Source organism: Spirosoma migulaei, from assembly GCF_054776855.1.
On the sequence record NZ_BAAHBG010000031.1, the window covers coordinates 1 to 57671 of the forward strand.

Below are 57671 nucleotides of genomic sequence, written 5' to 3' on the forward strand. Positions count from 1 at the left end.
CCACCCAGGGCGGTGGATTTGCTAGCTTAAGCGAGCAGGATGATCAGGAATTATTGCGGTTATCTCACTTGATGCGGGCTTACGAGCAGGCCAACTTTCCAATGCCCAGTCAGCCGCAGACCTTGGCGGGCATGATTGAATTAAAGATGTTTGAGCGCAAACTGAAACAAAAGGATTTAGCGGAGTTACTCGAAGTGGAGGCCCCTCGGGTATCCGAATTGCTACGGGGAAAACGTAGGCTGAGCCTGGAGATGGCTCGACAACTCTATAAAAAATTAGGTATATCCGCTGAATTCATTTTAGAGCACGCCTAGTTTGCTCAACTGCCTGCTTCATGTTGTATGCACCAGTATCCTTTCCGTAAAGTGGGTGTTGTAGCTCGTTGGTGATTCGTCTCATTTGGGAGCCTTTTAGTGAGACAGTTGAATAGGCAAGCTGTTTGTTCATTGCACCCAACTACTTAGGGGCTAAAACCCATAGCAGACCCTACAAATGAGTATTGGCTTAGTTTGATTTTCTAGCTACGAACCATCTGTAAAGAAAGACGAACATCACCGCAATCTAGAGGGCTGCCCAAAACCAATTCCGATCCAGACTGTACCCAATAAATGTCAGTAAAAACAAGGTAGCACCCAGTAACACTGACCAGTCCTTACGTCCTTTCCGCAGCGCGTAGTACATGCCTACAACAACGAGAAAACGAGCAACCAATAATAACGCGATCATACTACTAGTTTTTCTGCTTAGTCGAATGGATAACTGCAAACGCTTGCTGGCGACTCAATTTGTCCCTTTAACACACGGTTGAATACGGACAAGTTGGATAGATTGTAAAATCAGCGTTTTTATAAGATTACCCCTGCTTCTTTAGGCGGGTAAGTACACACAGAAGGTGGCTCCCTGACCCGGTTCACTACTCGCCGTTATGCCGCCCCCATGATTCTCCACCACCCGCTGACAGATGGCCAAACCGACACCAGTACCCGGATACTCATTCTTGCCATGTAGCCGCTGAAACACTTGAAAGATTCGGTTCACAAACTTGGTGTCAAAGCCCACCCCCTGATCACGCACACTGATCTGGTGATAAAAGGGAACCTGACTCGATGGACGCACCTCGCTGGGTAGCTCACCGAGTGAGCGGTGGAAATACTGAACGTGAATCATGGGCGCTTGCCCAGGGGAGACGAACTTCATCGCGTTGGTCAACAGGTTCTGAAACAACTGGCCTAATTGCGATTCGTCACCCTTGACAACGGGCAACTCATCAACCGTGATACGAGCGCCTGTCCGGTGAATCTCCCAATCCAGGGTTGACAGTACCTCGGCCATAATGGCATCCAGCGAGACCGGACCAAACGCCTGCTGGCGAGTAGCGATGCGGGAGTAGGTCAGCAGGTCTTTAATCAGCGTGGACATCCGCGCACCAGCCCCGGCAATGCGTTCCAAATGTTGCTGCACGGAAGGGTCTGGATGACCCGCCAATTGTTGGCTGATCAGGGTACTGAAGGACTGGATTTTACGCAGCGGCTCCTGCAAATCGTGGCTGGCTACATACGCGAACTGTTGCAAGTTGTCATTGGAGCGCTTCAGATCCTGATTGGCCAGTTGCAATTCCTGGGTACGCTGTTGAACCTGCTCTTCGAGTTGCCATTGTAACTCCCGCTGCCGGGTAAGATCAATCGCTAAGCCATCAACCCGGATGGGTCGACCGTCGGCGTCATAGCGGACTTGCCCCGTGGTGCGTAAAAGACGCCGTTGACCCGTCGTAGCGCTAATAACGCCATATTCGACATCATAAACGCCCGAGGCCCCTTCCCCCAGGGCATCGGCAAACAACTGATAAACACGCTGCTGATCAACCTCCTGAACCCGATCCAACGAAGCCGATACGGTGGTCTGCTCGGGCAGACCGTACCACTGGGCCAATCGGGGCGATTTCACCATTCGGTTGGTGACTAGGTCGATGGTATAGCGACCCAGTTCGGCCAGATCAATCATGGCCCGCAGTGAGGATTCACTTTCCAGCAATGATTGCTGGGCTTTGACCTGCTGGGTAACGTCGGTGGCCATGTCCATAATAGCGTACACCTCCCCCACTGCGTTGCGTAAGGGCTTATAGGTAAAGTCGAAATAATAGGTGCCCAATAGGCCATCGACTTCTAGATCAGCCCGCATACTGTGAGCGGTGTAGGTTTGCCCACTGGTAAACACCTGATCAAGAATGGTCAGGAATGGCTGGCCCACCAATTCGGGAACAGCTTGCTCCAGGGGTTTCCCCAGCACGGAGGGACCTTTGCCCCAGAAGGCCAGCATCGCTTCGTTGGCCACCTCAATGCGTAACGCCCGACCCACGAACAAACAAGTCGCCACCGGCGCTTCTTCAATCAGGGAACGGAAGCGGGCTTCGCTCTGCTGGAGGGCTTGCTCAGCCAGCTTGCGATCGTGAATATCCACGCCCGCGCCCACCCATTTGGTAATCTGACCCGTCTGCGGGTCGTGGTAGGGCTCTCCCTTGTTAAGAAACCAGCGGTACTCTCCCAAGGCTGACCGGTTCCGTTGTTCGACTTCAAACGACGTTTCCGTCCGCATCGCTTGCTGAAAAGCAGCGACCAAGCGCGGGCCATCCTCGGGATGCAAAATGTCAGCCGCTATCTGCCAGGCCGTGGAAGGTTCAAACGGAATACCACTGTAGTCCACCCACCATTGGTTGAGAAATTCCGTGTTGCCCTGCGCATCGGTCACCCAGATGGCCTGAGGGACGGAGTTGGCCAGGAGCCGAAACCGGCTTTCACTTTGCCGCAGGGCTTCATGGGTCTGGGCCCGGTCTATGGCGATTACTAATCGCTCGGCGACTTTCTCCACTAAGTCTAGTTCGTCCGCCGACCAATGATGGGCATGCTGGTAGTGGATGAACAGCACGGCCAGCAGCCGACCATCCTTTAGCAGGGGTTTGTTGAGGGTGGCACCCAGCTGAAGCAGCCGATGGGCTTCTTTTTGGTCCGGCGTCAGGGTGAGGTCCTGCGCAATGTCGGGGCGAACGACCGTGCGACCCGCCAGAAACTCGGCCAGTAAAGGCCCATAGTCAGCATAGTGGTAGGTGCCCTGTAGATCGGCGACCCCGTGAACGTAATTTTGTAGTACCACAATCGTATCCCCATCGCCCTGATCCGCAGCATAGCCCACGCGATTGGCTCCCAGGTACTGGCCTACCAGGCAAGCCGTTTGATAGTACACGACCAGGGGATCGGTCAACGAGCGTAGCGCATCAGAAAGCTGTAGGAGAAAGCGTTCCTGGGCTTGCTGCTGGCCTAGGGCTTGTTGGGCCAGCACTTGCCCGGTGACTTCCTGGGCGATGCCCGAGAAACGATTCAATTCCCCCGAGGGCGTGAACTGGGCTTGTCCCCAAAATCGTACCCATCGTTGTTTCCCTTCATCGGCGCCTAGGGTTCGATAGGTCTCATCGAAGCGTCCATCGGAAGGTGGGGTTGTGGCCCGCTGAATAGCTGCCCGTACGTGATCAAGATCATCCGGGTGAATGTATTGAATCGCTTGCTGGAAAGGGATTGTATTGGTATGCTGAAGGCCCACCAGAGCCTGGCAGCGCTCATCCCAGCTGACTTGATTGGTAGCCGGATTAATTTCCCAGATACCTAGTCCGGCGGCTTGGAGCGCAAACTCAATATCGAGTTGCTCAATGAGTTTCTTCTTAGAATCAAAGGGCCGTTGATCGCCGGTCATAACCGTTCAAGGGGGTTTAGACGTCAAATAAACTAAATACTTTACAATGACTGTATTCAGCTACTAAACTGGCTAAACTAACCGCCTGTTTGACGGGGTTGTTTCTGACAAGGAGTCCACCTATGGTAGTGACCTCTTTTGCAACAGCCACAATTCTATATCAATCAAATTTTCTAAGAATCAACTTCATTTGCTGAATTTATTAGGGCGCTTTACCTGTCAAAAGAAGGAAGTAATATCGTGTGGCGCAAACTTCATTTTATTTTCTTCGCCTGACTAGTTGGCCCACCGTAAATCCGGGTTTGCATCACTGTGGTACCCGATCTGTCCTCCCTAAATTCAATCTCAGCGTTGCTATCCTTGAACAAGAACTTGGTCTCTGTTGCAGGAACAATCGTCTGCTTCTGACTCGTGGAGGGGAGTCTAGCGAAAAACTGCTCTCCTTCATGCGTGATTGTATACGTATTTTTTGCACTATCTTCATACTTGCCTACGTATTTGTCTAGCCGGTGAAGATTATGTTGTTGGTCTATCAACAGTGGTTTTCCACTGGCTAAAGCGGCCATTCGTTTAGAAACATAGGTTGCACTCTTATCAATTGAGTTAGCTAATACCGTGACGAACACGTCTTCACTTGGTAAATAAAGACAGTACGAACGAAAGCCATTGATGGCTCCGCTGTGCCAAATAAGTGGGCTATTCTGAAGCGAATCGATGAACCAACCATACCCATAATCCGTGAGTTTGCCAGTGCTCAGTCGGTAAGGAGTTAACGCTTTAGCGAGCGTCTCTTTTTTGACTAATTTATGACTATGCACCGCCTGATGCCAAATCCATAAATCACCTACTGTTGAGAGAATTCCCCCAGTAGAATAGCCTGATTCTAGGTTGATATAATCCGCATTTTGATTTTCTCCATCCTTACTGAGTTGGTAACCACGTACTCGATTGCTTATTATTTTGGCCTCCTCATAATAAGATGAGTGAGTCATTCGCAGTGGTTCGAAAAACATCTCTTTCAGGTACTGAGGGTAGGGTTTACCGGATGCCTTTTCAATAATTTGCCCCAGCAGGATATACCCCGAATTCGAATAACTCCATTGAGTGCCTGACTCAAATTCCAAGGGTTGATCTTTAAATAGATCGATCATGGCTAAAGGGGTCAGTTTATTGCGACTTTGCTCCCAAAATTGACTGATCTCAATGAGATTTTTGATTCCCGAGGTGTGGGTCAACAGGTGTTCAACGGTGATAGTTTTGCCTGAAGTGGGATAGTTGGGCAGGAAGCGAGTAACAGGGTCCTGTAAGGATAATTTGCCCTGCTCCAGGAGTTGAAGGACAGCAATGGCCGTAAACTGCTTGGTAATTGAGGCAATCGTAAAGACCATATCAGGCCGCATCGGCACATTCAATTCTAAGTCAGCTTTGCCAAACGCTTTCTGGTAGATAATTTTCCCTTTATGGGCGACAAGAGCCGCACAACCGGGACCGTTAGCTTTAAATGGTTCAGCTAATATTTGGTCAAATTGGGCTGAAAACGGACTATCATTCTGTAATTGGGCTGAAGAGTTTATGGGATTGAAATACCACCCAAACAGGAGGAAAATAAAGAGTCTTTTCATGAATAACTAGTAAAATAAAACTGATTCTAATTCAGTCGTACAGCTACGCGGTTGTTGCAAAAGTCTGAAATAGCCCTACAGCGCTGGCTTGTGTGCCAAGATCGATCTACTAGCTGCCTATTTAAAGTGTACACCAAAGGCAGTGGCAACTTCTACTACAGTTACCTCTTATCGATTAGCCAAAGTAAGAAATATTATGTTAAACACCGTTTCAGAAAACGCCCGAATTATAGATACTCAAATTGCTCTTCGTCTCAGTAGGGAGGGTATTTTGATAATAAATACCAATTGTCATCAGTTGGTTTTAAACTTGATCAACGATGAAACCAACTGAACTGCAGTTTCCACTGGGACAGGCCGGTGAGTGGGCATACCAAGCCTATCAATCATTAGTTGGTAATACAAAGGGGCAGTCGTTTAGATTGACTAATTACGCTCAACACGTCCTGACAATACCGGACAATCGTACTCCAAACTGTCCGAAATCGTACAGCCACTGGGCGCCATGTAGCCCCTTATATCATCCAGGAAGGGATTTTGACTTGTGGTATAGTAGTTGAGCCGTCTGTAGCTGGACCACGTATTGGCGTCCTAATAAACAAAGCAACTAGTCAATGCTACGCAACCAGTTCATTACCGCCCTGCGCGCCCTTAGGCGCAATTGGAGTTACGCCAGTATTAATGTGCTGGGCCTCACTTTAGGCCTTGCCTGCTGTTTATTGTTGTTCGTCACCGTTCGCTATGAGCTCAGCTTTGACCGACACAACACCAATGCCGACCGCATTTACCGGATGCTCGGGTTGAACAAAACGGCCCCTGACGGCAAGCCAAATACGGGAATCCCGTTTCCGGCGCTGGCTGCGCTGCGCAATGATTTTCCAGAATTAAAACACCAGCTCACCCTGGTTACCCGGATTAAATCGGCCGTGGTAGCCATTCCGGGCCGGGCGGCTACCCAGACCAAACGATTTCAGGAAACGGATGGCGTAATCGCATTTGCCGAACCGGAGTACTTTAATCTCTTTGACTATAAGTGGGAGAAAGGCAACCCACAATCAGCGCTGGCTGACCCGAACACCGTCGTGCTGTCGAGAAGAATTGCCCATAAATACTTTGGTGATACTAATCCAATGGGCAAAATCATCCGACTGGATAACCGGATGGACTTTGTGGTCACGGGCCTTATTGGGGATCCGCTCGCTACGAGCAGCCTGCCATTCGAGGTGTTTCTGACGCATGCCTCAGTGCTGGCCTATGGCAGTACTTCACCCCCCGATGACTGGAAGTCGACGTATGGGGGAGCTCAGATTTATATGATGCTTCCCCCAGCTTCCAGCGGCTCCCAGACACCAGCCGCCCGGATGGAACGTCAGTTAGTCGACTTTGTCAAAAAATACCACGCCCCGGAAGAGGCCAAAACGTTGGCCTACATCTTACAGCCGCTGACCGACATTCATTTTGCCACCAACGTCACCAACTACGCCCAACGAAGTATTAGCATCGAAATGATTTGGGCGATGGTGTTGATTGGGCTCTTTATCTTAGGGACGGCCTGTATCAACTTTGTCAATCTGGCCACCGCCCAGGCCATACGCCGGTCCCGAGAAGTGGGCGTTCGCAAAGTGTTGGGCAGCACGCGCGGGCAACTGGTTCGTCAGTTTCTGGGTGAAACCAGTCTATTAACCGGGATGGCGGTAGTCCTTTCCTTGGTTGTTGCCCAGCTCTCCTTGCCCTACGTTGGTGAACTGCTCAATATCAAGCCGGGAGTCGTAAGCTTACTGAGTCCGATGGTGCTTGGGTTCTTACTGACCCTAGGTGTACTGACTACCCTACTGGCGGGCTTTTATCCGGCGTTAATTCTGTCAGGCTATCAACCTATTTTGGCCCTCAAAGGGAAAATTCAGTCGGCCGGAGCGGGTCGTCAGTTGGCCCTTCGCCGGGGACTGATTGTGGGGCAGTTTGCGATTTCTCAGGTACTGCTCATCAGCACCATCATCGCCTACAATCAGATGAGCTATTTTCGCTCCGCCGATCTAGGCTATGATAAAGACGCCGTCGTAACGATTCCATTACCCGAAAATGAACCGGGACAGCTAGCCAATTTGCGAGCCAAACTGACCAGCCTCCCTGCCATTGAGTCAATCAGCTTCGGCATGACTTCCCCCTCATCAAGCGCCAACTGGACAACGGGTTTTCGGTTCGAACAGGACGCCAAAGACCCCGGCTACGGCGTAGTGATGCGCCCCGCCGATACGGCATTTGTGCGCACGTACGGCCTGAAATTACTGGCCGGACGCCTATATCAACCGGCTGATTCCATCCGTGAGCTGGTCATCAATGAGACGTTTATGAAACGATTGGGCTTTCAAAAACCTGAGCAGGTAATTGGCAAGCGGATGAGGGTGGCTGGCGAGTCGGTAGAAAAACCCGTTGTGGGTGTGGTAAAAGATTTCAACCTGTTTTCCTTGCGGGATGGCGTCGAGCCCAGTGTCTTGACAACCCAGCGGGGTAATTATCGAACGCTCGCCCTTAAACTGTCGACCCGGTCGGGCAGCCCGGCGGCCATCAGTCAGCTTCTAAAACAGGTTGAAACCGCCTGGACTGCGACTTTCCCCGCCTTCGTCTTTAGCTATGAATTTTTGGATGAGACGCTGGCAAACTTTTATACGAGTGAAGAACAGCTCTACTCGTTGTTCCAGTTATTGGCGAGCATCGCCCTGTTTATTGGTTGCTTGGGTCTATATGGCGTGGTGGCGTTCATGGCCGAAACTCGTACCAAAGAAGTGGGTGTGCGTAAAGTATTGGGGGCTTCAATCGCACAGATTTTAGGTTTGTTTTCGCTCGACTTTATTCGACTGGTTTTGATCGCCTTGCTGCTGAGTACGCCGGTAGCCTGGTATATGATGGATAAATGGCTTCAGAAGTTCACCTATAAGATCGCTATCGAGTGGTGGATGTTTGGGCTGGCCGGCTTAGTGGCGATTGGGGTTGCGTTGCTGACGGTCAGTTTCCAGAGTGTGAAAGCCGCTCTGATGAATCCGGTGAAGAGCCTGCGTAGTGAATAGCGCTTTGGTAAACGGCAAATGCATGGATCACTTGTGGATGTGTTTGCCGTTTTTTATCCATCTCGCTAAACGCCTGAATTATTGATATACAAATCGCTCATCGTCTCCATGGGGAGCCTTTTCTAAGATGGATTTTCCAAATGGCTAGTTTGAATTATACCCTATCCAATCTAGCAGCTTACGATCCCAAAATAATCAAAATTGGTCATAGGACCGCCCACGTAGTTTTCATCGCCTTGCCAATCATAAAAACCGTTTGTCAATCAACTTGTCAGCCTGTTTCAGTATTCGGCAGTTCGGTATCCAGCCAACGATTCTTTAATCTGACCCATCAGTGGGGGATTTAAGCCGCATAATTGGGAATATTTGCCTCATTTTTGCGGACTACATTAGTATCCTTCTTCTGAAAACCTTTGTTTATCAATTAATTACATACCATAGAGCCCTGTGGCACGTTGTTAGCCAATTGATGAGTAGGCAATAGCCATTAGGGGACAGGGATCTTCTACTAGAGTAGCCCTACCCATAAATCATTTACGCATCATTTATCGCTAGTTAGACACTATGGAACTCTTAATCACACTTTTGGTCGGTGCCGTGGCCGGTTGGCTGGCCGACCTGGTCTTTAAGCGCTTTTCGCTCTCGTTGTTGGTCGAGATTATCCTGGGTATCGTAGGGGCCTTCGTGGGAGGCTGGCTCTTTGGTACTGCCCTGGGGGCAGATACCGGTATTTTAGGTCGTATTCTAACGGCCTTTGTGGGGGCCTGTATTGTGTTGGGTATTGCCGCCTTGATCAAGGGATCGAGACGGACGGTTTAAGACGAGTGAGTAAAATCATAATGAGGGTCGGCCAGGAGATAGCCGACCCTCATTGTTATAGAACCGATGAGCGAATCCTGCCTATTTATGAACTGTTCTCCGTCTTAAGGAGGAGGGTTAACTAAAACTTTTAACAACTATCAACTCCAGTTAGTAGCCTACGCGGATCGTTTCCCTAAGGCTGTGGGATGCTCATGATGAAAAATAATTCTTCATCGTCCCTGAAGGCGAAAAATCAGCCCTTTTCTCATACAATTTCTCCTAGCCCTAGTTTACTAAGTGTATTTCGCTCGAGTAGCCTATACTCACTTGAAATATGGGGGTAGAACTATACACAGAGTGAAACTAAAAGCCAGGTGACGCTTATGTCATCTGGCTTTCTTTTTGCCCTCCTGAAAAAAGTCTAATATCTCCATTTAATACTATAAAACCCAAAATTTTACGCCCCTACTTATTAGAATAAGTCAATTCTGACTTTCCTCCACTTATCGTTCGTTTCAGGTGGTTTATACCCTCATTTCGACGTTTGACCAGTTTTTTGTTGTGGGCTTGATCACTTACCCCTCATCTTTGTAGCACATTCACGAACAACAAAGAACATGAACACTAAATTAATGCACATCAACCGCCCGGCTCGGCCCCGCATCATTGAAGTCGGTGGTCCTCTAGTGGGTCTGCGTGGTCGGACGATCTACCGGATGCGGGCTCGCTAATTGAGCTCTTCACGAGGCGGTAAGCTCCCCGAAGTGGGAGCTTTTTTTATGCATAAAGGAGCATATTTTGAGACGATTGATTTTTACTCCAGTTAGTCGCATACAGCTTGTAGCAGAAGTTGACTTATGTTTAGTCGGGATGGTTTGAAAACCCTAATCATTTGACTCTATCTCCTACATTTTTGCTGCGTGATTTGATGCCGTAGCCAAACTCTTGTCCGTTATCGTGCGTTATAACTGAACTAATGTTGTATATTAGAGAAAATGTTCAGTTTAATCAATTACCCATGGTACATACCAGAATCCAGCCAGCCAGCTCCCGCCAGGGATATGCTATCATTCCTCAGGCTCAGCGCAAAGCCTCCCGGGCATTAGTTGACGAGGTAGCAGACCTGAGCGGACTGAGCAAAAAAGAAATGGCGACCCTGATCGGGTTAACCGAACGGGCGTTGTACAAAACAACAACTGGCGATTTTTCAGTGCTGATTTCAGAACATTTATTCCGGCTCAAAGCCTTGTTTGAACACGGACTAGTAGTGTTTGACCAGCATAAAAAAACCTTAACCCAGTGGCTGAAGACCCCACTGGCGGAACTTGCCACCCCAGAAACGGGCTTCGATACCCTCATTCAATCAGTAGCGGCCAGGCCACTCGACGAAATTAGTCAGACTACCGGTCCCTACGACCTGCTAGCGGCCGCCAACCAACTGGAAGCGGAGTTTACCGCCGAGCTGACCAGATCCGAGTCCGTAGCGTATCCTACGCCCCTGTCGTTGCTCAATACGGCGACGGGTATTGGGCTGGTGGATGATGTTTTTACCCGCATCGAATACGGCGTATTTAGCTAATGGATGTCTATAGAATTCTGAAAGAACCGCATTGGCATGACCCCCTGACGGTGGTGGGAGCGGAGAAAGCCCCCGGCCGCTGGAACCCCAGAGAGCAGGGAATCCTCTATACGGGTTCCTCACCGGCTTTGACCCTACTGGAAATTATGGTCCATCTACCTGAGGTAGCCTATGAGGCTCTACCCGCCCTGCGGTTGTTTACGTTGCGCCTACCCGAGAACGCCTTGCGATGGATCAACCCCCAAGCCTTGCCACCGGGCTGGGACCAACCCCAGGCGTTAGCTGTCACACAAACGTTTTTTGCTGAATGGCTGGAAAAGCCCACCGCATTAGGGTTGGCCGTTCCCTCGGCCGTATTGCCGATCTCCTACAATTACCTGCTCCATCCAAATCACGCTCAGTTTGGGGATATACAGATCATTGGCCAGGTGAACCTACGGCTCGAACGCCGACTTTGGAAACGGTAGGAGTAAGACTTACTGCTTATTCATTCCTGAAGTGAGCGACAAGGCATTTAGAAGGGCATAACCAAGTAAACAGGCGTACGGCCCGCTCCCGTGAACCGGCTGCCGATAAATCTTTCATTGATGAAGCGGGCTGCTTTTGCTTAAACGACAAAGTTTTCGTCTCACTTGGGAGCATATTTTGAGACAGATTCGCTTTTCTACTAAAAAGGAGCAACTACCTTCTTGGTAATGGCTCCTGTCAACTCCTCTAGTTAGTAGGCTGATATTGGTGATCTGTCACCTTTTCCAGCCACTCCACTTGTTTCCCATTTAGATTTTCCTGGATGGCGATATGCGTCATCCCCGTGGTTGCCGTAGCGCCATGCCAGTGCTTCTCGTCCGGTTCAAACCAAACCACATCGCCCGGATGGATTTCTTCGACAGGGCCACCTTCCCGCTGTACCCAACCACAACCAGCCGTCACGATGAGCGTCTGACCGAGCGGATGGGTATGCCAGGCGGTTCGAGCCCCGGGTTCAAAGGTAACGCTGGCGGCTGCCCCACGTCTTGCCTGGTTGGCGGCAAACAACGGATCGATACGTACCGATCCCGTAAACCAGTCTTCTGGCCCTTTATCCGAGGGTTGCGATCCTATTCTTGTGATGTTCATAACGATTTAACTAGTTCGTCTACTAAAGGCTAATGGTGCCTAACACGCTGGTGATTGACCACAACAGGGCGATAGGCATGATTAGTTTTCATGCTTATTTTCCGCCGAATACAGGAAAGTGGCTGGCCTCGCCATAATGCTCAATTTGTTCCATTGTCGTTAAGGTCGCCATATCCGCTTCTGAGATAACGAACTCCATGGCTGCATTCGTTTTCATATGCTCCGGCTTGGCCGTCTTCGGTAATGGCAATAGACCAAGCTGTAGGCAATACCGGATACTTAATTGGGCTACCGAAACGTCATAGTTTTGGGCAATAGCCGTTATGGACTTGTTTTTCAACAACTCACCGTGACCAATGGGGGAATAAGCTTCCACCAGCATGCCGTTTTCCTGCGAATAATGAATCAATTCGGTAGGGGTATTGCTGATATGCGCCAGAATCTGATTGACCATTGGTTTCACTGAGCAGGAGCCCAGGATGTTAGCAATGTCTGCCTGCTGAAAGTTTGACAGGCCAATGGCACGAAGTTTTCCCGACCTATAGGCTTCTTCAAGCGCTCGCCAAGCCTGTTGATTTCCGTCAAAATAAGGATCATTCCCACTGAATTTCGCCCAGGGTTTGGGACTGTGTATGATCATTAGATCAATATACTCAAGCCCTAACCGGTGAAGGGAGCCATCGATGGACGCCACGGCTTCCTGATACGATTTTACTTCAGCAGCCAGCTTGGTGGTCACAAACAGTTCTTCCCGGTTTACACCACAGGCCCGAATGCCTTCGCCAACTCCGCTTTCATTCTGGTAGGCCTGAGCCGTATCAATATGGCGGTAACCGATTTGTACCGCATCCTTGACCGCCTGTACAACATCGCTGTTACTGATAAACCAGGTTCCCAGACCTAGTTTGGGAATCTCTACGCCATTCGATAGCGTATAGGTTTCGTCTAAAATCATTCTCTTTTCTTATTTTACAGTAAACGTGAGTTCGTGTACCGGTCACGGCTTTGAATAGCTACCTCGCCCCATGGTATTCAGCATCCGTGACGGCCTGAAGCCAGTTAACAATCCCTTTTTCGGTATTGGGTACAATATGAATGTGGGTCATGGGGCTGTCCGCGGAAGCGCCGTGCCAATGAGGAATTTTCGGCGGACACTCCACTACGTCCCCCTTCCGAATGGTCTGCCGGGGCTCGCCTTTTAACTGGTGGTAGCCAACCCCATCCGTTACCAGTAGAATCTGCCCACTCGGATGTGAATGCCAAAAGCTGCGAGCCCCCGGCTCGAACGTAACGCTGCCACTAGCCAATTGATAAATGGAATCGGTTGCTACCAGATTCTGAACCCATACCGTACCGGTAAAGGTTTGGGCGGGGCCCTTTTCCCCGTTGGGAAAAATAGCGCTCGCCGTTGTCGATTTTGTCCCGCTTCCCTGCGTTTGCGCCTGGCAGGGAGCCAGGCAAAGACTTACCAGGCCCAGCGTAATGAGAAAGGCTGTCCGTGCCCCTAGGTTTTTCATGTGTTTAGTCGTTTGAGTTGTACGTTATCCTCGATTGGTTGAACAGCCCCTGGTCAGTAACGGATTTACTCTACCCGCGTTAGACAATAACTCTCGTTAGAATTGCCCATGCCTACTGGATCGATTTGGTTTTGGAACCGGTGTGAACGTTTCCAAACGTGCTAATTCAATCCACTTCGATAGGCAATGGGTGTGGTGCCAACCTGTTGTTTGAAGAAACGAGTAAAATGCTGAGGGTACTTGAACCCTAGTTCATACGCAATTTCACTGATGGATTTGCCGGTATCAAAAATTCGTTCCTTGGCCAGATCGATCAGCTTAAGCTGGATGAATTCCAGTGCCGTCTTGCCGGTTTCCTTCTTGATTAAGTCGCCAAAGTAATTGGGCGACAGGTGTAACACCTGGGCAAAGTAGGAAACCGTTGGAATCCCCTCGGTACGGAGCGTTTCGCCCACCAAATACTCCGTCAGTTTCTGTTCAAACTGCTCAAGGATGCCATGATTGATATGCTCACGGGTAATGAATTGGCGGTCATAAAAGCGGGAACAATACTTTAGGAGCAATTCCAGGTTAGCCACAATCAGCTCTTTACTGTGGCGGTCAATCGTATGGCCCACTTCAGTCGCAATGTTGCCAAAACAGGTCGTTACAACCGCTCGCTCTTTCTCCGATAAATGCAGGGCCTCGTGAGATTGGTAACTGAAAAACGAATACTCGTGAATCTGTCTACCCAGGCTGGTGCCTTTGATCAAATCGGGATGAACGATGAGGGCCTTGCCATAGGGCTGATGCAGCTCGCCCTCAGGTTCATTGGTAATCACCTGGCCTGGCCCAAAAAAGACCATCGTTCCGTCGGCATAATCATAATACTGGTTCCCATACCGCAAATCACCACAGCGGGTTTCTTTGAGAATAATGGCATAAAAACTGATCGTAAACTTCGCTCGTGGGAGTGGGGTTGATTGATTAAAATCAACCAGGCTAATGAGCGGGTGCTGTGTTTTGTTGTTGAACGCATCCGCATATTTTTTGATCGTGTCGTAGACTATCATCGCGTACGGTTCGGGGCGGAGTACGACGGTCAGCCGTTGCCGGTACTCCTGCCAGCCGATTTTTAGTCAAATCTACAGCCCGAAACCATGCCTCACGATGGTATCAGTAAAAGTGGTAAGTAAAACCGTAAAATGTATAAAAGCCGGGCTAAGGCTACCGGGTAATTTTGCGGTGTGATTAGCGAAGTTAGCACTAATCGCCTGTCCATGAAGTAAATCAAACTCAACACGTATGAAACGGACCCAGCTATTCCTGCTGCCTTTCCTGGTATTTATCATGGGCAGTATGGCTTGCAAAACAGACAGCCCAATCCCCACCGATCAACCCAGTATGCCCAACCCCGCCAACCCCGATCTGAATCCAGTGACCGACACTTCCTCGAACCGGCTACGCATCCGGGTGGGCACCAGCACCTTTACCGCGACGCTTTTAAGCAACCCGACCGTAACCGCTTTTAAAGCGCGGTTGCCACTCACGTTGTCCATGAAAGAGCTGAACGGAAACGAAAAATTTGCCAATCTATCCAGTAGCTTACCCACGAATGCGACCAATCCCGGTACGATACAGGCAGGGGATCTAACGCTGTACGGGGCTAACACGCTGGTGCTCTTCTATGAGTCCTTTCGGACCTCGTACAGCTACACTAAGCTTGGCCGGATCGATAACCCGTCAGGACTGGCGGCTGCCCTGGGATCAGGAAACGTAACGGTCAGCTTTGCTCTGGAATAAACTTAACCATGAATCAAATCAGAAACCATATGAACCAGTTAACTATAGCCCTAGCCGCCTTTCTGCTGATGATAGGACAGGCTTATAGTCAGGGGTTACTAGGCCAAAACGAACCGAAATCTCAGCTGAAAGAGTATTTGACCTTTACGCTAAGTGACAAGGTTACCAAGCAAAATGTTCAGTACAAAAATCGGTATGGTATCCCCCTTGCCGCCCATCTATACACGCCCAAAAATATGGATGCGTCTAAAAAGTATCCGGCCCTGGTCGTCGGTACGCCTTATGGTGGGGTAAAAGAGCAAGGAGCGGGTATATACGCGCAAAACATGGCCGAACGCGGATTTGTCGCACTGGCCTTTGATGAATCCTATAACGGGGAAAGTGGCGGAGCACCCCGGCACGTTTCATCACCGGATGTGTTCGCTGAGGATTTCAGTGCTGGCGTGGATTTCTTAGGCACCTGTCCCTTTGTGGATCGAAACCAGATTGGGGCTATTGGCCTCTGCGGTAGTGGTGGTTTTGCCCTTAAAGCCGCCCAGGTTGATCACCGCATTAAAGCGGTGGCTACCACCAGCATGTACGATATCAGCGGGGTAAAGCGCAATGGGTGGATGAATGCTATGACGGCCGAAGAGCGTACTAAGTCGCTTAACGAGCTGGCCCGGCAGCGTTGGAAAGACGTGGACACGGGACAGCCTGAATTAACGGCTTCCTTCCCAAGTAAACCGGTGACCACCATCCCCGCCGGAATGGACCCAATCGCCAGTGAATTCTTTGAATACTATGCTATGAAACGGGGCTTTCATCCGAATTCGATTGGGGCTTTTACCAAAACCAGCGATATGGCCTTTATGAACTTTCCCTTGCTGAACTATATTGAAACCATTTCGCCCCGACCGATTTTATTGATCATAGGGGAAAAAGCCCATTCCCGCTATTTTAGTGAAGAGGCTTACCAGCAGGCAGCTGAGCCTAAAGAGCTTTATATCGTTCCCAACGCCCGGCACATCGATCTGTACGACCGAACCGATATGATTCCCTTCGATAAGCTCACCGCTTTCTTTTCGCAATATTTAGCTCCGAAGCCGAACGAAAAAGCCAACTTGGTCACGGAATCCAACAAGTGAACGCCTTCCCCTGTTCAATAGAAGTAGAATCAGCCGGATAAATCTGACGCCTGATTCGGTACCAATCCGATCTATCTGTACAGGAACGCAAAAACCGCTAGTCAATCATGGAATCAACCCTTGCCTTATGGAACCTAACAAACATTTTGAGGATGAGCCAGGCAGTTCTGACTCATCCCGACGGTATTTCTTAAAGCAGTCTTCCGCTCTGGCGGCCTGGGCGCTGACCCCTCCCGCTGCGGTAAAAGCAGTGGACAGTGGTCTCCATGAGAAAATGGCGCTGGCCATTGAGCAGATGCCGCTTCGGCTGACCGTTAACGGGAAGGCCCAGCAACTTAGCATCGAACCCCGGGTCACGCTGCTGGATTTGCTACGGGAACAGCTACACCTGACGGGCACCAAGAAAGGTTGTGACCATGGCCAATGCGGAGCCTGCACCGTCCATATCGATGGGCAGCGGGTCAATTCGTGTTTAACCCTGGCCATGACAACCGACGGGTGTCAGGTAACCACCATTGAAGGCTTAGCCCAAGATGGACCGACGGGCAACCGTGCGACGGGCCGGCTTCACCCGATGCAGGAAGCCTTTATCAAGCACGACGGCTTCCAGTGCGGCTACTGTACCCCCGGACAGATCATGTCGGCGGTGGCCTGCATCCGGGAAGGTCACGCGGGCTCGCCCGACGAGATCCGCGAGTACATGAGTGGCAACATCTGCCGGTGCGGGGCGTACGCCAACATTGTCGAGGCCATCATGGCCGTAAAAAAAGGAGGAGCTAAGGTATGAATCCGTTTCAGTTTACCCGGGTTACCGACCCCAAAGCGGCCATTTCGGCGATCACCAAAGAAGCGGGCACATACTTTCTGGCGGGCGGCACCAACCTCATCGATCTGATGAAGCGCGAAGTCATTATTCCCCAGCGGCTGGTTGATATTAACAAACTGCCCCTGGCAACGATTGAGCAAACGAGTACGGGTCTGCGCATTGGTGCCCTGTCTAAAAATTCAGCCGTTGCCGATAATGAGCTAGTCAAAAAGCAGTTTCCCCTCCTCTCGATGGCGCTTAACGCGGGGGCTTCGGCCCAACTGCGCAACATGGCCACGGTGGGTGGGAACATGATGCAGCGCACGCGTTGCTCGTATTTCTATGACAACTCGATGCCCTGTAACAAGCGAAGCCCGGTGCAGGCCGGACCCGACAAAGGGCAGGTCAACGGGCCAACGGGTTGCGGAGCGCTGGGTGGTCATAATCGGATGCACGCCATTTTTGGCGGTTCGGCCAAGTGTATTGCCGTACATCCCAGTGATATGTGCATTGCACTGGTAGCCCTGGATGCAACCGTGAACATTTCGGGACCGAAAGGCGACCGCACGATTCCGTTTATCGACTTCCACCGCCTGCCCGGCGACATGCCCCAGAAAGACAATACGCTGCAACCCGGCGAACTGATTATGTCGGTGGATTTGGCAATGAACGGGTTTGCCGAGAATTCACACTACCTCAAAGTTCGCGACCGGGCTTCCTACGCCTTCGCGCTGGTATCGGTCGGTGCGGGTGTGAAAATGCAGGGAAACACGATACAGGACGTCCGGCTGGCGATGGGTGGCGTAGCCCACAAACCCTGGCGGCTGACGGCGGCTGAGCAGTTTCTGAAGGGCAAACCGGCGACGGAGGCCAACTTCAAACAGGCGGCTGCGCTGGCGATGAAAGGGGCCAAAGGCTACGGCGAGAACGATTTTAAACTAACGCTGGCTCCCAACTCAATTGTTGACGCGTTGAAGACCGCCACGAAAACTGCCTGATCATGAGCAAAGACACGAAGAACCCGCCCATTGATCGGATTGATGGACGACTGAAAGTGACCGGCGGGGCCAACTACTTCGCTGATTTCGACTTGCCGGGTATGGCCTATTGCGTCCTGGTGGGCAGCGAGATCGGCCGGGGCACCATCACCAGCCTGGATACCAAAAAAGCCCAGGCTTCGCCCGGCGTGCTGGGCGTGTTTACCCACCAGAACATGCCGCCCATTCCGGGTTGGGATGCACCCGTGGGCGGTGAAGCCGACGGCCCTGCTCCTAAGCCAAAAACGGAGGAAACCTACCGTATCCTGAGCAGCCCCAAGATTCTCTTCGACGGACAGCCTATTGCCATCGTCGTAGCCGACACGTTTGAACGGGCTACCTACGCGGCTTCGCTGATTAAAGCGACGTATAACAAACAAACCGCCCGGACCGATTTACAAAAACACGTCGCCGAAGGCGTCGCCCCCAAAGGGGCTGAGGGAGGTAATTACTCGCGGGGAAAAGCCGATGCCTATCAGACCGCTCCGGTAACACTGGAGGCCAATTATACCATCCCCATCGAGGTGCATAACCCGATGGAACTTCACGGTATTCTGGCGCATTGGACGGGTGCAGATACGCTACTGATCTACGCCAAAACGCAGGGGGTGAACGCTACCCAGCAGGCGATGGCGCAAGCATTTAAAATCGATCCCAAGAATGTCCATGTGCATACCGAATTCATGGGGGGCGGTTTCGGCATGGGGCTAAGGACCTGGCCCCAGGAAACAGCGGTCGTCGCCATCGCCAAAAAGATTGGCCGACCGCTGAAACTGGTCGTGAACCGTAGCCAGATGTTTACGCTGGTGGGCCACCGACCCTACACCGTCCAGACGATTCAGATGGGGGCAGACAAAGACGGTAAGCTGGTGAGTATTGCCCACGCGGCTACGGCGGAAACCGCCAGCTATGAGGACTTTACCGAAGCAACCGTCAACATGACCAAATTCATGTACGCCTGTCCGAACGTCAGTACACGATACCGCCTGGTTCGGCTCGACCGGAGCGTACCCATCTGGATGCGGGGGCCGGGTGAAGCCACCGGTGCTTTTGCGCTGGAATCTGCCATGGATGAGATGGCCCACAAGCTCAACCTGGACCCCATTGAATTTCGCTTACGGAATTACTCCGAAACCGACCCCGAGCATAACCGCCCTTATTCGAGCAAACATCTGAAAGAAGCGTATCAGCGGGGAGCGGAAGCGATTGGCTGGAATGGCCGTAAAAATGAGCCGGGTAGCCTTCACGAGGGGGAATGGCTGATCGGCTATGGCATGAGTACGGGCGTGTTTAGTGCGTTCCGGTGGGAAGCTAGTGCCCGCGCCCTACTAAAAGCCGACGGCTCGCTGACGGTACAAAGTGCGGTGACCGACATCGGGCCGGGGACGGGAACGGCCCTGACGATGGTCGCCCATAACGTACTGGGCGTGCCGTTTGAGAAGATTACCGTAGAATACGGCGATACATCGCTGCCCAAAGCGCCTACCCAGGGTGGCTCGGCGATTGTCTCGGCGGTAGGCTCGGCGGTGTTCGATGCCTGCACCGCGATTAAACAGGCCCTGGTCGAACTGGCGACGAAAGAAGGCGGTCCCCTATCGGGTCGGCAGGCGGAGGAACTGACGCTGGCGGATGGCGTACTTTCGGTAGCGAATGACCCCGGTAAAAAAGTAGCCGTAAGCCAGTTGATGCAGGCCAACAACCTGACAGTTATTGATAAAACGAAAGATTCGAAAGGCGGACCCGAGCAACAGAAGTACTCGATGTATTCCTTCTCGGTGCATTTCGTGCAGGTACGGGTCAACCCCCTAACGGGTGTGGTGCGGGTAGCCAAAGCCGTTAGCGTGGCCGATTCGGGCCGGATCGTGAGTCCCAAGACAGCGGCCAGCCAGATGATCGGCGGGGTGGCGGGTGGCATCGGCATGGCCCTGACGGAAGAAGCCGTCATCGATCACCGGTACGGGCGGTTTGTCAATAACAATCTGGCGGATTATCACGTAGCGGTTCATGCCGATGTACCGGCTATTGAGACCATCACGATTGATAAGCCCGATCCGATCATCAACCCGATGGGGGCGAAAGGTATGGGTGAAATTGCCCTGATCGGGTTTGCCGGGGCTGTCGCTAATGCGGTCTTCAATGCCACCGGTCAGCGCATACGAGACCTGCCCATCACCCCCGATAAAGTCATGCAGAAGCTCGCATAGGGCACTCAGAAATAGCCAAAGGCCAGGGTACTGGAGGACGGCCTCCGCTTCATCGAACCGCTAACTGGCATGCGGTTCGATGAAGACCGGTCCTACTGAAAACCAGTAGCCCCCTACTAAAAAAAAACATGAACGAACAAGTCGTATTTGTAACCGGTGGTGCCATGGGTATGGGCGAAGCCGTTGCCCTGCTGGCCGCCGAAAGAGGAGCCAAAGTCGTCGTGACCGACATGAATGAAAAAGCGGCTCAGGTGGTAGTGGACAAAATTACGGCCAACGGCGGAGAAGCCATGGCGCTAAAGTGCAACGTCACGTCTGCCGACGAGGTGAAAGCGGCCATTGACCGCACGGTGACTGTATACGGCAAACTGGATGCTGCCTTTAACAACGCCGGTATCATGCTCCCCAATACCAACACGGCGGAGATGCCGGAGGAAGATTTTGACAAAGTTGTGTCTATAAACCTGAAGGGGGTGTGGCTGTGCATGAAGTACCAGCTCCAGCACATGCAAAAACAGGGCAGCGGGGCGATTGTCAACAACTCCTCGATTGGGGGACTGGTTGGGGGAGCTGGCCGTTCGGCTTACATTGCTGCCAAGCACGGTGTACTGGGCCTTACCAAAAGTGCGGCTATCGAATACGCCCCCCAAGGCATCCGGATCAATGCCGTTTGCCCGGGTACTATCGAGACCCCGATGGTTGATAAAATGTTTGCCGATGGCGATCTGTCCAGGGAGGCTACCACGGAAGGGGCACCCGCCAAACGGTTGGGGAAAGCCTCCGAAGTGGCTGACGCCGTACTCTGGCTGTTTAGCCCAGCCTCCAGCTATGTCATCGGCCAGCCCATCTCGGTGGATGGCGGCTTGAGCATTATTTAAGGTAAAGAAGCATGACTCACGTATTAATTCTTGGTGCCGGTGGACACGTGGCCCGGCACGTGATTGACCGACTCGTCAATACCGATTCGATTCGTCTCACGCTGTATCTGCGCGATACCACCCGCCTAAACGACCTCGATACAAGCCGGATGACCCTCATTGACGGCGATATTCTGGATTCGCAGAAGCTCCGTATAGCCATGCAGGGACAGGACCTGGTCTACGTCAATATCAACGGGCAGGAAGATCTTATCGCTGAGCAGACGGTGATGGCCATGCAGGCTGCGGGTGTTAAGCGCCTGGTCTTCATCGCAGCCCTTGGTATCTACAATGAAGTGCCCGGCGCTTTTGGCCGGTGGAACCAGCAGATGATCGGCCCGATTTTGGAGCGCTACAAAAAAGCGGCTCGTCTCATTGAAGCATCAGACCTGGCGTATACAATCCTTCGACCGACCTGGTACACCGATACCGATGAGATTGATTATACCCTAACTCAAAAAGGCGAACCGGTTAGCGGGACAGAAATAGCCAGAAAGAGCGTTGCTGACCTGGTGGTAAATATTATTAATAACCCAACGCTGCATGTTAACGAAAGCCTCGGCATGGAAAAACCCGGAACCAAGGGCGATAAGCCAGCTTTCAAAAATTAGCTAGACACGAATAGGATTATTGGAAAGATGAGTGAAACGAATGAGGAACAACGACCAGCCAGCTCAAACCTGTTCGAGCGGCTAGAAGCGGGGGAACTGCTGCGAAAGGACGATCCAGCGTACGGCGAATTTGGGAAAGTCGTTTCCCGCACCATCCGGTTATGCGTCCAGATGAATGCCACCGCCACCGACGTTGATCAGGTAAGAAAGCAGTTGAGTGCCATCATTGGGAATGAGATCGACGAGTCAACGACGATTTTCCCGCCGTTTTATACCAACTTCGGCCAGTTTCTCAAGCTGGGCAAAAACATCTTTATCAACCACGCCTGTTCCTTTCTGGATATTGGCGGCATCACCCTGGAAGATGACGTACAAATTGGTCCCCGCGTCAATCTGACGTCGGAAAACCACCCGCTTGATCCCAGTGACCGTCAAACGCTGATACCACGTCCCATCGTGGTCAAGCGCAACGCCTGGATTGGGGCGGGAGCTACGGTGTTGCCCGGCGTAACCATCGGAGAGAACGCCGTCGTAGCCGCCGGAGCGGTCGTCAGCCGGGATGTACCGGCAAATACGGTGGTGGCCGGGGTTCCGGCAAAGGTTGTCAAACACCTGTAGCCCTCGGAACGATTTCCTGGTTCGCACACGGCCTGTCTGGTCCATACTCCTGACGGGTGCTGATGGTCATTACCCAGGGATAAACGAATGCCAGGAGCCGGGTAAACGACTTTAGGGTGTTCAGCCGGGAGGAGGATTTCATTTGTTTTCCACCGGTAACCCGTTACCGTATTCATTTCTGTATAACTCTATTACGCATTCAGGAGCAACATAAAGCATCTCAGTTACAAGCCGTGTTCGATGAAATCTACAGTAAATCTGTTTCGAGTAAGACCATGAAAACGTCTGTTTTTTCCCTATTTGCCTGCCTGTTGACGATTCAGGGCTTGGCGCAAATAAGCCCGACGATTCCGCCCAAACCCTATACCTATGCCGATTTCCCGGAATCGAAGGCTTCGTCTACAACCATGAAAGTCGTCTCGATGGGTAAGGATACTCCACTGGTAACCTATCGACCGAACATAAACTATTGTACCCGCGATGGGCTGGATCTGACCTTGCAGATTATTGAACCCACAGGGGCCAACGGTAAAATGCCTTGTATCGTTTACGTCCAGGGCTCTGCCTGGATGAAGCAAAATGTCTATGCGAATTTGCCGCAACTAGCCGAATTTGCCCGGCGGGGGTATGTCATCGCCATGGTGGAGTATCGCCCCTCATCGGTCGCCAAGTTTCCCGCCCAACTTCAGGACGCTAAAACAGCGATCCGTTTTATGAGACAGCAGGCAGCCGCATATCATGTCGATGTGGACAATATATTTATCTGGGGAGACTCATCCGGTGGTCATACGGCACTACTGGCTGGCTTAACGCAAAACAACCCGGAACTGGATACCAAGGATCTGGACAAGTATCCCATAACGGTGAATGCCGTCGTCGATTTCTACGGTCCAACGGATATTACCCAGATGAATCTAGAGCCGTCTATTTTTGATCATATAAGTCCCAAGAGTCCCGAAGGCCAGTTGTTGGGCGGGAAGAATGTGCTGGAAAATAAAGAATTAGCCGCTGCAACGAATCCAATCAAGTACATCAAGGACGCCAAAAATGGGCCGCCTATCCTCATTATTCATGGCTCTAAAGATCGGTTAGTGCCCTTCCAGCAAAGTGTGCTGCTGGCTGATGCCCTCGAAAAGAATAACTACCGGTATCAGTTCTATCAGTTAAAAGGGGCCGATCATGGAAGCGCCGAATTCTGGACGAAAGAAACGTTCGATCTGGTAGAAGCCTTTCTTAAACAGTACATCGTCAAAAAATGAACGAATTGTCTATAGAGGATGACAACTACCGGATACGCTTCTTACTAGCCACTCTTACCCGACCAATCTATTTATCGAATGAAGAAACAACTCCTCGTTTTACTGTTGAGTTGGCTTCCCGGCCTTGCTGTTGCCCAGCAGACCGATAGCCTACAACAGCAGCAGCGGCTGCCGCAGCAAAAGACCTTTACCGGAGCGGTAACTGTAACCAACAATGGTATATCCCTGATCCCAACGTTCAACCTGGGCCGACCAGCCGTCATCTTTGATATGACCGCCCGCCGGGGCCGCTTCAGCTTCGAGCCGCAGCTAACATTCGCGCTGGAAAATGCCAATCCCTGGTTTTTTATTTTTTGGGTACGCTACAAAGCGGTAGAAACGCCAAAATTTAGCATGAACGTGGGGGTTCATCCCTCGGTAGTATTTACCAATACGGTACTACCCCCAGGTGGTTCGACGGGTGAAGCCCTGACGGCCGTTCGCTACTTTGTCGGTGAACTAACGCCAACGTATCACCTCTCGAAGAAAGCCAGCCTGGGCATTTACTACCTCCACTCAAGAGGATTTTCCGGCGCACCCAAAGCCACCAATTTCATTTCACTTACCGGCAATTTCTCTCAAATTCCGCTACTAAAAATTGTGGAATTACGCATAGCTCCCCAACTGTATCTGGTGACCATTGATGCGCTAAAAGGCTACTACGTTGCATCGGCTTTTACGGTGACCCGTAACCGCTTCCCGCTGGCTATCTCATCGCTTATTAATCAAAAAATTCAGTCGACTATCCCAAGTGACGACTTTGTCTGGAACGTAAGTCTGTCGTATGCCTAGCGCTGAAGAGTCCATTACACGTAGTTACCTATGCTTGTAACGAGTAGGGATATGGAAATGGTAGAAGACTCGAAACAAGGATTCGTACATAACGAATCTGGTTCAGTGTTAACACTGCCTACGACAATCTGCGGGGGTTGTTTTTTTATCCTAATACTTTTCCCGCCTGTCTAAAACAGGCGGGACACCCTGGAATACCGCCAAACAAATAAAAAGGATTAGAACTGATCATGAACGTTATTCTCACAGGCGCAACGGGAATGGTGGGCGAAGGCGTTTTACTCGAGAGCCTGGCTAATCCAGCCGTTGAACGAATTTTATCCGTTAGTAGAAAACCGTCTGGAAAAAAGCACCCCAAGCTCAAGGAATTGATCGTTGACGATTTTCTGCATATATCCACCAACAAAACGGCCTTGAAAGGATACGACGCCTGTTTTTACTGCGCGGGCATCAGTTCCAATGGGATGAGTGAGCAGGCGTATACGCATATTACGTACGACACTACAGTACATTTTGCCCAGGTTGTGCTGCAAGTAAACCCCCAGATCACATTTACTTTTGTTTCAGGGGCGGGCACTAATTCTTCCGAAAAAGATGGATTGATGTGGGCCAGAGTGAAAGGCAGAACCGAGAATGCCCTGCAACGAATGCCTTTCAAGAACGTTTTCTGCTTTCGGCCAGGCCTGTTAAAGCCTGGCAACGAACAGCAGTATGTGACAGGGACCAATAAGTTTTTAGCCACCATTTATCCCATTCTTAGTCTACTGGTACCCCACTGCACCACACGGGAATTGGGGTTGGCCCTGATCCATGTGGCTGAATCAGGGTATTCTAAAAAGGTTCTCGACTCGAAGGAAATCAGGAAAGTAGCTGGGCAGAGCAACTAAGTGTTTTAGTATAGCTTTTTGTACAACTATTGACTTGGTAATAAACTTTGTCTGTTTCTTATAACGCCCTATTATTGAGATGAATCCAGTTATCAACCAGATAAATTCTTACTATATTAGTAAAGTCTCAAAATCTCGTCTCACTAATCAAACTCGAAATCTCACATTTAAGCTGAGTTAGTGAGACTTTTACAGGGCCTGTAAATTTACATTTTTGCTTCTTTTAGGCACAAATTTAAGATTTATGCTTTTAGTTTGGTCATCCCTAATCTCTCTATAGAGTTTAAAATTTGAGTCTTTTTCTAATTACGCTTTTCTAATTAGAAAAAGACAAATCGTTGCGATCGTTCTTAAAATGTTTTTTACAATTGCAATCCTACCTCCCCCTACTCCTGCTGGACAAATCCTTTAAAATTTCCCGATCGTCATCTTTATAGTCATTGGCACCTTTGAGTACTGATTCAACAGCGAAGCTTACTGATTTTGCTCGTATTGGTTGATTGACCTGATTTCTGACAAATGTCCGATTTTCCTGTCTTTCTGCTTTATGAAGAGTTTCAAATTCTGGTAGTTCATCCTTCTTCCCCTCTCCCCTATCAAGCCTTTTGGTGTATTCTTTCATCTTTTGGTAAAACTCTTTCGAATAGCCTGTTTCAACGGCTTTATCTCGCAGCCTCTGAACAGTCTTTTCACCTAGATCATATTTTTCCGCTAGCTGGTTGATGCGCTTTTCAAAATAGCGTGTTTGGTCTATGTGGGTTCGTACATTCTGTGGTTTTTCTTTGTGATAATGGGTTCGTTTTTCATACTTAAATTGTTTCTGAAACAGTTCCGCGCTGCTCTTTTGAAACTCAATGATATTAAATCGAGCCCTGCTTGTCTTTGGATTTAGAGTGATCTTTTGTTCTTTATCTCGCGTCGAAACTACGATATGAATATGGGTTTGTATCCCCGATTTTTGCTCTCCTCGCCTAACTTCCCCTCCCCTAACTTCCTTATCATTCCATTGGTATTTGCGGGTTTTGTGTACGATCCCATACCAAACCAGATCTTTGCCTTCCAGCTCTTTCCCATCCTTAAGTTTAAAGTGTTTTGCGTAATTGTCCATAACCTGGCGCGTGTATACTTTCAGCTTTTCTGAATCATCCCTTATATGAGCCAACTCTTCACTGGATGGAGCAATCACTAGCGATACAAACTTGGTGTCCTCCCGCTTTAAACCCTTTACATTTCCGTCAATCTGTTGCACCACTTCCTCCTTACTCAGCCCGTCTTGCTGCTGAGAAAAATAGAAAGCATCCTGATCCAACTCTTTGCCCTCGTGCTCAAAATAATTTACTAACCGCTCGCAACTACCCTTGTTATCGTAGTTAATCTCTCGGTTCTTTGTCGGTGGCAGAATCTTCGTTATCATCCAACACTCGATTTACGATTTGCTTTTTTTTGAGCAAATAATTTTTTGGCTTTGGCTTTGTATACTTCCTGCTCCTGCTCGCTTAATCCCAAACCTGCCAAGAGTAAATCAATAAATATTTCCATAAGATTCAGCATATCCACGCTGATTTCTTCTAAGCTCTCTGTTCGATTTCTCAATTCATAGACATCCTGCACAAAGGGCATTAGATAAGTTCGTTCTTGCACTTGCATAAAGGAAAACACATTGTTTCGCAACTTCTTCACCTCTGTTACCACATCCTTTTCTTCACCCAAGATCCGTGGATCTATATGATTCTTACGAAAGTATTCCACTGCACTTTCCGTGTAAGACTTTAGCGTTAACTTCTCAGGCTTTTTCAATTTCCTTCGTTTAGTAGCATCCGCTAACTTATACATATCCTGGTATTCACGATCAGAGTTTGCATTCAGCTGCTCGACTTCTGCAACTACGGTACTGTATAGTGTCTCCTCAATCGCAATAACTTTATTTGCCATAATTTGTGTCTTTCATACAGATTATATACAAATAAAGAATTTATCTATCAGATTATCAATGTATTAATAAAAGATATTATATTTTAAAAAAAGCTATGCTTTTGATTTTAAGTGATTTAGCTCTGCTAATATCGTTCCTTCTAGCTGAAAAAATACGAAGGTGTATTTCCTTATGAACAGGTCAAAATCTCAAAGTAACAATAACATGAAACATATATCATTTTGTTAACAACGTAACATAATTAACTTTGACACATTATTACATATAGATTATTTTAACATATCATACATAGGTAATTTATACACATAATTTTCTTTTGCATATTGTGCATAAATTAACAGTATGCAGAACATATCAACAAAATACGCAAGAGCCATACATACCCCCTGTTAAGCCAATTGTTGACAATGTAACTTTGTTGATTAAGCAATAAAATTAAAAATACAGTAACATACATTGTTATTTCTATAACTATATACATTATGTTATTTTGTACAAATAGTAACTATAAACGGTAGTTACAAAAATCTTTATATAACTATTATCATTTGTATCATTTGTATCATTTGTATCATTTGTATCATTTGTATCATTTGTATCATTTGTATCATTTGTATTATTTGTATTATTTGTATTATTTGTATTATTTGTATTATTTGTATTATTTGTATTATTTGTATTATTTGTATTATTTGTATCTTGTGTATCATGTGTACATTAATAAAATAATTATTATTTTATTAATGATTTTTATTACATTTTAAATTATATGACATAATATCAGTATTTAATAATTAATTATGTATGTTTGTTAACAAATACACAAAGTAACATTTAAAACCAAATATGTATGAGAGTCATTTGCGCATCGACCATGAAGGGTGGGGCGGGAAAAACGGCAACAACCTGCTGGATCGCGAACGTGTTGGCTAAGCATAGTGACCAAAAAGTACTGGTTATTGACGCCGATAATCAGAAGTCAATTACGGATCTACGGCAAGAGGATAAGGAAATTGCAGAATCGGGTGGGGGAGGAGTAAGCTTTGATTGGGATCTCAAAACGGCGAGTCCGGAAGAAGCCCAGGCAATTATTGAGGAGGCTTTTGAAAATGAAAGCTATGACCTCATTTTCATTGATATGCCCCGTATGACGGGCTTGGAAGATGATGCGATCATTGCCCTGCTAGCCATGTGTGACAGCTTTATCATACCTATAAAACCAGCCAGGGCCGATGCGCTGGCGACGGGCCACTTCATGGCTACAATGGCCGAACTCAAAAAAATCAGGCAGGACGAAGGCTATCCGACGTATGTCTATGCGTTTCACAATTTTTACCGAAACATCAGGGAGAATACCTACCTGCCTGAGTTTGCCGAAGAAATTGGGATACAGTTATTTCAATCAAAAATCAAGCTTAAAAAGATCTACGAAAATTACAATACCTATACTTCCTTATTAGAAAGCCAGGAAGGCAGAGATGAATTTCTACCCTTTATCAATGAGTTTCTGGGGAAGTATGAAATTGAAGCAGATCTGACAATTCCAACCACTAAATAAGACAAGACACCGATGGCAAAAAGCTTTGGATTAATCTCGAAAAGCGCTAGAAATAAAGCAGCTGAACAAGGCACCAAAACGCTTAATAATACCGATGGTACCGAATCCACTTCGGAAGTAGAAACAGTGCTTCAGCAAAATGAACAAGTACCAGTTGCCCAAGCGGAAGAATTGGTAAAGCCTGACGCGAATGAACCAGCCAGCCCACCAATACTTGAAGCAGTGAATAATGGGCCATTACAAACTATCACGCCGGTTGCGGATTCAATAGAGACGGAACCAAATACAACTGAATCAGCAGACAAGGCGAGCACGACAATCAAAAAAGGGGGGAAATCAAAAAAGAAAGTGGAGATACCAGTGACTACACCTTTGAACGCAGCACGGGTATCGGCCAGGGCTCACAAGTTACTCAATATGATTAGTTCACTGGAGAATAAAACCCAGAGTGCCATAATTGATGAACTGATTGTGTTACATCCCTTGTATCCTAAACTGAAAGCATTAGTCGAAGCAGTAGGGTAGGGGACTTAATCGTTCTCCTTATCCACATCGCCAGCTGACTCATTCATTTCGCGAAGAATTATCTTCACAATAGCGGTAGGCGTTTTCTTTAGCATTTTCGCCAGGGTGACAATCTCTAAAATTGTGTACAACTCGGGATTCTTTTTACGCACCCGTATGGTAGCACGGTTGTAATTCAGGACCTCCGCCAGGTCCTGCATGGTTATATTTGACTCTTTTATAAGGTCTGATAACTTTCTAGAATCAGACTTATCAGAATCTTTCATAGATCGATTTTTCCGGTTTCTCGTAAATTAACGGCTCAGGGGTGATTTTTAAAAATTGCTTTAGCCGATTTGTCTTTATTTACAGATCCAGACGCACTATTTTTAGTTTCTAATCCTGGAGACACCAAAATACCGTTAGGTTTTCTTGTGCATTTCTTGAAATATAGGGCTCATCCAAGGTATGCCCAAAAGCGGGCGGCTGATCTCATGAATTTACTGTCATTTTGGCACGAATAAGTGTCGTATATTGATCCCCTAATTACAAATTGTACTAAATGCTATAAAACTAACATAACTATACATATAGTTGCCGGAAGATTTTTTTAGTATTTTAGAGGTTATTTGATAAATAAATTTAGTAAAATATGATCATTTTATCATTTCTTTAGCTCTTTTTTTCCCCTTTGTTCTTTTTTTTAGCAAAATTGTCAAAATTGTCAAAATTTTCTAAAACTAGATAGATTAGGGACTAATTAACTAACTGATTATTAGTATTTTACTAAAGCAATAGCGACCAAAGTACGAAGCAATAGCGACCAAAGTACGAAGTAATAGCGACCAGAATACGAAGCAATAGCGACCAGAATACGAAGCAATAGCGACCAGAATACGAGTTAACCGCCCGAAAAACGACCGGAATACGAAGCGGATAAAGCTCATTCAAAAAGCGACCAGAGTACGAAGGGATAAGGTATAGCTAGTTTCCAACGAAAAGCGACCGGAGTACGAAATCTTAGGCCAATGAATCATATTCGTTTAGTACAATTAATGTATCAATATTGTGCAATAATATCTTTTCTAGTGACCTCTAAAACGGGCTAAATCTAATTCTAACCTGTGTAATGGAGACCTCGCTAAGTCCTTAAAACCAATGATTTAACAAATGGTAGATTTTTTTACCATTTGTTAAATTAGGAAAACGACTCAGATACGAAGGAAAAGCGACTTGGCAACGAAGATTCATTTTAATAACATTCTGACAGATAAGTAGTTGTAAATACATCAATTTTGCAAGAACTCGATTTGGTAGTGCATATTTTATTTCTAAATTGCAGGTGTTTTTCCTGAAAACTTAATTTTTTCGCTATGTCGGATTCAACGGAAAATTTGATGGTTGTGCCTAGTAAGAAGCAAAAGAACAATTACCAGCCCAACCTGATAACAGAGTCCCGGCAGATGTTCACGGCTCTTGAGAAGAATATAGTCGTCATGATTATTAATCAGTTGACTATACGCTATTTTGAGAAAAGCCAACCCTTATTCCCTAATCAAAATGTTGAGTTTTTAATCCCGTTTGCTGAACTCAGTAAGAGTAGAAACTATAGTGAGATTGAGCGGGCTGCCAAATCCTTGCAGCTCAAGCAGCAAGGATTTGCTTTTACCAATGAAAAGGGTGAACGCTATTTTAAGTACATGATCCCTTTTCCGTTGGTTGAGAACCTAATGAGTAAGGGGAAGATGTGTTTAAAAATTACCATGTTCTCGGGCGCTGTTCCTTATTACACGGAGCTGGGAAAAACATGGACAAGCTATGACTATGAAGTAATGCGCTCGTTGGGCTCCCTCTATTCAAAACGGGTATATGAGATTCTGATGAGTCACTATCGAAGCGATACGTTTACCTATGAGGTCGATCACTTACGGCATATTCTCAACGTTCCCGAAACGTTTAAGTATTTTGATTTTACGCGTAAGTGCTTAGACGTTGCGAATAGTGAGATCAAGAAAAAGACAGGTATTGAGTTCACCTATGAACCGGTTAAGAAAGAAGGTAAACGAGTAACCCGTTTAAAGTTTACTAAGAAAACACCGCTAAGCCAGATTGAAAGCGAGGTGGATGCAAGCAGGGAATACATCCAGAAAATGCCTATTGGTGAAGCCGTTGCATTAGCATGGCAATGGTTTGCCGGGTACACACTCAACGAGGCTCAGAAAGCAGCCATAACCGACAGTTCTGATAAGTTGGAAACATTCCTTAGGATTCATACGGAAGTAGCTTCAGGCAAGCGGAAAAACGTTAAAAATGCCACGGCCTATATGGTTAAATCCCTCGGCATTGAAAACGTTAAAGTGAAAAAGAAAGAAACTACTCCCAAGTCGACCACTCCACGTCGTACAGGTACGCCTAAAGCAATCAGTTCGATCATTGGTACCATGAGTTTGTTTCAACCTGAAGAATAAGAACGGCGGGGAAAAAAAGTGTATTTGTATGGCTAATTTGAAAACATCTTATCCTATGAACACATATAAAATAATAAACTATATATGGGTTTTGCTTATACTGGTAAGTGGTTGCAAAAAAGATCCAGACCCGGTGAGCGTAAATAATCAGATCGAGTTAAATGAAAATCCTGACCCGATTCAACGGGTATCGGGGATATACAATGCTGTATTGGTCGATGCGGCATTTAAAGTAGGAGATGGCTTTAAAGCCTACCAGGAAGGTAGCTATAGCCTTAATCAACCCGATGGGAGCATTAAAGGAGGAGGCTATCAATTAACGATTAAACCCGCTGGAGCGCAAACTGTAACCGTGACGGTTGAAGGATCAAGTACCAATTTTGCCAATGTGCCCACACATACCCTCGGTACGTTCTCTGTATTTACTGTACAGAATGGAAGTACAACTGAATATCAACTACGCAAAGCGATAGCTGAACCCATTGCCCTATTAATCAAGCGGTATGATACCTATAATACCTTAACAGGATATGAGTATGATGTAACCCTGAGCTACTACTACAATAAAGCTACCGGGGACTTTCATTGGGGGAAACAGAATGAACTGGAACCAGAACTAGCATCCTGGTTCTACTTGAACGGAGATTCCTATACGGTGTACTTCAAAATGCTTCGTAAAGTATCCAAGAGCTGACAGTTTAGTCTGAGGTAGCCTCTTCCATCATTACAGGATTGATCACCACTATTTAAAAGCACAAGGAATGAATTTTTAGAATAATTTCTAATTAGAAAAATGTAATTAGAAAAAGAGAGAATATGAGTAATATTTAGTCAGAAGATAGGGGATAGACATGGCTAGAAACATTGTTATTTTGTAGAAAGTAGAATTGTGACTGAGACTAGCGAATGATAGTAGATTCTTCAGCCTTTAGCCTACAATAACAGTTTGTCTATTAATTACTATTTACATAAATTGAAAAGACCCACTAATAGAAATAAGTTGCAGCTAAAAAATAGCTTTAAAATGGATACTGAAAAAGCCCCTTTAAGTCAACCGGTTAAACCATTACCGACGCCCCCTAATAAGCCATCACGACCTAAGCGACCACGGATAAAAAAAACGAATTAATACATTCAAATGCCTTCGTTATGTACGTAGTCTAGGGCAATCTGGGTTACTATAAGACATCGTTTATTGTATTTAAGCTCATAGCCGTTGACTATGCCTCATCATTATTTTCATAAAGACTTAATTCCCAGAGGCACTGACCAAGGAGCCGATGGGACTGTAGATAACTACTACAACCTTCCGTCTCCTATTCTATGGGTCATTCGGATTCCTTATCCAGATGACGTGAATACATTCACGCGTGTGGAGACGATTGTTACGAAAGTAGCCGTGAGCCTTATTCCAGCCTCTGTCGAAAATAAGTCTACTGCGCTGGTAGTTCCCCTAAATGAGGACGACGAACCAGATCTTAACGGGGCTTTAGCCTTTGAGGGAGTCAGTTCGTATGAAGGAGTTTTAGTGAAGTTAGGATTTACGCCTGATTTGCCAGCTAACTAATAAATTAGCTACCCATATATAAATCAAAGGGAGGTTTTGGTGGACGATTTTAGTTTATGATTATAGTAAGGATAAATTATTCAATGATAGCGGATTAACTAATCAATAAGTACAATTAATTAGCCTTTTATTGGACGAATTCGATTTTGACCCGTCCTGAAAAGCATTACCGTTGTCTGATCCTGAAAATAAGTTGTCAGTTTTTGGGTTGAAAATTATTGATCAATCTTAATCCTGATATAGCGTTGTCAAAGTAAATAAAAATGGATTGACTTACCCAAATTGACCTTGGTCTCGAGCTGGCTTTGATCGTTTGTAGACCTTGGGCTTCCAGTGCTTTTTCAGTGGATGCTCGCTCTGATGAGCCATCACTGGTGTCAGGTAACCACAGCTCATATGCGGGCGCAGATGGTTGTAATTGTAGATACTTTTCTCAACCGCTTTCTCTGCCTCCTCAAAAGTAATGAACACCCGGTTCAGGCGGAAATCCGTCTTTAGTATCCCATTGACTCGTTCAGCGATGGCGTTTTCATAAGGGTCGCCTTGCTGCGTCATACTGATCAGAATGTTCGCCCCTTTCAACTTGCGAACGTAGTCAAAACTACAGTACTGACTACCTCGGTCTGAATGATGAATCAGTTCTTCTCCCCTTTCCAAATGGGTAGCCAGGGCCATATCCAGGGCCTTCAAACTGCCTTCTGCCGTTAAAAATGGATGTAGGCAATAGCCCACAATGAGCTTGGAGTACGCATCGGTTATCAACGACAAATAGCCAAATCCTAAACCAATATATAGGTAGGTAATATCACTGACCCAAACCTGCCTTGGAGCATTTATAACCCTATCAATAAGCAAGTTAGGGTATTTATGTAAGCGGTGGTTCGAATCGGTGGTCTGGGGCGTCTGTCGACCCTGACGGATAACCATAGCATGATTGTACAAGATTTTGTGCAACTTGTCTCGGCCTAATTTGATGCCACTCTTGGCTAATGGTTCGGCTAGCAGAAGGTGTAATTTCCGGGTTCCTAAACCAGGTATATCTCGCCTGAGGGCAGTTACCAGGTCCAGTACCAACATCGCATGGCTCACCGATCGCTGGGAGCGTTGTTTTTTAGCGTGAAAAGCTTGTCGGCTCATACCAAACAGTCGGCAAAGGCTTCCGACACTCACCTTTGCTATCTCGTTCTCACGAAGGTTTAAGACCGTTTGGTGCCAGACTTTTTTCTTATTGGCACATTTAGTTCTTTTTCAGCGGTCTCAATCATCGTGTTGAGTGCTAGGATTAACAGATTGGCCTGCTGCAGAGTCTGTTCCAACTCTTCATTTCGCTGTTTAAGAGCTGCCATGTCGCGTTTTTGTACTTGCTTCATGGCGGGTAAAGTTAACAGGCCCGTCTTCATCTTCTGACGATAGAGTTGCACCCAGCTACGAATCGTATAACCACTGTGAACGCCTAAATCTTCCATCACCTGGCTAACTTCTTCTCCGCCGAAGAGGATACGAAACATGGCCGTCTCCCGGAGTTGTTCGCTGTACTGAAAGCGACTCAGGAGGTCGCGAATGTGGTCTTGCATAGTTGTCAATTTTTGGTGAAAATTGACAACCTATATCAGGACAAGACACTATCGATACCTAGTAGTGGCCTTTACGAAGCGTCAATTAATGATCAGTGCCATAAACCGCTTAACTTGCTTCATCTGGCGGGTAGAGTCGTCGGATGAGTCTTTCCAGGGTTAACCCCTGCCCGATAACGGAGAATAATACTACCCCGTAGGTGAGCGTGACCAACAGGTCTTTGTGGGGCACGGCATTTGGAATGGATAGAGCCATCGCGATGGATAGTCCGCCCCGTAAACCGCCCCAGGTCAGCATCAGTGGAGCATTGTCGTCGAGGTCGAGCCAGCGCCGGGCCAGCTTGAACGGAAGCCAGATCGAGATAAACCGCGCTACAAGTACCAACAGAATCGTGGTAAAGCTGATCATCCAGTAGGCCGTCTGGAAATCAATAATAAGTAATTCAAGGCCAATGAGTACAAAAAGCAGCGCATTCAAAATGCTATCGATCAACTCCCAAAACTTGTCGATGTACTCTTCGGTTTGACGGCTCATGGCTTCTTGTCGGGCGTGATCACCCACAAAAAGACCGGACACCACCATCGCCAGCGGACCGGAAATGTGCAGTTTCTGAGCTAGCAGATACCCCCCCATAACCCCTGCTACCGTGATAATTACCTCGGTTTGGTAGTGATTGATGGAGCGCAATAGCCAAAACAGGCCGTAGCCCAGCGCCAGCCCGAACAGAATACCACCACCCGCTTCTTCCAAAAAGAACAAGCCAATTTCACCGACACTGATGCTATCGGCCCCATTCACGATGATACGGTAGATAGTAGCAAACACGACAACACCGACCCCATCGTTGAATAATGATTCGCCAACAATATTCAGTTTTACGCTTTCAGGCAGTTTGAACTTGGCCAGAATGCCTAGTACGGCAATAGGGTCGGTGGGCGAAATCAAGGCACCAAACAGCAGACAGAGCGAATACGGTAAGGCAAATCCTAACCAGCTCGCGATCAAGTAAAGGCCGGTGCCAACTAAACCCGTACTCAGCAAAACGCCTACCAGGGCAAACAACATCACCGACCGACGTTCGATACGGAGTTGCGTGGCGTCCGTATGGAAGGCCCCGGCAAACAGCAGAAAACTAAGCATTACGTCAAATAATACGCGCCCAAAATCAATTTGCGCCACCATCTGCCGGACTTGGGAAAACCAGATTGGATGAATGGCATTCAGGCTGATTAGAATCACCGAAAAACTCAGTGAAAGCACCATTATCCCAATAGCATCGGGAAGCTTGAGCCAGCGCGTATTCAGATAAGCAAACAAGGCCGCGATAACAGTGAGCAGGGTGACCAGCGTAAAAAAGTCCATACGTTTATTGTTGAATTGTACAAGAATACATTAACTTTTCATGAAAGCCGCCGTTTTTAAACTACACCTTCCTTAACCCGCTCCCCTAATGCTCGTTAATGATCCAAAAATCCCGAAAACGAACCGGAACGATCCGCTCACCCGCTTCAGCCATATGATTCGTGAGCGGTTTAGCCTGGAAGAAGACAAGGCCGACGAAGCCGCAATTATTAAGTCTATTAGCCGGGGCATTGAATTTCGGGGCGTTAACTTGTGGACACTCATTTTCGCCATCTTCATTGCCTCCATTGGGCTCAATGTTAATTCGACGGCCGTTATCATTGGTGCCATGCTGATCTCCCCGTTAATGGGTCCCATTATGGGGATCGGCCTGGGCATTGGCATCAATGACCTAACCATGATTCAACGAGCGCTGAAAAATCTAGGCATCGCCGTTTTTATCAGCCTGCTAACCTCAACGGTTTACTTTTTTAGTAGTCCCCTGCATATTGCCCAGTCGGAACTTCTGGCCCGGACCTCGCCCACCGTGTGGGATGCATTTATCGCTTTTTTCGGCGGCCTGGCGGGTATTGTTGTGGGATCGCGCCGGGACAAAGTAACCAACGTAATTCCGGGTGTAGCCATTGCGACAGCTCTTATGCCACCCCTCTGTACGGCGGGTTATGGACTGGCAACCGGAAATCTATATTATTTCGCGGGTGCTTTTTACCTGTTTATTATCAATAGCATATGTATTAGCCTGGCTACCCTTTTGATCGTTCGCTTTTTGGGCTATCACCAAAAAGAATATCCGTCGTCCGACGTCGAACGGCGGGTTCGGCATACCATTTGGTTGGCCGTGCTAATCGTCGTCGTACCAAGCAGTTATCTGGGCTATCAGATTGTTAGCAAAACGATCTTTGAGCAGGCGGTGAAACGCTTCGTTACCGCCGAATGTAATTTTCAGTACCGACAGGTCATTAATTACGCAGCCCACTTTAATCGTCGGCAAAGTACGCTGGAACTCTCACTAGTAGGTGAGCCTCTACCGAAAGACTCGATCAATCTGCTGCGGGCCAAGATGCCCGGTTACGGGCTGGGCGACGCAAATCTGGTCGTAAAACAGGGAAATTTTAAAGATTCAGATATCGACGTAGATGCGCTTAAAACCACACTGGCTGATCAGGTTATTCAGTACAGTCAGGCCACTATTTCCCGAAAAGATCATACCATCGACTCATTACGTCGCTACATTGACCTGACTCAAACATCAAACCTACCCGTAGCCGACCTGCGCAATGAACTCAAAACGCTCATGCCCGATGTGCAAACGTTTACAGCCGCCCGGTCGCTGGTGATGAATGCCACTAATAACAAACCCGATACGGTGATGCTGGTGTATGCCCGATTCTCTCGACGGCATACGCCCGCTGAAAAACGTCGGATCGAACGCTGGCTGCAAAGCCGTACGAAGAGCAAAAAAATAAAGCTGTTAGTTGAATGAATGGCTTAATAATACTGGAACGGCAACGCAACAGCGTAACGGCAAGGTTAGCAGTTATACAACAGGTATAAAATCAGTAACCAATTCGACTTTTGGGACGGTCTTTGCTAAATAAACGTTGTTGATATTATGTTAGATTCCATTTAAGTGGAGTGCCCTTGACGATTCGGGAATTTATCATTCTCGTCTGGTTGACTAAGCCACACGGGCAAAAAAATGATTCTTTAATCTGTATTATGATTAAATACATTAGTCTAGCAACGGTTTTAAATTAAATAATTAACCTGACTCCACCCAGTTCTTCAACGCGGTACTGAAACCGCTGGCCAGGGGAGCCAATAAACATAAAATTGGTGGGTATACACCATTTTTCGCACAGTTCCTGAATCAGTTCAGGACCGAAATACCCGTCAATACGTTCGTAGGAAACATCAATTTCTGGGTAAGCCCGGTCAAGAGTTTCAATGTCCCGGTGCAGGTGTTCCGGTGCTTTGAAGTGTTCATTCTCCACGGTAACGATACGCAGCCGGGTGGTTTCCTCATTGCTCTGAATGTAGATCATTACCCGATTCAGCGAGGCAATATCATCACCCTTCGAAAAAAAGATAAACTCCTGATCATTAATCTCTTTAATGGTTTGGTTCGTCCAGCTTGTTAATCGCTCGATGCTCCGTTTGAGTGGTCTGAAAAAATACAAAATCACCGATAAAAAGCCCGTCAAGATCAGTGACCGATCCATCATCATCAGAGCTATCAGAAACGTGGGTATGAAGTATTCAAAAAAGACCCAGACGTATTTGGGGTTCAGCATGACGTTCCCCAATAAGGCTAGGCCCACGGCGAGCAGCGCCAGCAGTACCGAACTAACCGGGGCTTTTTCGGGGCGGGGCAGGCGTTTCCGGCGGAGTTTTAGCAGTAGATTCCCAATGCCAAACAAACCCATTACCGACAGAAACGAAATGGTATAGACGCCCGCTAGTGCCTGAAGATTCCCGCTTGTACTCAGAAGAATAGCCACACAGAGGGCAAAAAACAGGAAAAGAATGTAGTAGGGGGCCTGTCGGCCATTTTCTTTCAGGAAAAACTGGGGAAAGATTCGATCCAGCGTCATCCGTTTCATTAACCCGCTTACGCCCACAAACGAGGTGAGGACAGCCCCGCTCAATACCAGCATCGCATCAAAGGAAACTAGCCACGATAGCCATCGGCCACCAGAACGCTCACCCATAAAGGCCAGCAGGGAGGCCTCGTGGTGATGTACTTCGCCAATGGGCATAATGCTCAAAGCCAACAGCGCAATCAGAGGATTAAACACCGTTACGATAATCCACATATTCCGCAGCGTTTTCGGAAAGATGCCCCGGTCCTGCTCTTCGACGTAATTGGCCGAACTCTCAAAGCCTGAAATGCCCAGCATGGCGGCCGCGAAACCTGCGAATAGCTGAAAGGAAATACTGTGCTCGGATTTGGTGGCAAAGTTGATCGAAAACTGGCTTACCCCATTGGTAAATACGTACCAGCCGCAAACGGCACATAACACAACCAGCGTGGCTAAATGGATAATAAAGATGATGACGGCGGCTTTCGATGATTCTTTAAGACCCAGTAAATTGAGCAGGAAAAACAGAAGTAAAAGCCCTATGGTGCCTACCATGATGGGCACAGTAGGGAAGAACGAAACCGCGTAATGGATAGCCTCGTTGGCTGAAATCACACTCGTCGCCACGTACGAGAGAATAGTGAGGCAGGCGGCCAGGGAGGCCGCCGACTTGTTAGCCGAATTAAGCAATACGTTGTAAGCTCCCCCATTGAGGGGTAATGCGCCAACCACTTCGCCGTAAATGTTGCGAAATAAAAATAACGTTCCCCCGACTAATAACAGGGAAATCCAGGCGTATTGGCCTGCATACAAAATACTAAGCGCCGACACGTAGAGACACGAGGAACTGATATCATTGCCGCAAATGGCAGTTGCGGGTAGTTCACTTAGTTTAGTGTGCTTGCTCACCAGTATGGCATGTTAGTCCTGTGCCGAAAGTAAACAATACTACGCATTCTCCTGCTTTTTTGTTTGACCGGAGCAAATTCCCTGAAGATCCCCTTTTACTTGGATGGCTGATATGGTGCCCATGTAAAGTGCGGAATTCAACCGTTTGCGTGCCTGATGACTAACTCTGATTTTGCCCCGTATGCTACTACCGGGGCGGTAGCGCACGGGCGCCCCCGTCAAAAGGGGCTATTCCAGCGTGACAAGCTAACTTTTTAGGGCTGCTCATTTTTCATTACATTGGTAATGACGAGTAATTCGGTGGCGATGTCAATGCCGATGAACCGGGCTACCGGGGCGGTAGTAAGAGTCCATGTTGCTAATTAGTTTTGAGTTTGTAGTCAACTTATTGCTTTTAGTCGACCGGCAGCGGCCGACCGACTTTTGTGAGTCTTCAACCCTTATTTATATGGCTCGGTCCACCCCGCCGAGTCAAGGGCAATTAGAATGAAGTGGGGACTAAATCAGCCCATAGGGCATAAACCTGGCCAGAGACGGTAGGGAAGCCCGCTCGGTTGTCTGTCTGGCAAGCTAGCTAAATCTTGGTTTCTTACCAGCCCTCAAACCTAAAAGCCGGAGCGGTTTGGCCACAGTCATAACATCGGTAACGTTGAGTGCCAGCGCGAGTAGTACCATACCGGGTCCACCGGTGCGGTTTGATGTTATGGATTTGACCACTAGGCTTACAAGGGACTGCCGCAACGGCGGACCGTTTCCAAAACCATTTACAAATATAACCCATCCAACGCAGTTAAGCCATTACCGTCGATTTCGCAAAATAAAAATCAGAATGGTAAGTGGGCCTACTTTTTAACTTAATCCGAGCCATGAAATCACTAATTAATTGTAATTCATAAGGGTAGTACTTTTAAAACTTAAACCGATTAAGCTTCACGTTCACTTCTAGGATCTGTCAAATTGATCAAGCGAGGGATTTTCCGCAGGACCGCCTTAGCAAATGGCCGCCGGTGCCGTATGAAACGGCAAAATTACCCGATAAGTAGCTTTTAGGTTCCAAGCGAGAAGTTAAATGCCACTTTTGAACCATCTGGTGCTATCGCAAGAATTTGAATCGTACCACTTTGAGCAGAGAGTAAAGCCCGATCAATATCTCTCGGATTATTAATGGGCTGGCTGTTAATAAAAGCGATAATGGTACCGGGCGGAATGCCAGCCTGATCAAAAAAACCTTTCCTGTAAACCTTGGTGACCAAAACACCAACACTTAAATTAAAATGTTGTTTGATTTCAGCAGTAAGCGGAGCGAAACTAGCGCCAAGCCTATTATAAATATTCTGTAGCGCCCTATCATTTTTAGGTTCCGTTTTGGCAGTTTTTACCACAGCTTCACTGTGTAAGGTAGCAGAGACCGTAGCGGTAGCGCCTTTGCGCTGGTAGGTCAATTGGATGGTATCGCCTGGTTTTTGTCTGGCTATTCGTTCAGAAAACTCAGTGGACGAATTGATTAAAATTCCATTTATGCGTTGAATAATATCACTTTTTTTGAGGCCGGCCTCAGCCGCTGAACTTTCCTTTTGCACACCCGTTATATAAACCCCCTTGACCAAAGCAGGATTGAGACCTAGCTGGATCAGGTACTGGTCTTCGGCAGCTGGTGAGGGAAAGGCAACACCCAACACTCCTCGTTTAACCATCCCAAAGTTTTTTAAATCATCCAAAATCTTTTTTGCCAGGTTTACAGGTATGGCAAACGCATAACCCGAATAACTGCCGGTTTGCGAAGCTATGGCTGAATTAATACCGATCAATTCTCCGCTGGTATTAACCAGGGCACCTCCGCTATTGCCAGGGTTAATGGCCGCATCGGTTTGAATAAATGACTCTACAGCCCTATTACCTTCGGGAGCCTCACTATGTTGACTGGTAGTGCCATCTGGCCTGTTGATGATGCCTATACTTCTGGCTTTGGCACTTACAATGCCTGCCGTAACGGTTGTATTGAGCGAAAGGGGGAACCCTACCGCTAAGACCCATTCGCCTATCTGCACCTTATCCGAATTTCCAAATTTTACGACAGGAAGATTTGTCGCATCTATTTTTAGAAGTGCCAAATCCGTATTGGGATCACGGCCAACCAAATTGGCCCTATACGTTCGTTTGTCAGGCAGTATGACATCGATAGCCGATGCGTTTTCAACCACGTGATTGTTTGTCGCTATAAACCCCTCTGGGCTTATAAGTATACCTGATCCTGATGCGCCATATGGTGAGGAAGCTTTGAAATGAATTTTTATATGCACCACTGCCGGCATCACCATCGTTGAGGCCGTTACAAAATTTACCTTGTTATTGGACGTATTGACAGGGCTGTTTACCGTGTTTGCGGCAACGACCTTTTCTGCTGGCGGAGTTACAGTGTCATTTGTACTGCCACCTTTATCTGCCCTTCGCTTATCGGTACAACTAATGGCTACACTTGCCAGCATAATGAATAAAACCGGAAGAAGGATGGTATTCGATGTATTAATATTCGGCATAAGTAGTATTCAATAAAAAGGCTAATTAGAAGACATAAACAACCAGCCAGAATCGGTTAAAAGATTGGCCTCGTACGCTGTACTTAGCTGTTTTAAGACATCGTATTGCGGGCTGTTTTAAAGCTAATCAACCGAGGCCTTTACAGTAATTTCTGCCCAAAAAACTAGATCAAAAGCACTCAATTCGGTAAACCTTAAAATGGTGAAGAAATTGAACGGTTTACTTACTAGTTTTGAGAGTCAACAATCTACGAATCCACCGTGGCTTCGTTTTGCGCTGAAGACCCAATGAATACAATTAGTAGACTGGATTTCAGAAACGTGTGCGCAGGCAGACTTAAAATTCCCAGAGATTGTGCTCAGTCTCCATCAGTTCATACTCCAGCTGATACGACTTCAGCAGCCCCCCTCTATCGCCGTACAGACCTACCAAATCCAAGTCGTCTGGGTTAGCCACTTTGGTAATGCGGCCATAAAACAGACGTAGATCGAACGCATCAGCCAAATTCTTGTGCTGGGCTTGATTCTTCACGTTATACCAAATGAACTTCCTTGGGTCCGAGCGGAACAAACGGTCTAAATCCTTATACTTGAAGGTGGCAATCGGCTTTTCGAAACCGGCCTGATTTTTATCTGCTGGCAGCAGCAGGGTTACGGTCTGAATGTCGTGATACAGCCGCGAACGCTTGCGGTCGAAAATCCAGTCTTCCTTTAGCTCCAGAAGGTTCAATTCTTTGGGGAAATATTCATCCCCCGTTAATGTGTTGGTCGCTACACCCACCGTATCTTGCTTAGGCTTTTCAACTTCCGGATTAGCCGTTTTACCCTTCTTACCCTTTATCGGCTTCACAGTCGGCACCTTTTTCCGGGGTATGCCCCAACCAGTATCGGCGGCCAGCTTTTTGTCTTCTTTCGCTGGCCGATCCCATCCGTCGGCAGCTGCCCCGCTTTTACCCTCTTCGGCAAAGCCAGCCGCTTTTTCCTCCGCTGACAATCCACCGGCTGTGTTTGGCATCAGCAGGTTATCATGGAATTGCTTAGCCGTCAGCTTTGTGGTGCAGGAATCGTTTGTATAAGCCTCGAGCAGACCTGCTTTGACGGCCTCCACCAGATACTTCGAAATCTCGTTGTTCTTAGAGAACATGGGCTGATTCTGCTTCTCCCTGAGGTCGATTCGTCGCCAAAGCGTTTTCTTCAACATAATGTCGATCTCGGGAATAGGCCGGAGCGAGAAGGGGGTAGTGCCGGTGCTGGGCTTCTCTTGGGCCATAGCTATGCTGCTAACAACGGCTAGCATAGTGGCAACCCTAGTTATTAAATTCAGTGGTTTCATGGTCGAGCGCTTGTGTTGAGTGTACGGTACGGGGTTATAAGGTCAAACCAGGATTTCTTTGCAGAATCGTGCCGCACCCCAAGGGCCGACCGATGGCGTCGCCGATAAATCCTCATTAGATCACAGAATCAGTACTATCGCCGACGTATCCGGAGTAAAGCAAATAGATAAGGCCTAGGTAAGAGGGTGAAAATGGTAAGTTGTCCAGCTAATCGGCCGTTACAAATAGCCGTTCATTTCTCAAGCGCACAAATGACTGTTCCTGTTTTAATAATCTCAACTAAGCTTCCTGTTCGAATTTGTGAAGTGTGCGTAGCAGATCAATAATTGGCTTTCTACAATGTGCAAATTGTAGAAAGTCAGTACCAATAAGTAAAAGTAGGTTTCACTCTTTGAACAAACTATGACAGCGGTCAGCGGAGGACATGACCGTTTACCTGTACCAACTACTCAATCAGATTAGCTATCCTTATTTAACTAATCTTAGGGTTGCAGCTACCAATATGGATAAACGACTTTAGGCGTTTGTAATCGGAATGCCGAACAAGCTTGATGAATTACTTACTTCTACTGCTCGTTCGATAATCATCATAGTCATGCATGACTCCGATCATAGATGGGCTGGTAGGAATTGAATACGTTTGCGGATTGATCACGATAGCAGACGCCAATCGGGGGATTATGGCCAACCCATATTCCCTAATGCTCATGAAATTTACCTACCCATCAGTCGCGTTTGCACGCATTATCAGCACCATCAAACGTTGTTGCTATCATGCCCTTAGTTACCGGGATCTTGCCGAGAAGGAGTGTATCAACGAGTACGTAAATCAGGCGCTAAACGGACAGGACTTACTCTTCTGGAATCGCTTACGAGTTCAGGAAAGAGCAGCTTTTGTTGCTAATGCGGATTCCCTACCCGATGATGCTGTATCCCTTCGTCGATTTAATCTTCTCCTACAGCGATATAAACGGGAAGGAATCGCCTATTATCGATTCTGGAAGCAGGCCCAGGCAACCATCCGCAAGGAACTAGGCGTCAAAACAAAACAAGTCTAATTACTGCCTAGGAATACTATCCGGACTTGTATACTACTCTATTCGGCCTAATTGGCCACGATCTGTACACGAGGGCGAGTAAAGACATTTGCCAGTTAACAAGCTAACCAACCCCACTAATCAGGGTTGTTTCAACGGTGCACATTCGGCTTGTTTGATTGGAAACAATTAGTAGTATGTCCACACCTATGAACCATCATAACCCACCGTGACGGTAGTCATAGATGTTGCCCATAGACAGGCCTACTTTTACGACGCTACACTATCAGCTCCGTATCAGTTGTACGTATTAACTGGTTGATGTATCCCACCCCCTGTCAATCGTATTTATCTACTTTTAGCCAATTGTCCACGGGATTTACGCCAATGAGTATACTGCCAGATCTCTCATCATCGCTACCGGATAATCGTTCAGCCTATCATGGACCTGTTACATCAGCTGTACGAGCGCCCCTGGTTACTGGTAGCAAAACCTACGCCGATGTTACTCAGGATGTCTGTAAACAGGTTGAAGGCAAACCAACCCGGGAGTGGTACATCGCTTTTGCGATAGCACTGACGGTGCTGTTATACGGAACAGCCTGCGTATTCTGGACTTGGTGGACGGGTCTGGGTGTCTGGGGACTGAACAAAACCGTGGGCTGGGCATGGGATATTACCAACTTCGTCTGGTGGGTAGGTATTGGACACGCGGGCACCCTGATTTCAGCCGTTTTATTGCTATTCCGCCAGAAATGGCGGACATCCATCAACCGATCCGCCGAAGCGATGACCATCTTTGCCGTCATCTGTGCGGCTATGTTTATCTTTCTGCACATGGGGCGTCCCTGGCTGGCTTACTGGTCGCTGCCGTTGCCCAACACATTTAACTCCCTGTGGGTAAACTTTAAATCGCCCCTGGTCTGGGACGTGTTTGCCATCAGCACCTACTTCACCGTATCGTTGGTATTCTGGTACATTGGCTTGATCCCGGATCTGGCCACCATCCGGGACCGGGCCCAAAGCAGGGTTTCCCGCTACATCTATGGGACACTGGCCCTGGGTTGGAATGGGTCGGCCAAGACCTGGGCTCGCTATGAATATGTCAGTTTGATTCTGGCGGGTATCGCAACGCCACTGGTTTTATCGGTACATACGATTGTGAGTATGGACTTTGCTACGGCGTTAGAACCAGGTTGGCACACCACCATTTTTCCACCCTATTTTGTGGCAGGCGCTATCTTTTCAGGCTTTGCCATGGTTCAGAACCTGATCCTACTTATCCGGGTAGTATTCAGGCTGGAGGATTACATCACCGTGGAGCACATCGAGTCCATGAACAAGATCATTATTCTGACCGGATCTATTGTGGGCGTGGCGTATCTAACGGAGCTGTTTATGGCCTGGTATTCAGGCAATGAGTTTGAACAGTACGCGTTTTACAATCGGGCCATGGGCCCCTACTGGTGGGCGTATGCGACGATGATGACCTGCAACGTCATTACCCCCCAATTGTTTTGGTTTCGCAGTATTCGCCGGAGCATCGTCTGGTCCTTCGTGCTGGCCATTGTCGTTAATATCGGGATGTGGTTTGAGCGGTTTGTGATCATCGTGAGCTCGCTACACCGGGATTATCTACCCTCCAGTTGGGCCATGTTTCACCCGACGCTCTTCGACATCAGTGATTTTCTATTTACGTTCGGCCTGTTCTTCACCCTGTTTCTGTTGTTTGCCAAGTTTTTGCCCGTAGTGAATATCGCCGAGGTGAAAGCGATTCTGAAGTCTTCGTCGGCGCAACTACCAGTCCCCGCTTCCGGTGTTGATAGAGAACGACCACTGTTGACTCGGCCTGCTACCGAATAAGCGTAACATCATCGTAATGGGCTAGTCAATGATAATTCCTGGTTTAGTAGCAACCATAGTATGGAAAAATTCCCCAACAACTTATTGAGTCGATTAGAAAGCAGACTTTTCTTACCATCTGGAAAAGAAGGGGTTAATTAATTATCATTTTTTGGGTAATGACAGAAATCACCTTCTTCCCTGGCTTCTGCACATTGTTCATGACCTATCAAGACCATCTTCAAATAGCCAATTATGAATAAATCGATGAACTTGATAAAGCCGAAGTCTAGTCTCTGGTGGATACGGTATATGCATGATATAAGCTATACCCTGATGGGGGTGATTCTTTTGATTCACCCCACGAAAGCCTCTCCACTTACTACTGGTTTATTGGGCAGTTTACTTTTATTGGCCGGGTTGAGTACAAGCTGGCTAAGCATGCGTCGGCGACAGTTGAACCAACCCAACGACTATTGGCTTCTGCTGTCCAGCGGTCGGAATACACTGTTTGGCGTAATGCTGTTAGCGAATCTGGGTAAGGCTTTACCAACCGTCATCAATTTATTGGGAATGTGGGCCATTCTGTATGCCTTCCTGCAAGCCCTTGAAGCGATGTTCTACTTCCTGGGTACCCGCACCAAGGGGGGAACTGATTTCGAGGTTCAGCTAATTCACGTTTTATGCGTGTTGATTTCGGGTGGATTTGCCTTTGTTCTCCTCATGCAACCGGTAGGTATCGCAGCTTCGCTACGATTTGTGGGTCTATTTCTAATTGTCCTGGGTATCATTCAAAGCGCACTAACCCAGCGGTTGAAAGCAACTTCGGCCTGAGCTGTGTACACAACGATAAGGGTCGATTTCAAGCAAGGCGACCCTATCCTACACTCTAAAAAGTAATGTGTACCTGGTGGGTAAAGGTGTATTTGACGGACAGTCCCCTATCAATTAGGACTGATTCATTGAGTGACAAACTAATCCAGTTAACCAGACAACCTGACCTAGACGTATTGATCTAATCAACTTATTTTCTGCAAAACGTCTTTAGGATCTGCCAGACAGGACATAGCCAGCCGGGCAATCGAATTATAGCCTTTTGCTCCATCTCGTTTAGGTCTCGGATTTCTTTTCCAATACCGGGGGTAATCGCCGCAGATTTGCTTATCGTCAAGACCTGCGATGTGTAGAGGCTACGATGCCCCGACATCAAAAAACTAATCACACAGGAGACGGCTGCGTAGGGCGCTACGGTAGCACCAAAGAGTTCAATGGCCAGGATGCTCGTTGCAATGGGCGTATTAGTGGTTCCGGCCAATACACTCACAAAGCCAATGGCCGCAAAGGTAGACCGGTCTCCACCCACCAGATCAGCATAGAAGCTTCCCGCCGTTGCCCCAATGAATAGAATCGGCGTAATAACACTGCCACTGCGGCTGATAGTAAGGGTAATGATGGTAAAAATAGCCTTCAGAATAAAGGCGTATCCAATGACGGGCAGGCCTTTTATGCAGCCTTCCATCAGTTCCAGGCCTAGTCCCAGATAATCCCGGGAAAACAGCAGGGTAAGCCCGACCAGTAGCAAACCACCCAGTAATCCTTTCAAGGGGCGCCAAATGGGAATAGTATTCGTAAAGGACGTACTACTTTGAATAGCCCGGATCAGGGTATAGGCACATAAGCCGAAGAAAATACCACCTGCCAGTAGGCGGATGAAGAAACCCCGCTCAAAGGCGGGAACAAAATGCAACGGATAATAGAAAAAGGAAATACCTAGGGCCGAGGATACCTGATAGGCTGTAATGGAAGCGACAAAGGCGGGTAGCAGGACATCATACAAAATGACACCTACTGCCAACACCTCGATACCAAACAACGCACCCGCTAACGGAGCCCCAAACACGCACGAGAAGCCTGCACAGAAGCCGCAAAGAACCATCTTTCGGCGATCAATGTCATCCACCCGAAATAGATTGGCGCACACACTACCAAGGCCCGCTCCGATTTGCGCACAGGGACTTTCTTTACCTGCCGAGCCGCCCGTTGCCAGAATCAATGCTACGTTGACGACCTTGGTTGGAATGAAACTACCTTCAATCCTACCGTAATTTTTGTTGATGGCCGCAATTAGGGCGTCGGTTCCCAGGTGTTTTTTCAGCACAAACTGACTGAGCAGATTAGCGATAAAAAAACTCAGGGGCAGGAAATAAAAAACGTGTTGGTAATGATTGCTCAGGTCAATGACGTAGTGAATGAAGAGAATAAAGCCCGAAGCGACACAGCCTACCAGAACACCGATCAGACTGGAGATTAGTAGCCATTTAAGAACGCTTAAAAATAAAATTACCTCTTCATTTACGCGCATGTTTTGTTTATCTATTAGGTAGCTCCCTTCCTGCTGACAAGCTCTGAAGAGAAGCGTGTCCAGTACTCCTCGTTCACAAATGTAGTATGAGGCTAGCTAACGTTTCGGTTTATTCAGATATACGCAAATCGAGAAGAAATGGGTAGCTGGGTTTTAGAAATTAGTTCTTCATCAAGAATAATCATACCTTATCGGAAAGTTGATGGCACCAGTTTATGTCGATTATTCAGAAAATTCTCTTCTATTTTTTACTGCTGTGTGGTAGCTTGTTAAGTATAGTTACGCTGGGTTCACTGATCTATAACAGTTCCCTCTGGTTTCTGCAAGTGCTTAATTTCCCGAGGGTAGAGGTTCTGATGGCGTTGAGTGTATGCCTGGCTATTTTTCTGCTTTTACCCAAAAAGCGGGCTGTGACCGCAAAGATTTTTGTAGCAGGCTTAATCGTTTCCATTGGTATTCAGGCCTACATCCTTTTTCCGTATACACCCCTCGCCAAAAAAGCGGTTGAATCGGCTTCGGAATCCTCTCTGGATAGACAACGGGTCTTCAGTATTGTGGTCGCAAATGTCTGGATAAAGAACCGCCAGGCCGATGAATTGCTGACCATTATTGCCGATAAAGACCCAACCTTCGTCCTGACGATGGAGGTGAACGACTGGTGGATACAGCAACTGAACGTACTGAAAAAAAAATACCCTTATAGCCTTACGTTTACAACGGATAACGCTTATGGTATGGCCCTGTATTCAAAACTTCCCTTCAAAAACCACCAGATTCTGTTTCTTAACCACGATAAGGTGCCTTCGTTCAGAATGAACGTTACGTTGCCAGACAGCACTACGTTTCAACTGGTTGCCCTTCATCCGGTAGCACCGGCTCCCAGTAGCCAATACCCAACGAACATTGGTGGCAAGGAAGTGGCGCTGTTGAAAGCAGGTCATATGATTGCCCGGAATACCCTGCCAACCGTAGTAGCCGGGGATTTTAATGACGTTGGTTGGTCGCACAATACGACTCAATTTTCGGCTATTAGTGGTTTGCATGATGTCCGGTACGGACGAGGTATGTTCAATACGTTCGATGCGCAGTCCTTATTTATGCGCTGGCCGCTGGATTACGTATTTGTTTCCCACCAATTTAGGGTTCTTTCGGTCGAGCAGTTACCAGAATTTGGCTCGGATCATTTTCCGTATTACGTACAGGTAACCTTACAACCGTAAGGTATAAGAGAGCCCAATCAGTATAGCAAACAAACCCATTACATCAGTTTTCTTTTGTCTACTGATTGGGCTTAGGCAACGCTAATTCGACAGGAGGTAGTTAATACCGAAACAGGGCTGCCATATCGACCGGCTCCTGATTTTTCAGCAGGTTAACCTCATCCATGACGTATACCTGGCCACCATTACGGAGGGTAAGCAGGGCTATTTTCTCGACCAGTGATTCGTCGCCATCCTGCTTTTCATCGTGGATAGTCGCCTTTACCGTATTCTCGTCGAAATGCCCCCAGAGGCTGGCCGCTGTTTTTAGAAAAAGCGCATCGATACGTCCGGTTACGGCAGCTTTCAATAACGCACGGGCGTCACTCGACACCATTTCGCTACCGCTGCTGTTCTGATACTGGTTAATACGTCGCTGTTTGTCCTGTTCAATGGAATCACCGAGCAGTTCCTGCGCCATCTGGTGCAGTTCCTGTGGCTGCGTATGGTCGAAATTTCCCGTCAGGCCCTCTTTATGGAGGTGCGGATACGTGTTTATGTCGTGATAGATCGGCTGAAAATACGCTACCGATGCCAGCACAAGCGGCAGATTCTGCGTACTCATCATCTCAACGATGGCCGCATCGATCAATCGAAAATAATCGGCCAGCAGGTGATCTTTTTCCTTCGTATCCTTATCCTCGTTGCTGGCGTACATCGTCATTGCACCATTCCGCCCGTTGGTACGTCCCTGCAATTCCTCGTCAAAGTCGTAATATTTAGTTACGTCTTCCAGTCCCGATGGCATCGAATCTACCAAATCGAGGGGTGCAATGGTGTATGTATCGGCTTTGAAGAGACTAACCCCCTTTTTACTAATCTGCAACAGGCAATACACAGGGGATTGTTGAGCAAAGGGAAACAGCGGTTGCAAATGAAATTTGGCGTCGAGCCAGCTACTGTTTTCCAGGGGGATCGGACTATGAAAGATGGCGAAGAAATCAGGATTTCGGAACACGGCAAGTCCTTGTTGCTGGTGCCGCCAGAATGGCGTATCATCCAGCAGCGCTTCCAGCGGACGCAACAGACTGGTGATCTCGTTGCTGCGGAACGACTGGGCTTCAAGAGTCTGCCGGATACGCTGAATGTGATTTTTAAACGCTAGTATATCCTGCCCTTCATTCACTTCTTTCCCACGCTGGTGGGTCGGAATAAATAGCGAGATCGATTGCGCGTGCGTCTGCATGGCCAGATCGAGTAAGATGTCTTTATCGACATGTTCCAGATTGATACCGTTGAGTTGTTGATCGGTCATCATATAGCGTTTTTGTTCCTAGCTTAAATTGATTGTCTGGGCCCGGAACCCAAAAGTAGCCTTGACAAACAGCTATTGCTATGACGCCTGTCAAGGCCTGTTATGATGGTTCACAGTTTTCCGGAACAGAGCTGTAGTGTGAATCAAACAAGTTTATTTTCATTTACGCCAACATACAAATTCGTGTTCCGGCCAAACGGTCTACAAGGTAAACAACAGGCCCACCGACAACGCCTGGCTGTACTGAATGTTAAAATCCTGGTCCTGATCATACAGCACTACTCCGCTTAACGTAGCGTTGAGCAGTTGATTAATCTTGCCGGTCAGCGTGAAATCAAGCCGATGATCGGTTGCTTTCAGGTTACTGTAATCAGCAAAGAACAGGTAGCGAAATTTGAGGTTGACGTTCTGAGCAATATCCTGATCGTAGTTAAAAATCGCCTGAAACGCTAATTCCGTTCGCACGGTCTGATCAAGCGGTACGCCATAATTCCTCGTCACATACAATCGAACCGCCGGGTCGGTCACAAATGTCTGTCGAACGGTAAGGCCCCCCAGTCGCAGATCAAACACATCATTAGGCTCATACGAAAGCCCCAGGGATTCTGTCAAATAAGCGGGCGCAAACAGGTTCGAGATGGGATTGGCCTGCTCCTGACCCGAGGGCAGCGTAACATAGTCGTAGCCCGGCGCAAACTGCGTGAGTAGATTCAGTGACCCAAACCATTGCCAGCGGGTATTGATCCGATACCCAGCTTTGGCATCCGCGTATAAGCGGTCGGTATTCTTCCGTAGGGTTTGTTGGGCATTCTTGACGATACCATACTGCAACTGCGTACTGGCACTCCAGTTGAAGCGATTTCGGCGATAAGACAGACGTGCGTTCAGTAACAACCCCAGCGCAATTGAATTAACACCTCCGCCCTTCCAGTTTCCGCTAAATGAGCCCTGATTGAGATTGAAACCAGCCTCCAGCTTATGCCGCCAGTACGTAGAGTCGGGCCGCACGACGACACTGTCGACGGTGTTGCCCTGATCGAATAATTTTCGAAGCGCGGGCAGCGTATCCGTCTGGCCGTAGACTGACCCCACACCCATCAGCCATAGCAGTAAACATGAACAAAAAAGAGACCTGTACTGACAACTCCAGGGACTGATTCTGCCCGTTGGAGACATCTTTGCCAGCGCTATCGGGTAAGTCATGTTTTTGATTCCAGCCGGTCTTTGACGTACAGTTCCTCCACAATAATCATCAGAACGGCAATCAGCGGAGACGCGAACAGCACCCCGACCAGACCCACCAGAATGCCCATCAGGACTTGCCCGAACAATAGTAGCGCGGGGGGCAATGATACAAATTTTTTATCCAGCAAAGGCGTCAGTACGTAGCCTTCCAGCGACTGTACCCCCATGTAGAGGGCGAAAACGTACAGCAGGTATTCGGGGCCCTGGGGTAAGGCCACCAGCAGGGCCGGTGCCAGCGCCAGGTAAGGACCCAGGTTGGGAATGAAGTTCAACACCCCGGCAATGATGCCCAGAACAATGGCGAATGGAACACCCAGCAACGCCAGTCCACTTCCGGTCACTATGCCCACCACCGTCATGGTAATGGTCCGACTGATAAACCAGTTTTTAAGCGTCGAATAACATTTATCCAGTACGTCGAGCAGCCGATTCCGATAAGACGGGTTGAACAACCGCACGAACCCCTTCCGATAATTGCCGGGATTGAACGCCAGGTAAATCCCGGTGATGATCACAATCAGTACGTTGACCAGCCCGCCCAGCGTACCCGAAAAAATACCCGTTAACTCCGAAAGAACGCCCTTGCCTGGCCCGCCTGAGGAGAGCATGTCGCCTGGATTTTCCGGAATGCCATCCAGCAATTTCTTTCCCCACTCGGTTTGCTGTAACGTCGTTTTTAACTGCTCGACCGACTTCGGCAGCGATTCGGCCAGGTCACTGGCCTGCTGACTGACGGTTGGGGCCAGCCCCCAGATGGTGCCCCCGATTAAGGCGACTAGCAGGAGCAGTACGACAGCCACCGAGGGCCCATACGACAATGGGGTTTTGTGCTGGATAAAATGAGCCATGGCACTGATAACCACCGCGAACGTGATCCCGCCAAATACCAGAAAGAAAAAGCTGGCTGCATAGCCAATCAGCCAGAACAGGGCTGCTATCAGTAGCGTAATGAAGGCCGCCGTAGCCACCCGGCGTGAAAAAGAAGAGGAATGCTCCATTAATAAAGGACAATGTATTATACCTAATTTCGATCCGTAGCGAGGGGCTGAACATTCTGGAGGCTGGATGCCGACGTGCCGGTTTTGTTTTGAATAACCGTGAACGACCCATCCGTTTCCAGGACGACCGCCGTTATGTCGTCGAGATGAGCAACGCCTGAACTGCGTATGGCGGCCAAGACTTCGCCTTCGGCTACGCGCTCCCTGCGCAACGCCTGCCAGAGGAATTGCCCCTGGTGAAACAGCAGGGTAGGTTCACTTTTGATCATGCGCTGAAACCAGGGCCATCGGATGGATAGCCAGGCAACGCTATACTGAAGGGCAATCAGCAGCGTCAGGGCCGTTAATCCGTCAGCTAAACCCGTTTGGCGGGAGATGATAATGGTGGAAAAGGTGGAACCAAGCGCCACCGTTACGACCAGGTCAAAGGCATTCATTTTCGAGAGGGTACGTTTTCCCGAAATGCGCAGAAAAAACAGTAGACCCACGTAGGCCAGTATCCCCACGAACACGACGCGCCCGATGCTTTCCCAACCCTTGAAAACCCAATCGTGTATAGTTGCTGCTACGTCGGTCATGGGTTTTGACCGTTTAAAGCGGGAGCGGCCTTCGCTTTAGCTGGTGGCCGCGATAAGATGGCCGGACCATCGACGTCGGGTTGCTTTTCCAGTAAAACCACCGTATGGGGGAAGGGCATGTCGATACTGGCTTTGTCGAGGGCCAGTTTGATACCCGTCACGACTTGGTCACTCACTTTCAGGGCGTTGGCCTGCTGGGATTCGACCCAGAAGAAAACCGTCAGGTTCACCGATGAGCCCGCCAGTTCGGTTACGTATACCCAGGGAGCCGGTTCTTTCAGGACGCCCTCGATGCCAGTTAGTACGTCGTGAATGACGCTGCGAGCTTCTTCGATGGAATCCGGATAGCCGATGCCCACCACAAACTTGATCCGGCGTTTTGGATAAGCCGTCCGAACCAGAATCGAACTCGTATAGACGTCACCGTTGGGCAGAATGGCTCGCTCGCCATCGTAGGTTTTTAGCCGGGTGGAGCGCATGTTGATTTCTTCGACGGTTCCTTCAAAATTATTGACCCGTATCTGATCGCCGACTTTGAACGGCCGACGCCACAGAATGAGGATACCGGCAAAGAAGTTCTGGAGAATGTCTTTGAAGGCAAAGCCGATGGCCACCGAGGTAACGCCCAGGCCCGCAATAATGTCACCGGGTTTGAATGACGGAAAGACAACCACGCAGGCGGCCAGAAAACCGATAATGCTAATAAATGCACTGGCGATACGGCTCACCAGGCTGGCCAGCGTGTCGTCGATGGAGTGGCTCTGAACAGCTACTTTGTTAATCAGTTTCTTGATGCCTTTTCCCAGCAGCCAGAACAGCATAAATACCACCGCGCCAACGATGAGGTAGGGTAGCCGTTCGACGGTCCCTTTCATAAAATCGCGAACGGTATGCCAGAATAGCGTAATGCCATCATTGAACGTAAAGGGCGGTTCGTTCACCCGGGGTGGCTGGAAGAAACTCCAGAGTAAAAGCATAATGCTACGTTAAAAAAGTATAATATTGACTGATAACCAAATAGTTAGTTAAACGTAGTCTCAAGCTTGGCTGGGTAGTAGTACAAAGTTGTCTCTACATCTCCCATCAGTAATGTTTACTAAAAAAACCAGAAACTGTCTCGTAACTGAACCGTTACTGATCCCAGATAGGCATCGTTTGTGTAGACGGACGCCCGGTAGGTGCCCGGCTCAAGCGTTACCGTTGGATGAAACCTGAACTTTATTGGCTGTTTCATCCCGTTGAACGTAATGGTCTGCACGGCATCGACGGGTATCATCAGGTTGCCGGAGGGCAGCGTAACAGTGGCCAGTGGCAACGGCCTCGCCGGTGACCGGCCCGACTCATGGACCAGACTTAAGTAAACGTCTTTCGTTCCCTCCATATGTCGTTCGGCCGGTACCGTAAACGAAAGATCCAGTGCGTTTACTTTTTTGGCTTTCGCTGTTACTTTCTGGTTTGATTTTAAGAGACTTACCTGGAAGGCATCCCCCGTAACCGCTGAGGTGGATACCATCGTTTTAAGTTTAGCGTCCCGTTGGTTGAGCGCCTGCTGCAATTCCCTGTTCTGTTGACTGACTTCACTTAACTGATCCGTTTTTCCACGCATGAGGGCCCGTTGATTCGATAAACTGTCGCGAAGTTGCCCGGAGTCAACACCATTGTTTTCCGGTATGGCTGGAAACATTCGGTCAATGCGGGTACTTTCTAAAACGCCGATCCGGTCATAAGTTTGTGCTAATAAGTCATTTAACCCGTTCAGTTGATCGGTTAACGAAGCGTTTTCCTGCTTAGCGTCCGCCAGTTGGCTTCGTAGTGCGTCTAACTGCTCATGTAGCTGCGTTTTATTCATTTTCGACGAGTCTGCCTGTGGTGTAGTCTGATCGCTGAGAGCATCGGGCTGGCGCGACTGACTCCAGTAATAAACGCCACCAGCGGTTAGTAGAAGCAGACCAAGTAGCAGGAGGACCTTATTCGTTTTGGATGAATGCGCTTCAGTTTCCATAAGGCTGATCAATAAGAAATACGAGTTGGAATAATGATTAGCCGCTGGCGCACAAGGCAACTGGTGAAAGTGAACTCCTCACTAATTTGGCGTACAACTAAATCTAACTAACTGATAAATAGATATTAAGTTTATTTATAGTCATTTCTTCATTGACCGCAGTAAGCTGTTTTACCAGACTATACAACTCAATTGTCATAAACGAAGTGTTCATAATTCGGACGGAAAGTTTAGGGCCAAAAGAGCACACTAATTTACCCGGAACCTTAGCGACTAACGAGTAACGAGCGAGTCCGCAAGAATGGGCGTGGGTTTGTAAAACATAACCAAGGTTCCCAACCGTTTATTTGGACCAGTAACGGGTGCCGATAGTTCATAAGGGGCATTATTCTTAAAATAAACGTCATCCTGTCCGAGCAGATAGGCCGGAAAACGGCTGGTGAAGGCAATACCCTGATTTTTCTTGTTGGTCGAGATCGTCACCTTGCCGGATGGATCAACCAGCAGCATTTCCCGGATGCCCTGGTCTTTGACCAGCGTATTGAAGTACTCGTTGATTTCGCCAGGTTTGTTCTGGAGTAACGCGTTACGAACCGCCCAGACGAAAGTTTTCATACCAAACTGGAGTTGTTGCTGGTCGTTGGCGAGTTGATTTTCTCGTACGGTTGCCCGTACATCACTACGTTCCTGCTCGAACTCTTTATTTAGGGATACATTTTTGTAGAATAAATAGCCCACACCTAAAATCAGGAGGGCAATGACGCCGTAGAGTATGTACAGTACGTTTGTGCCGGGCTTCGTCGTTACGTGTCGGGTTCGCTGATCGGTGGTATCCATTGAGAGAAATGATTAGAATGAAAAGCCTGTTATATGGAAATTGGTTTTGTCAGCATGACCGGGTCGCCGTAGCAGAAGCATCTTAAACTAACGTGAATAATGAGTAAGCGATTTCTTTTTTTGTCATCCTGACGATAGAAAGGATCTTATACATTCCTATCGTCAGAATGAAAAAAAATCCAAATTTCAGGTGCTTTCTATCCGTTAATAGCTATCGGCCCTGAACGCGTATTTTTCGAAAATCAGGTTAACCGCCTGTTTGATTTTATTGTGGTCACGGTCAAATCCATTTATTAACCTAATCGTAGGCCGGTTTGTCGATGTTTGGTTTGTCGTTCGGGTTTCGATTCGGGTTCATCACCCGCACGTTTTCCCCCAGCTCGTCGGGGCCATCGGTGTATTTGTCTT

General features: G+C 48.0%; 52 protein-coding genes and 1 pseudogene (1 of these 53 running past the window's edge). 26 read left to right on the forward strand and 27 right to left on the reverse strand.

The window, feature by feature from the left end:
* Window positions 1–314 (forward strand): XRE family transcriptional regulator (locus ACYVGO_RS28930; protein WP_460972260.1); only part of this gene is annotated, 314 nt, incomplete at its 5' end.
* Between the two features lie 247 nt (window positions 315–561).
* Here ACYVGO_RS28930 and ACYVGO_RS28935 read toward each other — a convergent pair.
* From ACYVGO_RS28935 to ACYVGO_RS28945, 3 genes are all read right to left on the reverse strand, one after another.
* Window positions 562–726, reverse strand: a complete 165-nt coding sequence (locus ACYVGO_RS28935; RefSeq protein WP_460972261.1) for a hypothetical protein — start codon at window positions 724–726, stop codon at window positions 562–564.
* A 141-nt stretch (window positions 727–867) separates the two neighbouring features.
* Complete coding sequence (locus tag ACYVGO_RS28940) at window positions 868–3741, reverse strand: PAS domain-containing protein (RefSeq protein ID WP_460972262.1); 2874 nt, start codon at window positions 3739–3741, stop codon at window positions 868–870.
* A gap of 254 nt (window positions 3742–3995) precedes the next feature.
* Window positions 3996–5363 (reverse strand): serine hydrolase, encoded by a 1368-nt coding sequence (locus ACYVGO_RS28945; RefSeq protein ID WP_460972263.1) that lies wholly within the window; start codon window positions 5361–5363, stop codon window positions 3996–3998.
* A 614-nt stretch (window positions 5364–5977) separates the two neighbouring features.
* Here ACYVGO_RS28945 and ACYVGO_RS28950 point away from each other — a divergent pair.
* From ACYVGO_RS28950 to ACYVGO_RS28965, 4 genes are all read left to right on the forward strand, one after another.
* Window positions 5978–8428 (forward strand): ABC transporter permease, encoded by a 2451-nt coding sequence (locus tag ACYVGO_RS28950; protein ID WP_460972264.1) that lies wholly within the window; start codon window positions 5978–5980, stop codon window positions 8426–8428.
* A 564-nt stretch (window positions 8429–8992) separates the two neighbouring features.
* Window positions 8993–9247, forward strand: coding sequence for a GlsB/YeaQ/YmgE family stress response membrane protein (locus ACYVGO_RS28955; RefSeq protein WP_460972265.1), 255 nt, complete (start codon window positions 8993–8995; stop codon window positions 9245–9247).
* Between the two features lie 1000 nt (window positions 9248–10247).
* The gene (locus ACYVGO_RS28960) at window positions 10248–10808 is read left to right on the forward strand and encodes an antitoxin Xre-like helix-turn-helix domain-containing protein (protein WP_460972266.1); all 561 of its coding nucleotides are present in this window, start codon (window positions 10248–10250) and stop codon (window positions 10806–10808) included.
* Window positions 10808–11275, forward strand: a complete 468-nt coding sequence (locus ACYVGO_RS28965; protein WP_460972267.1) for an RES family NAD+ phosphorylase — start codon at window positions 10808–10810, stop codon at window positions 11273–11275. The genes ACYVGO_RS28960 and ACYVGO_RS28965 overlap by 1 nt, the downstream gene beginning before the upstream one ends.
* A 247-nt stretch (window positions 11276–11522) precedes the next feature.
* Here the strand turns inward: ACYVGO_RS28965 and ACYVGO_RS28970 are convergent, their stop codons facing one another.
* From ACYVGO_RS28970 to ACYVGO_RS28985, 4 genes are all read right to left on the reverse strand, one after another.
* Window positions 11523–11924, reverse strand: coding sequence for a (R)-mandelonitrile lyase (locus tag ACYVGO_RS28970; RefSeq protein WP_460972268.1), 402 nt, complete (start codon window positions 11922–11924; stop codon window positions 11523–11525).
* A gap of 94 nt (window positions 11925–12018) precedes the next feature.
* Window positions 12019–12879, reverse strand: coding sequence for an aldo/keto reductase (locus ACYVGO_RS28975; RefSeq protein ID WP_460972269.1), 861 nt, complete (start codon window positions 12877–12879; stop codon window positions 12019–12021).
* Window positions 12880–12937: 58 nt separating this feature from the next.
* Window positions 12938–13441 carry a (R)-mandelonitrile lyase gene (locus ACYVGO_RS28980; RefSeq protein ID WP_460972270.1) on the reverse strand — a complete coding sequence of 168 codons (504 nt, stop codon included), beginning with the start codon at window positions 13439–13441 and terminating at the stop codon, window positions 12938–12940.
* A gap of 161 nt (window positions 13442–13602) precedes the next feature.
* Entirely contained in the window at window positions 13603–14493 is an 891-nt protein-coding gene (locus ACYVGO_RS28985; RefSeq protein ID WP_460972271.1) for a helix-turn-helix domain-containing protein, read from the reverse strand.
* A gap of 232 nt (window positions 14494–14725) precedes the next feature.
* Between ACYVGO_RS28985 and ACYVGO_RS28990 the strand changes: the two genes are divergently transcribed.
* The 8 genes from ACYVGO_RS28990 to ACYVGO_RS29025 all read left to right on the forward strand — a co-directional run bounded on the left by ACYVGO_RS28990 (window position 14726) and on the right by ACYVGO_RS29025 (window position 22542).
* Window positions 14726–15223, forward strand: a complete 498-nt coding sequence (locus ACYVGO_RS28990; RefSeq protein ID WP_460972272.1) for a cyclophilin-like fold protein — start codon at window positions 14726–14728, stop codon at window positions 15221–15223.
* An 8-nt stretch (window positions 15224–15231) separates the two neighbouring features.
* Window positions 15232–16350, forward strand: coding sequence for an alpha/beta hydrolase (locus ACYVGO_RS28995; RefSeq protein WP_460972273.1), 1119 nt, complete (start codon window positions 15232–15234; stop codon window positions 16348–16350).
* 127 nt (window positions 16351–16477) lie between these two features.
* The gene (locus ACYVGO_RS29000; protein ID WP_460972274.1) at window positions 16478–17137 is read left to right on the forward strand and encodes a (2Fe-2S)-binding protein; all 660 of its coding nucleotides are present in this window, start codon (window positions 16478–16480) and stop codon (window positions 17135–17137) included.
* On the forward strand, window positions 17134–18153 hold the full coding sequence (locus ACYVGO_RS29005) for an FAD binding domain-containing protein (RefSeq protein WP_460972275.1): 1020 nt from the start codon (window positions 17134–17136) through the stop codon (window positions 18151–18153). Before ACYVGO_RS29000 ends, ACYVGO_RS29005 begins: the two co-directional genes overlap by 4 nt.
* A 2-nt stretch (window positions 18154–18155) precedes the next feature.
* Window positions 18156–20396: a xanthine dehydrogenase family protein molybdopterin-binding subunit gene (locus ACYVGO_RS29010; protein WP_460972276.1), complete on the forward strand. Its 2241-nt coding sequence runs from the start codon at window positions 18156–18158 to the stop codon at window positions 20394–20396.
* 128 nt (window positions 20397–20524) lie between these two features.
* On the forward strand, window positions 20525–21274 hold the full coding sequence (locus ACYVGO_RS29015; protein WP_460972277.1) for an SDR family NAD(P)-dependent oxidoreductase: 750 nt from the start codon (window positions 20525–20527) through the stop codon (window positions 21272–21274).
* 11 nt (window positions 21275–21285) lie between these two features.
* Entirely contained in the window at window positions 21286–21924 is a 639-nt protein-coding gene (locus ACYVGO_RS29020; RefSeq protein ID WP_460972278.1) for an NAD(P)H-binding protein, read from the forward strand.
* Between the two features lie 27 nt (window positions 21925–21951).
* Window positions 21952–22542 (forward strand): DapH/DapD/GlmU-related protein, encoded by a 591-nt coding sequence (locus ACYVGO_RS29025; protein ID WP_460972279.1) that lies wholly within the window; start codon window positions 21952–21954, stop codon window positions 22540–22542.
* Here ACYVGO_RS29025 and ACYVGO_RS29030 read toward each other — a convergent pair.
* Window positions 22529–22684 carry a hypothetical protein gene (locus ACYVGO_RS29030; RefSeq protein WP_460972280.1) on the reverse strand — a complete coding sequence of 52 codons (156 nt, stop codon included), beginning with the start codon at window positions 22682–22684 and terminating at the stop codon, window positions 22529–22531. The genes ACYVGO_RS29025 and ACYVGO_RS29030 overlap by 14 nt on opposite strands.
* A 133-nt stretch (window positions 22685–22817) precedes the next feature.
* On the opposite strand from ACYVGO_RS29030, the gene ACYVGO_RS29035 reads away from it, so the two are divergent.
* The 3 genes from ACYVGO_RS29035 (at window position 22818) to ACYVGO_RS29045 (ending at window position 25519) form a co-directional block, all read left to right on the forward strand.
* Window positions 22818–23801 carry an alpha/beta hydrolase fold domain-containing protein gene (locus tag ACYVGO_RS29035; RefSeq protein ID WP_460972281.1) on the forward strand — a complete coding sequence of 328 codons (984 nt, stop codon included), beginning with the start codon at window positions 22818–22820 and terminating at the stop codon, window positions 23799–23801.
* A gap of 78 nt (window positions 23802–23879) precedes the next feature.
* On the forward strand, window positions 23880–24632 hold the full coding sequence (locus ACYVGO_RS29040) for a hypothetical protein (RefSeq protein ID WP_460972282.1): 753 nt from the start codon (window positions 23880–23882) through the stop codon (window positions 24630–24632).
* 230 nt (window positions 24633–24862) lie between these two features.
* Window positions 24863–25519 carry an NAD-dependent epimerase/dehydratase family protein gene (locus ACYVGO_RS29045; protein WP_460972283.1) on the forward strand — a complete coding sequence of 219 codons (657 nt, stop codon included), beginning with the start codon at window positions 24863–24865 and terminating at the stop codon, window positions 25517–25519.
* Window positions 25520–25895: 376 nt separating this feature from the next.
* On the opposite strand, the gene ACYVGO_RS29050 is transcribed toward ACYVGO_RS29045, so the two are convergent.
* Window positions 25896–26933: a DUF5712 family protein gene (locus ACYVGO_RS29050; RefSeq protein ID WP_460972284.1), complete on the reverse strand. Its 1038-nt coding sequence runs from the start codon at window positions 26931–26933 to the stop codon at window positions 25896–25898.
* A complete protein-coding gene (locus tag ACYVGO_RS29055) occupies window positions 26930–27451 on the reverse strand; it encodes a BfmA/BtgA family mobilization protein (protein WP_460972285.1) in 522 nt (173 codons plus the stop codon). Before ACYVGO_RS29055 ends, ACYVGO_RS29050 begins: the two co-directional genes overlap by 4 nt.
* 851 nt (window positions 27452–28302) lie before the next feature.
* Between ACYVGO_RS29055 and ACYVGO_RS29060 the strand changes: the two genes are divergently transcribed.
* Both ACYVGO_RS29060 and ACYVGO_RS29065 read left to right on the forward strand, forming a co-directional pair.
* On the forward strand, window positions 28303–29010 hold the full coding sequence (locus ACYVGO_RS29060; protein ID WP_460972286.1) for an AAA family ATPase: 708 nt from the start codon (window positions 28303–28305) through the stop codon (window positions 29008–29010).
* 12 nt (window positions 29011–29022) lie between these two features.
* Window positions 29023–29535 (forward strand): hypothetical protein, encoded by a 513-nt coding sequence (locus tag ACYVGO_RS29065; RefSeq protein ID WP_460972287.1) that lies wholly within the window; start codon window positions 29023–29025, stop codon window positions 29533–29535.
* 5 nt (window positions 29536–29540) lie between these two features.
* Here the strand turns inward: ACYVGO_RS29065 and ACYVGO_RS29070 are convergent, their stop codons facing one another.
* Complete coding sequence (locus tag ACYVGO_RS29070) at window positions 29541–29735, reverse strand: hypothetical protein (RefSeq protein WP_460972288.1); 195 nt, start codon at window positions 29733–29735, stop codon at window positions 29541–29543.
* A gap of 1152 nt (window positions 29736–30887) precedes the next feature.
* Here ACYVGO_RS29070 and ACYVGO_RS29075 point away from each other — a divergent pair.
* From ACYVGO_RS29075 to ACYVGO_RS29085, 3 genes are all read left to right on the forward strand, one after another.
* Window positions 30888–31982 carry a replication initiation protein gene (locus ACYVGO_RS29075; RefSeq protein ID WP_460972289.1) on the forward strand — a complete coding sequence of 365 codons (1095 nt, stop codon included), beginning with the start codon at window positions 30888–30890 and terminating at the stop codon, window positions 31980–31982.
* Window positions 31983–32037: 55 nt separating this feature from the next.
* Window positions 32038–32676 carry a hypothetical protein gene (locus ACYVGO_RS29080; protein WP_460972290.1) on the forward strand — a complete coding sequence of 213 codons (639 nt, stop codon included), beginning with the start codon at window positions 32038–32040 and terminating at the stop codon, window positions 32674–32676.
* 528 nt (window positions 32677–33204) lie between these two features.
* A complete protein-coding gene (locus tag ACYVGO_RS29085; protein WP_460972291.1) occupies window positions 33205–33549 on the forward strand; it encodes a hypothetical protein in 345 nt (114 codons plus the stop codon).
* Between the two features lie 273 nt (window positions 33550–33822).
* Here ACYVGO_RS29085 and ACYVGO_RS29090 read toward each other — a convergent pair.
* The 3 genes and pseudogenes from ACYVGO_RS29090 to ACYVGO_RS29100 all read right to left on the reverse strand — a co-directional run.
* Window positions 33823–34734: pseudogene (locus ACYVGO_RS29090) on the reverse strand (IS3 family transposase); the annotation flags it as partial.
* 11 nt (window positions 34735–34745) lie between these two features.
* On the reverse strand, window positions 34746–35123 hold the full coding sequence (locus ACYVGO_RS29095) for a transposase (protein ID WP_460972292.1): 378 nt from the start codon (window positions 35121–35123) through the stop codon (window positions 34746–34748).
* Between the two features lie 109 nt (window positions 35124–35232).
* Window positions 35233–36486 (reverse strand): cation:proton antiporter, encoded by a 1254-nt coding sequence (locus ACYVGO_RS29100; RefSeq protein WP_460972293.1) that lies wholly within the window; start codon window positions 36484–36486, stop codon window positions 35233–35235.
* An 88-nt stretch (window positions 36487–36574) separates the two neighbouring features.
* On the opposite strand from ACYVGO_RS29100, the gene ACYVGO_RS29105 reads away from it, so the two are divergent.
* Window positions 36575–37969, forward strand: coding sequence for a DUF389 domain-containing protein (locus tag ACYVGO_RS29105; RefSeq protein WP_460972294.1), 1395 nt, complete (start codon window positions 36575–36577; stop codon window positions 37967–37969).
* Between the two features lie 271 nt (window positions 37970–38240).
* Here the strand turns inward: ACYVGO_RS29105 and ACYVGO_RS29110 are convergent, their stop codons facing one another.
* From ACYVGO_RS29110 to porN, 4 genes are all read right to left on the reverse strand, one after another.
* Window positions 38241–39977 (reverse strand): APC family permease, encoded by a 1737-nt coding sequence (locus ACYVGO_RS29110; RefSeq protein ID WP_460972296.1) that lies wholly within the window; start codon window positions 39975–39977, stop codon window positions 38241–38243.
* A gap of 589 nt (window positions 39978–40566) precedes the next feature.
* Complete coding sequence (locus ACYVGO_RS29115; protein WP_460972297.1) at window positions 40567–40758, reverse strand: IS1/IS1595 family N-terminal zinc-binding domain-containing protein; 192 nt, start codon at window positions 40756–40758, stop codon at window positions 40567–40569.
* Window positions 40759–41023: 265 nt separating this feature from the next.
* A complete protein-coding gene (locus ACYVGO_RS29120) occupies window positions 41024–42514 on the reverse strand; it encodes a trypsin-like peptidase domain-containing protein (RefSeq protein WP_460972298.1) in 1491 nt (496 codons plus the stop codon).
* 337 nt (window positions 42515–42851) lie between these two features.
* On the reverse strand, window positions 42852–43847 hold the full coding sequence (gene porN, locus ACYVGO_RS29125; RefSeq protein ID WP_460972299.1) for a type IX secretion system ring subunit PorN/GldN: 996 nt from the start codon (window positions 43845–43847) through the stop codon (window positions 42852–42854).
* 600 nt (window positions 43848–44447) lie between these two features.
* Between porN and ACYVGO_RS29130 the strand changes: the two genes are divergently transcribed.
* The 3 genes from ACYVGO_RS29130 to ACYVGO_RS29140 all read left to right on the forward strand — a co-directional run bounded on the left by ACYVGO_RS29130 (window position 44448) and on the right by ACYVGO_RS29140 (window position 47561).
* On the forward strand, window positions 44448–44906 hold the full coding sequence (locus tag ACYVGO_RS29130) for a hypothetical protein (RefSeq protein WP_460972300.1): 459 nt from the start codon (window positions 44448–44450) through the stop codon (window positions 44904–44906).
* A 366-nt stretch (window positions 44907–45272) separates the two neighbouring features.
* Window positions 45273–46748 (forward strand): NrfD/PsrC family molybdoenzyme membrane anchor subunit, encoded by a 1476-nt coding sequence (nrfD, locus tag ACYVGO_RS29135; RefSeq protein WP_460972301.1) that lies wholly within the window; start codon window positions 45273–45275, stop codon window positions 46746–46748.
* 246 nt (window positions 46749–46994) lie between these two features.
* The gene (locus ACYVGO_RS29140) at window positions 46995–47561 is read left to right on the forward strand and encodes a DUF308 domain-containing protein (protein WP_460972302.1); all 567 of its coding nucleotides are present in this window, start codon (window positions 46995–46997) and stop codon (window positions 47559–47561) included.
* Between the two features lie 190 nt (window positions 47562–47751).
* Here the strand turns inward: ACYVGO_RS29140 and ACYVGO_RS29145 are convergent, their stop codons facing one another.
* Entirely contained in the window at window positions 47752–49089 is a 1338-nt protein-coding gene (locus tag ACYVGO_RS29145) for a chloride channel protein (RefSeq protein ID WP_460972303.1), read from the reverse strand.
* Window positions 49090–49304: 215 nt separating this feature from the next.
* Between ACYVGO_RS29145 and ACYVGO_RS29150 the strand changes: the two genes are divergently transcribed.
* Window positions 49305–50309, forward strand: coding sequence for an endonuclease/exonuclease/phosphatase family protein (locus ACYVGO_RS29150; protein WP_460972304.1), 1005 nt, complete (start codon window positions 49305–49307; stop codon window positions 50307–50309).
* Between the two features lie 100 nt (window positions 50310–50409).
* Here the strand turns inward: ACYVGO_RS29150 and ACYVGO_RS29155 are convergent, their stop codons facing one another.
* The 8 genes from ACYVGO_RS29155 to ACYVGO_RS29190 all read right to left on the reverse strand — a co-directional run.
* Window positions 50410–51606, reverse strand: coding sequence for a baeRF7 domain-containing protein (locus ACYVGO_RS29155; RefSeq protein ID WP_460972305.1), 1197 nt, complete (start codon window positions 51604–51606; stop codon window positions 50410–50412).
* Between the two features lie 198 nt (window positions 51607–51804).
* A complete protein-coding gene (locus tag ACYVGO_RS29160) occupies window positions 51805–52806 on the reverse strand; it encodes a DUF3078 domain-containing protein (RefSeq protein ID WP_460972306.1) in 1002 nt (333 codons plus the stop codon).
* On the reverse strand, window positions 52803–53846 hold the full coding sequence (locus ACYVGO_RS29165) for an AI-2E family transporter (protein WP_460972307.1): 1044 nt from the start codon (window positions 53844–53846) through the stop codon (window positions 52803–52805). Before ACYVGO_RS29165 ends, ACYVGO_RS29160 begins: the two co-directional genes overlap by 4 nt.
* 23 nt (window positions 53847–53869) lie before the next feature.
* On the reverse strand, window positions 53870–54424 hold the full coding sequence (locus tag ACYVGO_RS29170; RefSeq protein ID WP_460972308.1) for a DUF421 domain-containing protein: 555 nt from the start codon (window positions 54422–54424) through the stop codon (window positions 53870–53872).
* Window positions 54421–55401: a mechanosensitive ion channel family protein gene (locus ACYVGO_RS29175; protein ID WP_460972309.1), complete on the reverse strand. Its 981-nt coding sequence runs from the start codon at window positions 55399–55401 to the stop codon at window positions 54421–54423. Before ACYVGO_RS29175 ends, ACYVGO_RS29170 begins: the two co-directional genes overlap by 4 nt.
* 119 nt (window positions 55402–55520) lie before the next feature.
* The gene (locus ACYVGO_RS29180) at window positions 55521–56426 is read right to left on the reverse strand and encodes a hypothetical protein (protein ID WP_460972310.1); all 906 of its coding nucleotides are present in this window, start codon (window positions 56424–56426) and stop codon (window positions 55521–55523) included.
* Between the two features lie 273 nt (window positions 56427–56699).
* Window positions 56700–57263: a hypothetical protein gene (locus tag ACYVGO_RS29185; protein ID WP_460972311.1), complete on the reverse strand. Its 564-nt coding sequence runs from the start codon at window positions 57261–57263 to the stop codon at window positions 56700–56702.
* 298 nt (window positions 57264–57561) lie between these two features.
* Window positions 57562–57671: the 3' portion of a hypothetical protein gene (locus tag ACYVGO_RS29190; RefSeq protein ID WP_460972312.1), read on the reverse strand. Its footprint extends 154 nt past the window's final position; the window shows 110 of its 264 coding nt (coding positions 155–264); the start codon falls outside the window, past its right edge; the stop codon is at window positions 57562–57564.

What these genes read in the sequence shown, in the direction of transcription:
- ACYVGO_RS28935 (WP_460972261.1), bottom strand. Translation starts at nt 726, where the DNA reads ATGATCGCGTTATTATTGGTTGCTCGTTTTCTCGTTGTTGTAGGCATG.
- ACYVGO_RS28940 (WP_460972262.1), bottom strand. Translation starts at nt 3,741, where the DNA reads ATGACCGGCGATCAACGGCCCTTTGATTCTAAGAAGAAACTCATTGAG.
- ACYVGO_RS28945 (WP_460972263.1), bottom strand. Translation starts at nt 5,363, where the DNA reads ATGAAAAGACTCTTTATTTTCCTCCTGTTTGGGTGGTATTTCAATCCC.
- ACYVGO_RS28950 (WP_460972264.1), top strand. Translation starts at nt 5,978, where the DNA reads ATGCTACGCAACCAGTTCATTACCGCCCTGCGCGCCCTTAGGCGCAAT.
- ACYVGO_RS28955 (WP_460972265.1), top strand. Translation starts at nt 8,993, where the DNA reads ATGGAACTCTTAATCACACTTTTGGTCGGTGCCGTGGCCGGTTGGCTG.
- ACYVGO_RS28960 (WP_460972266.1), top strand. Translation starts at nt 10,248, where the DNA reads ATGGTACATACCAGAATCCAGCCAGCCAGCTCCCGCCAGGGATATGCT.
- ACYVGO_RS28965 (WP_460972267.1), top strand. Translation starts at nt 10,808, where the DNA reads ATGGATGTCTATAGAATTCTGAAAGAACCGCATTGGCATGACCCCCTG.
- ACYVGO_RS28970 (WP_460972268.1), bottom strand. Translation starts at nt 11,924, where the DNA reads ATGAACATCACAAGAATAGGATCGCAACCCTCGGATAAAGGGCCAGAA.
- ACYVGO_RS28975 (WP_460972269.1), bottom strand. Translation starts at nt 12,879, where the DNA reads ATGATTTTAGACGAAACCTATACGCTATCGAATGGCGTAGAGATTCCC.
- ACYVGO_RS28980 (WP_460972270.1), bottom strand. Translation starts at nt 13,441, where the DNA reads ATGAAAAACCTAGGGGCACGGACAGCCTTTCTCATTACGCTGGGCCTG.
- ACYVGO_RS28985 (WP_460972271.1), bottom strand. Translation starts at nt 14,493, where the DNA reads ATGATAGTCTACGACACGATCAAAAAATATGCGGATGCGTTCAACAAC.
- ACYVGO_RS28990 (WP_460972272.1), top strand. Translation starts at nt 14,726, where the DNA reads ATGAAACGGACCCAGCTATTCCTGCTGCCTTTCCTGGTATTTATCATG.
- ACYVGO_RS28995 (WP_460972273.1), top strand. Translation starts at nt 15,232, where the DNA reads ATGAATCAAATCAGAAACCATATGAACCAGTTAACTATAGCCCTAGCC.
- ACYVGO_RS29000 (WP_460972274.1), top strand. Translation starts at nt 16,478, where the DNA reads ATGGAACCTAACAAACATTTTGAGGATGAGCCAGGCAGTTCTGACTCA.
- ACYVGO_RS29005 (WP_460972275.1), top strand. Translation starts at nt 17,134, where the DNA reads ATGAATCCGTTTCAGTTTACCCGGGTTACCGACCCCAAAGCGGCCATT.
- ACYVGO_RS29010 (WP_460972276.1), top strand. Translation starts at nt 18,156, where the DNA reads ATGAGCAAAGACACGAAGAACCCGCCCATTGATCGGATTGATGGACGA.
- ACYVGO_RS29015 (WP_460972277.1), top strand. Translation starts at nt 20,525, where the DNA reads ATGAACGAACAAGTCGTATTTGTAACCGGTGGTGCCATGGGTATGGGC.
- ACYVGO_RS29020 (WP_460972278.1), top strand. Translation starts at nt 21,286, where the DNA reads ATGACTCACGTATTAATTCTTGGTGCCGGTGGACACGTGGCCCGGCAC.
- ACYVGO_RS29025 (WP_460972279.1), top strand. Translation starts at nt 21,952, where the DNA reads ATGAGTGAAACGAATGAGGAACAACGACCAGCCAGCTCAAACCTGTTC.
- ACYVGO_RS29030 (WP_460972280.1), bottom strand. Translation starts at nt 22,684, where the DNA reads ATGAAATCCTCCTCCCGGCTGAACACCCTAAAGTCGTTTACCCGGCTC.
- ACYVGO_RS29035 (WP_460972281.1), top strand. Translation starts at nt 22,818, where the DNA reads ATGAAAACGTCTGTTTTTTCCCTATTTGCCTGCCTGTTGACGATTCAG.
- ACYVGO_RS29040 (WP_460972282.1), top strand. Translation starts at nt 23,880, where the DNA reads ATGAAGAAACAACTCCTCGTTTTACTGTTGAGTTGGCTTCCCGGCCTT.
- ACYVGO_RS29045 (WP_460972283.1), top strand. Translation starts at nt 24,863, where the DNA reads ATGAACGTTATTCTCACAGGCGCAACGGGAATGGTGGGCGAAGGCGTT.
- ACYVGO_RS29050 (WP_460972284.1), bottom strand. Translation starts at nt 26,933, where the DNA reads ATGATAACGAAGATTCTGCCACCGACAAAGAACCGAGAGATTAACTAC.
- ACYVGO_RS29055 (WP_460972285.1), bottom strand. Translation starts at nt 27,451, where the DNA reads ATGGCAAATAAAGTTATTGCGATTGAGGAGACACTATACAGTACCGTA.
- ACYVGO_RS29060 (WP_460972286.1), top strand. Translation starts at nt 28,303, where the DNA reads ATGAGAGTCATTTGCGCATCGACCATGAAGGGTGGGGCGGGAAAAACG.
- ACYVGO_RS29065 (WP_460972287.1), top strand. Translation starts at nt 29,023, where the DNA reads ATGGCAAAAAGCTTTGGATTAATCTCGAAAAGCGCTAGAAATAAAGCA.
- ACYVGO_RS29070 (WP_460972288.1), bottom strand. Translation starts at nt 29,735, where the DNA reads ATGCAGGACCTGGCGGAGGTCCTGAATTACAACCGTGCTACCATACGG.
- ACYVGO_RS29075 (WP_460972289.1), top strand. Translation starts at nt 30,888, where the DNA reads ATGTCGGATTCAACGGAAAATTTGATGGTTGTGCCTAGTAAGAAGCAA.
- ACYVGO_RS29080 (WP_460972290.1), top strand. Translation starts at nt 32,038, where the DNA reads ATGAACACATATAAAATAATAAACTATATATGGGTTTTGCTTATACTG.
- ACYVGO_RS29085 (WP_460972291.1), top strand. Translation starts at nt 33,205, where the DNA reads ATGCCTCATCATTATTTTCATAAAGACTTAATTCCCAGAGGCACTGAC.
- ACYVGO_RS29095 (WP_460972292.1), bottom strand. Translation starts at nt 35,123, where the DNA reads ATGCAAGACCACATTCGCGACCTCCTGAGTCGCTTTCAGTACAGCGAA.
- ACYVGO_RS29100 (WP_460972293.1), bottom strand. Translation starts at nt 36,486, where the DNA reads ATGGACTTTTTTACGCTGGTCACCCTGCTCACTGTTATCGCGGCCTTG.
- ACYVGO_RS29105 (WP_460972294.1), top strand. Translation starts at nt 36,575, where the DNA reads ATGCTCGTTAATGATCCAAAAATCCCGAAAACGAACCGGAACGATCCG.
- ACYVGO_RS29115 (WP_460972297.1), bottom strand. Translation starts at nt 40,758, where the DNA reads ATGGGTTATATTTGTAAATGGTTTTGGAAACGGTCCGCCGTTGCGGCA.
- ACYVGO_RS29120 (WP_460972298.1), bottom strand. Translation starts at nt 42,514, where the DNA reads ATGCCGAATATTAATACATCGAATACCATCCTTCTTCCGGTTTTATTC.
- porN (WP_460972299.1), bottom strand. Translation starts at nt 43,847, where the DNA reads ATGAAACCACTGAATTTAATAACTAGGGTTGCCACTATGCTAGCCGTT.
- ACYVGO_RS29130 (WP_460972300.1), top strand. Translation starts at nt 44,448, where the DNA reads ATGACTCCGATCATAGATGGGCTGGTAGGAATTGAATACGTTTGCGGA.
- nrfD (WP_460972301.1), top strand. Translation starts at nt 45,273, where the DNA reads ATGAGTATACTGCCAGATCTCTCATCATCGCTACCGGATAATCGTTCA.
- ACYVGO_RS29140 (WP_460972302.1), top strand. Translation starts at nt 46,995, where the DNA reads ATGAACTTGATAAAGCCGAAGTCTAGTCTCTGGTGGATACGGTATATG.
- ACYVGO_RS29145 (WP_460972303.1), bottom strand. Translation starts at nt 49,089, where the DNA reads ATGCGCGTAAATGAAGAGGTAATTTTATTTTTAAGCGTTCTTAAATGG.
- ACYVGO_RS29150 (WP_460972304.1), top strand. Translation starts at nt 49,305, where the DNA reads ATGTCGATTATTCAGAAAATTCTCTTCTATTTTTTACTGCTGTGTGGT.
- ACYVGO_RS29155 (WP_460972305.1), bottom strand. Translation starts at nt 51,606, where the DNA reads ATGATGACCGATCAACAACTCAACGGTATCAATCTGGAACATGTCGAT.
- ACYVGO_RS29160 (WP_460972306.1), bottom strand. Translation starts at nt 52,806, where the DNA reads ATGACTTACCCGATAGCGCTGGCAAAGATGTCTCCAACGGGCAGAATC.
- ACYVGO_RS29165 (WP_460972307.1), bottom strand. Translation starts at nt 53,846, where the DNA reads ATGGAGCATTCCTCTTCTTTTTCACGCCGGGTGGCTACGGCGGCCTTC.
- ACYVGO_RS29170 (WP_460972308.1), bottom strand. Translation starts at nt 54,424, where the DNA reads ATGACCGACGTAGCAGCAACTATACACGATTGGGTTTTCAAGGGTTGG.
- ACYVGO_RS29175 (WP_460972309.1), bottom strand. Translation starts at nt 55,401, where the DNA reads ATGCTTTTACTCTGGAGTTTCTTCCAGCCACCCCGGGTGAACGAACCG.
- ACYVGO_RS29180 (WP_460972310.1), bottom strand. Translation starts at nt 56,426, where the DNA reads ATGGAAACTGAAGCGCATTCATCCAAAACGAATAAGGTCCTCCTGCTA.
- ACYVGO_RS29185 (WP_460972311.1), bottom strand. Translation starts at nt 57,263, where the DNA reads ATGGATACCACCGATCAGCGAACCCGACACGTAACGACGAAGCCCGGC.